This is a genomic window from Nocardia sp. NPDC051981 (assembly GCF_040680715.1).
Lineage (GTDB): Bacteria > Actinomycetota > Actinomycetes > Mycobacteriales > Mycobacteriaceae > Nocardia.
This window is the reverse complement of the sequence record NZ_JBFAXK010000001.1, coordinates 746,590-802,495: the sequence shown is the minus strand read 5'-3', so window position 1 is coordinate 802,495 and position 55,906 is coordinate 746,590. Positions and strand designations below refer to the sequence as shown.

General features: G+C 68.7%; 56 protein-coding genes and 2 pseudogenes (2 of these 58 running past the window's edge). 30 read left to right on the top strand and 28 right to left on the bottom strand.

Translation table 11 applies throughout. The features are described 5' to 3' along the window. The 4 genes in view from cysS to carD are tightly spaced (at most 45 nt apart) and all read right to left on the bottom strand, a layout consistent with a single transcriptional unit that may run on beyond the window. Nucleotides 1-1,351 carry the 5' portion of a cysteine--tRNA ligase gene (gene cysS, locus AB0L60_RS03470; protein WP_364606448.1) on the bottom strand. Its footprint begins 50 nt before the window's first position, so the window shows 1,351 of its 1,401 coding nt (coding positions 1-1,351); its start codon is at nucleotides 1,349-1,351; its stop codon lies off the left edge, out of view. 45 nt (nucleotides 1,352-1,396) lie between these two features. Beyond that, the gene (gene ispF / locus AB0L60_RS03465) at nucleotides 1,397-1,864 is read right to left on the bottom strand and encodes a 2-C-methyl-D-erythritol 2,4-cyclodiphosphate synthase (RefSeq protein WP_364606775.1); all 468 of its coding nucleotides are present in this window, start codon (nucleotides 1,862-1,864) and stop codon (nucleotides 1,397-1,399) included. A 14-nt stretch (nucleotides 1,865-1,878) separates the two neighbouring features. Beyond that, complete coding sequence (gene ispD / locus AB0L60_RS03460) at nucleotides 1,879-2,625, bottom strand: 2-C-methyl-D-erythritol 4-phosphate cytidylyltransferase (RefSeq protein ID WP_364606445.1); 747 nt, start codon at nucleotides 2,623-2,625, stop codon at nucleotides 1,879-1,881. Nucleotides 2,626-2,627: 2 nt separating this feature from the next. After that, nucleotides 2,628-3,116: an RNA polymerase-binding transcription factor CarD gene (carD, locus tag AB0L60_RS03455; protein ID WP_019931623.1), complete on the bottom strand. Its 489-nt coding sequence runs from the start codon at nucleotides 3,114-3,116 to the stop codon at nucleotides 2,628-2,630. 432 nt (nucleotides 3,117-3,548) lie between these two features. Between carD and AB0L60_RS03450 the strand changes: the two genes are divergently transcribed. Beyond that, nucleotides 3,549-4,193: a hypothetical protein gene (locus AB0L60_RS03450; protein ID WP_364606442.1), complete on the top strand. Its 645-nt coding sequence runs from the start codon at nucleotides 3,549-3,551 to the stop codon at nucleotides 4,191-4,193. 231 nt (nucleotides 4,194-4,424) lie between these two features. Continuing rightward, nucleotides 4,425-5,825: a DNA repair protein RadA gene (gene radA, locus AB0L60_RS03445; protein WP_364606439.1), complete on the top strand. Its 1,401-nt coding sequence runs from the start codon at nucleotides 4,425-4,427 to the stop codon at nucleotides 5,823-5,825. Between the two features lie 136 nt (nucleotides 5,826-5,961). Here radA and AB0L60_RS03440 read toward each other — a convergent pair whose 3' ends face one another. Further along, the gene (locus AB0L60_RS03440) at nucleotides 5,962-6,624 is read right to left on the bottom strand and encodes a hypothetical protein (RefSeq protein WP_364606436.1); all 663 of its coding nucleotides are present in this window, start codon (nucleotides 6,622-6,624) and stop codon (nucleotides 5,962-5,964) included. A 150-nt stretch (nucleotides 6,625-6,774) separates the two neighbouring features. Further along, complete coding sequence (locus tag AB0L60_RS03435; protein ID WP_364606433.1) at nucleotides 6,775-7,398, bottom strand: carbonic anhydrase; 624 nt, start codon at nucleotides 7,396-7,398, stop codon at nucleotides 6,775-6,777. A 194-nt stretch (nucleotides 7,399-7,592) separates the two neighbouring features. Between AB0L60_RS03435 and AB0L60_RS03430 the strand changes: the two genes are divergently transcribed. Then, a complete protein-coding gene (locus AB0L60_RS03430) occupies nucleotides 7,593-8,459 on the top strand; it encodes an A/G-specific adenine glycosylase (RefSeq protein WP_364606430.1) in 867 nt (288 codons plus the stop codon). Between the two features lie 123 nt (nucleotides 8,460-8,582). Here AB0L60_RS03430 and AB0L60_RS03425 read toward each other — a convergent pair whose 3' ends face one another. The 5 genes from AB0L60_RS03425 to kstR all read right to left on the bottom strand — a co-directional run bounded on the left by AB0L60_RS03425 (nucleotide 8,583) and on the right by kstR (nucleotide 15,217). Continuing rightward, entirely contained in the window at nucleotides 8,583-9,461 is an 879-nt protein-coding gene (locus tag AB0L60_RS03425) for a metal ABC transporter permease (protein ID WP_364606427.1), read from the bottom strand. After that, nucleotides 9,458-10,303: an ATP-binding cassette domain-containing protein gene (locus AB0L60_RS03420; RefSeq protein WP_364606770.1), complete on the bottom strand. Its 846-nt coding sequence runs from the start codon at nucleotides 10,301-10,303 to the stop codon at nucleotides 9,458-9,460. The genes AB0L60_RS03425 and AB0L60_RS03420 overlap by 4 nt, the downstream gene beginning before the upstream one ends. A 282-nt stretch (nucleotides 10,304-10,585) precedes the next feature. Continuing rightward, nucleotides 10,586-11,533 carry a zinc ABC transporter substrate-binding protein gene (locus AB0L60_RS03415; RefSeq protein ID WP_364606424.1) on the bottom strand — a complete coding sequence of 316 codons (948 nt, stop codon included), beginning with the start codon at nucleotides 11,531-11,533 and terminating at the stop codon, nucleotides 10,586-10,588. Nucleotides 11,534-11,728: 195 nt separating this feature from the next. Next, a complete protein-coding gene (otsB, locus tag AB0L60_RS03410) occupies nucleotides 11,729-14,299 on the bottom strand; it encodes a trehalose-phosphatase (RefSeq protein ID WP_364606421.1) in 2,571 nt (856 codons plus the stop codon). A 267-nt stretch (nucleotides 14,300-14,566) separates the two neighbouring features. Next, nucleotides 14,567-15,217, bottom strand: a complete 651-nt coding sequence (gene kstR, locus AB0L60_RS03405) for a cholesterol catabolism transcriptional regulator KstR (RefSeq protein WP_040854337.1) — start codon at nucleotides 15,215-15,217, stop codon at nucleotides 14,567-14,569. Between the two features lie 162 nt (nucleotides 15,218-15,379). On the opposite strand from kstR, the gene AB0L60_RS03400 reads away from it, so the two are divergent. The 7 genes from AB0L60_RS03400 to AB0L60_RS03370 all read left to right on the top strand — a co-directional run bounded on the left by AB0L60_RS03400 (nucleotide 15,380) and on the right by AB0L60_RS03370 (nucleotide 23,304). After that, nucleotides 15,380-17,560: an acyl-CoA dehydrogenase gene (locus tag AB0L60_RS03400; protein ID WP_364606416.1), complete on the top strand. Its 2,181-nt coding sequence runs from the start codon at nucleotides 15,380-15,382 to the stop codon at nucleotides 17,558-17,560. Between the two features lie 26 nt (nucleotides 17,561-17,586). Then, nucleotides 17,587-18,654: an acyl-CoA dehydrogenase family protein gene (locus AB0L60_RS03395; protein WP_364606413.1), complete on the top strand. Its 1,068-nt coding sequence runs from the start codon at nucleotides 17,587-17,589 to the stop codon at nucleotides 18,652-18,654. After that, the gene (locus tag AB0L60_RS03390) at nucleotides 18,639-19,808 is read left to right on the top strand and encodes an acyl-CoA dehydrogenase family protein (RefSeq protein ID WP_354831337.1); all 1,170 of its coding nucleotides are present in this window, start codon (nucleotides 18,639-18,641) and stop codon (nucleotides 19,806-19,808) included. The genes AB0L60_RS03395 and AB0L60_RS03390 overlap by 16 nt, the downstream gene beginning before the upstream one ends. Before the next feature lie 17 nt (nucleotides 19,809-19,825). Next, a complete protein-coding gene (locus tag AB0L60_RS03385; RefSeq protein WP_364606408.1) occupies nucleotides 19,826-20,791 on the top strand; it encodes a bifunctional MaoC family dehydratase N-terminal/OB-fold nucleic acid binding domain-containing protein in 966 nt (321 codons plus the stop codon). Then, complete coding sequence (locus AB0L60_RS03380) at nucleotides 20,788-21,201, top strand: MaoC family dehydratase (RefSeq protein WP_364606405.1); 414 nt, start codon at nucleotides 20,788-20,790, stop codon at nucleotides 21,199-21,201. Before AB0L60_RS03385 ends, AB0L60_RS03380 begins: the two co-directional genes overlap by 4 nt. Next, entirely contained in the window at nucleotides 21,198-22,373 is a 1,176-nt protein-coding gene (locus AB0L60_RS03375; RefSeq protein ID WP_364606402.1) for a lipid-transfer protein, read from the top strand. The genes AB0L60_RS03380 and AB0L60_RS03375 overlap by 4 nt, the downstream gene beginning before the upstream one ends. A gap of 82 nt (nucleotides 22,374-22,455) precedes the next feature. Beyond that, nucleotides 22,456-23,304, top strand: a complete 849-nt coding sequence (locus AB0L60_RS03370) for a helix-turn-helix transcriptional regulator (RefSeq protein WP_364606399.1) — start codon at nucleotides 22,456-22,458, stop codon at nucleotides 23,302-23,304. Between the two features lie 185 nt (nucleotides 23,305-23,489). Here the strand turns inward: AB0L60_RS03370 and AB0L60_RS03365 are convergent, their stop codons facing one another. Both AB0L60_RS03365 and AB0L60_RS03360 read right to left on the bottom strand, forming a co-directional pair. Continuing rightward, a complete protein-coding gene (locus AB0L60_RS03365) occupies nucleotides 23,490-23,924 on the bottom strand; it encodes a PIN domain nuclease (RefSeq protein WP_364606396.1) in 435 nt (144 codons plus the stop codon). After that, entirely contained in the window at nucleotides 23,921-24,139 is a 219-nt protein-coding gene (locus AB0L60_RS03360; RefSeq protein WP_364606393.1) for a type II toxin-antitoxin system VapB family antitoxin, read from the bottom strand. The genes AB0L60_RS03365 and AB0L60_RS03360 overlap by 4 nt, the downstream gene beginning before the upstream one ends. Before the next feature lie 230 nt (nucleotides 24,140-24,369). Between AB0L60_RS03360 and AB0L60_RS03355 the strand changes: the two genes are divergently transcribed. After that, the gene (locus tag AB0L60_RS03355; protein ID WP_364606390.1) at nucleotides 24,370-24,687 is read left to right on the top strand and encodes a hypothetical protein; all 318 of its coding nucleotides are present in this window, start codon (nucleotides 24,370-24,372) and stop codon (nucleotides 24,685-24,687) included. Here AB0L60_RS03355 and AB0L60_RS03350 read toward each other — a convergent pair. Next, complete coding sequence (locus AB0L60_RS03350; RefSeq protein ID WP_364606387.1) at nucleotides 24,680-25,297, bottom strand: TetR family transcriptional regulator; 618 nt, start codon at nucleotides 25,295-25,297, stop codon at nucleotides 24,680-24,682. The two genes, AB0L60_RS03355 and AB0L60_RS03350, sit on opposite strands and share 8 nt — an antisense overlap. Nucleotides 25,298-25,376: 79 nt before the next feature. Between AB0L60_RS03350 and zapE the strand changes: the two genes are divergently transcribed. The 9 genes from zapE (at nucleotide 25,377) to AB0L60_RS03305 (ending at nucleotide 34,406) form a co-directional block, all read left to right on the top strand. After that, the gene (gene zapE / locus AB0L60_RS03345; protein WP_364606384.1) at nucleotides 25,377-26,348 is read left to right on the top strand and encodes a cell division protein ZapE; all 972 of its coding nucleotides are present in this window, start codon (nucleotides 25,377-25,379) and stop codon (nucleotides 26,346-26,348) included. Nucleotides 26,349-26,569: 221 nt separating this feature from the next. Further along, nucleotides 26,570-27,736 carry a glycosyltransferase family 1 protein gene (locus AB0L60_RS03340; protein WP_364606767.1) on the top strand — a complete coding sequence of 389 codons (1,167 nt, stop codon included), beginning with the start codon at nucleotides 26,570-26,572 and terminating at the stop codon, nucleotides 27,734-27,736. Then, a complete protein-coding gene (locus tag AB0L60_RS03335) occupies nucleotides 27,736-29,202 on the top strand; it encodes a UDP-glucose/GDP-mannose dehydrogenase family protein (protein ID WP_364606381.1) in 1,467 nt (488 codons plus the stop codon). Before AB0L60_RS03340 ends, AB0L60_RS03335 begins: the two co-directional genes overlap by 1 nt. A gap of 399 nt (nucleotides 29,203-29,601) precedes the next feature. Continuing rightward, a complete protein-coding gene (locus AB0L60_RS03330) occupies nucleotides 29,602-30,543 on the top strand; it encodes a DUF4129 domain-containing protein (RefSeq protein ID WP_364606378.1) in 942 nt (313 codons plus the stop codon). 49 nt (nucleotides 30,544-30,592) lie between these two features. Further along, complete coding sequence (locus AB0L60_RS03325; protein ID WP_364606375.1) at nucleotides 30,593-31,096, top strand: hypothetical protein; 504 nt, start codon at nucleotides 30,593-30,595, stop codon at nucleotides 31,094-31,096. A gap of 20 nt (nucleotides 31,097-31,116) precedes the next feature. After that, on the top strand, nucleotides 31,117-32,079 hold the full coding sequence (locus AB0L60_RS03320) for a MoxR family ATPase (protein WP_364606372.1): 963 nt from the start codon (nucleotides 31,117-31,119) through the stop codon (nucleotides 32,077-32,079). 7 nt (nucleotides 32,080-32,086) lie between these two features. After that, on the top strand, nucleotides 32,087-33,361 hold the full coding sequence (locus tag AB0L60_RS03315; RefSeq protein WP_364606369.1) for a DUF58 domain-containing protein: 1,275 nt from the start codon (nucleotides 32,087-32,089) through the stop codon (nucleotides 33,359-33,361). Next, entirely contained in the window at nucleotides 33,358-33,813 is a 456-nt protein-coding gene (locus AB0L60_RS03310) for a hypothetical protein (RefSeq protein WP_364606366.1), read from the top strand. Before AB0L60_RS03315 ends, AB0L60_RS03310 begins: the two co-directional genes overlap by 4 nt. 47 nt (nucleotides 33,814-33,860) lie before the next feature. Beyond that, nucleotides 33,861-34,406, top strand: coding sequence for an RNA 2'-phosphotransferase (locus AB0L60_RS03305; RefSeq protein WP_364606363.1), 546 nt, complete (start codon nucleotides 33,861-33,863; stop codon nucleotides 34,404-34,406). Between the two features lie 21 nt (nucleotides 34,407-34,427). On the opposite strand, the gene AB0L60_RS03300 is transcribed toward AB0L60_RS03305, so the two are convergent. The 3 genes from AB0L60_RS03300 to kstD form a co-directional block, all read right to left on the bottom strand. Beyond that, nucleotides 34,428-34,775 carry a hypothetical protein gene (locus AB0L60_RS03300; RefSeq protein WP_364606360.1) on the bottom strand — a complete coding sequence of 116 codons (348 nt, stop codon included), beginning with the start codon at nucleotides 34,773-34,775 and terminating at the stop codon, nucleotides 34,428-34,430. 344 nt (nucleotides 34,776-35,119) lie between these two features. Then, on the bottom strand, nucleotides 35,120-35,980 hold the full coding sequence (locus AB0L60_RS03295; protein WP_364606357.1) for a MaoC/PaaZ C-terminal domain-containing protein: 861 nt from the start codon (nucleotides 35,978-35,980) through the stop codon (nucleotides 35,120-35,122). 265 nt (nucleotides 35,981-36,245) lie between these two features. Continuing rightward, nucleotides 36,246-37,988 carry a 3-oxosteroid 1-dehydrogenase gene (kstD, locus tag AB0L60_RS03290; RefSeq protein WP_364606354.1) on the bottom strand — a complete coding sequence of 581 codons (1,743 nt, stop codon included), beginning with the start codon at nucleotides 37,986-37,988 and terminating at the stop codon, nucleotides 36,246-36,248. A 152-nt stretch (nucleotides 37,989-38,140) separates the two neighbouring features. On the opposite strand from kstD, the gene AB0L60_RS03285 reads away from it, so the two are divergent. From AB0L60_RS03285 to dmpG, 3 genes are read left to right on the top strand one after another with little or no spacing between them, the layout of a single operon-like run. Next, the gene (locus tag AB0L60_RS03285; RefSeq protein ID WP_354831291.1) at nucleotides 38,141-38,926 is read left to right on the top strand and encodes a 2-keto-4-pentenoate hydratase; all 786 of its coding nucleotides are present in this window, start codon (nucleotides 38,141-38,143) and stop codon (nucleotides 38,924-38,926) included. 58 nt (nucleotides 38,927-38,984) lie between these two features. After that, on the top strand, nucleotides 38,985-39,893 hold the full coding sequence (locus tag AB0L60_RS03280) for an acetaldehyde dehydrogenase (acetylating) (protein ID WP_354831289.1): 909 nt from the start codon (nucleotides 38,985-38,987) through the stop codon (nucleotides 39,891-39,893). A gap of 51 nt (nucleotides 39,894-39,944) precedes the next feature. After that, nucleotides 39,945-40,994 (top strand): 4-hydroxy-2-oxovalerate aldolase, encoded by a 1,050-nt coding sequence (dmpG, locus tag AB0L60_RS03275; RefSeq protein ID WP_364606764.1) that lies wholly within the window; start codon nucleotides 39,945-39,947, stop codon nucleotides 40,992-40,994. Between the two features lie 187 nt (nucleotides 40,995-41,181). Here dmpG and hsaB read toward each other — a convergent pair whose 3' ends face one another. From hsaB to hsaA, 4 genes are read right to left on the bottom strand one after another with little or no spacing between them, the layout of a single operon-like run. Beyond that, nucleotides 41,182-41,766: a 3-hydroxy-9,10-secoandrosta-1,3,5(10)-triene-9,17-dione monooxygenase reductase subunit gene (hsaB, locus tag AB0L60_RS03270; RefSeq protein WP_354831279.1), complete on the bottom strand. Its 585-nt coding sequence runs from the start codon at nucleotides 41,764-41,766 to the stop codon at nucleotides 41,182-41,184. A 21-nt stretch (nucleotides 41,767-41,787) separates the two neighbouring features. Continuing rightward, nucleotides 41,788-42,687 carry an iron-dependent extradiol dioxygenase HsaC gene (gene hsaC, locus AB0L60_RS03265; protein ID WP_354831276.1) on the bottom strand — a complete coding sequence of 300 codons (900 nt, stop codon included), beginning with the start codon at nucleotides 42,685-42,687 and terminating at the stop codon, nucleotides 41,788-41,790. 2 nt (nucleotides 42,688-42,689) lie between these two features. Further along, nucleotides 42,690-43,568 carry a 4,5:9,10-diseco-3-hydroxy-5,9,17-trioxoandrosta-1(10),2-diene-4-oate hydrolase gene (gene hsaD, locus AB0L60_RS03260; RefSeq protein WP_364606347.1) on the bottom strand — a complete coding sequence of 293 codons (879 nt, stop codon included), beginning with the start codon at nucleotides 43,566-43,568 and terminating at the stop codon, nucleotides 42,690-42,692. Between the two features lie 5 nt (nucleotides 43,569-43,573). Further along, nucleotides 43,574-44,743 (bottom strand): 3-hydroxy-9,10-secoandrosta-1,3,5(10)-triene-9,17-dione monooxygenase oxygenase subunit, encoded by a 1,170-nt coding sequence (gene hsaA, locus AB0L60_RS03255; protein ID WP_364606344.1) that lies wholly within the window; start codon nucleotides 44,741-44,743, stop codon nucleotides 43,574-43,576. A gap of 196 nt (nucleotides 44,744-44,939) precedes the next feature. On the opposite strand from hsaA, the gene AB0L60_RS03250 reads away from it, so the two are divergent. Next, nucleotides 44,940-46,145 (top strand): Rieske 2Fe-2S domain-containing protein, encoded by a 1,206-nt coding sequence (locus AB0L60_RS03250; RefSeq protein WP_364606341.1) that lies wholly within the window; start codon nucleotides 44,940-44,942, stop codon nucleotides 46,143-46,145. Continuing rightward, nucleotides 46,145-46,474 (top strand): hypothetical protein, encoded by a 330-nt coding sequence (locus AB0L60_RS03245; RefSeq protein ID WP_040854414.1) that lies wholly within the window; start codon nucleotides 46,145-46,147, stop codon nucleotides 46,472-46,474. Before AB0L60_RS03250 ends, AB0L60_RS03245 begins: the two co-directional genes overlap by 1 nt. A gap of 42 nt (nucleotides 46,475-46,516) precedes the next feature. Here AB0L60_RS03245 and AB0L60_RS03240 read toward each other — a convergent pair whose 3' ends face one another. Further along, nucleotides 46,517-46,927 (bottom strand): cupin domain-containing protein, encoded by a 411-nt coding sequence (locus tag AB0L60_RS03240; RefSeq protein WP_364606338.1) that lies wholly within the window; start codon nucleotides 46,925-46,927, stop codon nucleotides 46,517-46,519. A gap of 192 nt (nucleotides 46,928-47,119) precedes the next feature. On the opposite strand from AB0L60_RS03240, the pseudogene AB0L60_RS03235 reads away from it, so the two are divergent. From AB0L60_RS03235 to AB0L60_RS03225, 3 genes and pseudogenes are all read left to right on the top strand, one after another. Next, nucleotides 47,120-47,212: pseudogene (locus tag AB0L60_RS03235) on the top strand (cupin domain-containing protein); the annotation flags it as partial. After that, entirely contained in the window at nucleotides 47,204-47,605 is a 402-nt protein-coding gene (locus AB0L60_RS03230) for a helix-turn-helix transcriptional regulator (RefSeq protein WP_364606761.1), read from the top strand. The pseudogene AB0L60_RS03235 and the gene AB0L60_RS03230, both read left to right, overlap by 9 nt. Before the next feature lie 75 nt (nucleotides 47,606-47,680). After that, entirely contained in the window at nucleotides 47,681-48,418 is a 738-nt protein-coding gene (locus AB0L60_RS03225; RefSeq protein ID WP_364606335.1) for a Sir2 family NAD-dependent protein deacetylase, read from the top strand. Between the two features lie 5 nt (nucleotides 48,419-48,423). Here AB0L60_RS03225 and AB0L60_RS03220 read toward each other — a convergent pair whose 3' ends face one another. Continuing rightward, complete coding sequence (locus tag AB0L60_RS03220) at nucleotides 48,424-49,176, bottom strand: DUF427 domain-containing protein (protein WP_354831256.1); 753 nt, start codon at nucleotides 49,174-49,176, stop codon at nucleotides 48,424-48,426. A gap of 163 nt (nucleotides 49,177-49,339) precedes the next feature. On the opposite strand from AB0L60_RS03220, the gene AB0L60_RS03215 reads away from it, so the two are divergent. Then, nucleotides 49,340-50,854, top strand: a complete 1,515-nt coding sequence (locus AB0L60_RS03215; protein WP_364606331.1) for an amino acid permease — start codon at nucleotides 49,340-49,342, stop codon at nucleotides 50,852-50,854. Between the two features lie 105 nt (nucleotides 50,855-50,959). Then, nucleotides 50,960-51,856, top strand: a complete 897-nt coding sequence (locus tag AB0L60_RS03210; protein WP_364606328.1) for a hypothetical protein — start codon at nucleotides 50,960-50,962, stop codon at nucleotides 51,854-51,856. Between the two features lie 16 nt (nucleotides 51,857-51,872). Here the strand turns inward: AB0L60_RS03210 and AB0L60_RS03205 are convergent, their stop codons facing one another. From AB0L60_RS03205 to AB0L60_RS03185, 5 genes and pseudogenes are all read right to left on the bottom strand, one after another. Beyond that, nucleotides 51,873-52,196 carry a heavy metal-binding domain-containing protein gene (locus AB0L60_RS03205; RefSeq protein WP_328289616.1) on the bottom strand — a complete coding sequence of 108 codons (324 nt, stop codon included), beginning with the start codon at nucleotides 52,194-52,196 and terminating at the stop codon, nucleotides 51,873-51,875. Nucleotides 52,197-52,511: 315 nt separating this feature from the next. Then, a pseudogene (locus AB0L60_RS03200) lies at nucleotides 52,512-52,661 on the bottom strand (MFS transporter); the annotation flags it as partial. 58 nt (nucleotides 52,662-52,719) lie between these two features. Beyond that, nucleotides 52,720-53,763 (bottom strand): acyl-CoA dehydrogenase family protein, encoded by a 1,044-nt coding sequence (locus AB0L60_RS03195; protein ID WP_364606325.1) that lies wholly within the window; start codon nucleotides 53,761-53,763, stop codon nucleotides 52,720-52,722. A gap of 82 nt (nucleotides 53,764-53,845) precedes the next feature. After that, nucleotides 53,846-54,889, bottom strand: a complete 1,044-nt coding sequence (locus tag AB0L60_RS03190) for an acyl-CoA dehydrogenase family protein (protein WP_364606322.1) — start codon at nucleotides 54,887-54,889, stop codon at nucleotides 53,846-53,848. Nucleotides 54,890-54,908: 19 nt separating this feature from the next. Further along, nucleotides 54,909-55,906: the 3' portion of an acyl-CoA dehydrogenase family protein gene (locus tag AB0L60_RS03185; protein ID WP_364606319.1), read on the bottom strand. Its footprint extends 133 nt past the window's final position; only the last 998 of its 1,131 coding nucleotides appear in the window; its start codon lies beyond the right edge, outside the window; the stop codon is at nucleotides 54,909-54,911.

Sequence of the window (55,906 nt, the reverse complement as noted above, 5' to 3'; positions counted from 1 at the left end):
TGACCTCGACTCCCGCGGCCGAGAGCCGGTCGCGGACCGCGTCGGCGGTGGCCCAGTCCTTGTCGGCACGTGCCTGGTGCCGCCGCTGCAGTTCCGCGCCGATGAGCACATCGAGCGCGGCGATGGCGGCGGAATTGTCGGCGGGCGCGGCCCAGTGCTCGTCGAGCGGATCCACACCGAGAATGCCCAGCATGGCCCGGACCTGCCCGGCCAGCATCCGCGCGCCCGAGAGGTCACCCGCGTCGAGCGCCTTGTTGCCCTCGGTCACCACGCCGTGAATCGCGGCCAGCGCCTGCGGAACTCCGAGGTCGTCGTTCAGCGCGTCCCCGAAGGCCGGGGTCCAGGTGCCGACCGGAACCTCGCCCGTGCGCTCGGCCACCCGCAGCACGAAGGCCTCCAGCCGCTGGTATCCGGCGGCCGCCTCGGTCAGTGCCTGATCGGAATACTCGATCATGGACCGGTAGCTCACGCTGCCCAGGTAGTAGCGCAGCTCGACCGCGCGCACCCCGACCCGTTCCAGCACGTTCGGAATGGACAGCACATTGCCCAGCGACTTGGACATCTTCTCGCCGCCCATGGTCACCCAGCCGTTGTGCAGCCAGTAGCGGGCGAATCCGTCCCCGGCCGCGCGCGACTGCGCGATTTCGTTCTCGTGGTGCGGGAAAACCAGATCCATTCCGCCGCAATGAATATCGAATTCCGGTCCGAGATAGAACTCGGCCATGGCGGAGCATTCCAGATGCCAGCCCGGGCGACCCGAACCCCACGGCGACGGCCAGCTGGGCTCACCCGGCTTGGCGGCCTTCCACAGCGTGAAGTCGCGCGGATCCTTCTTGCCCAGGCCCGCGCTCTCGCCCTGGTGCACGTCATCGAGCTTGTGCCCGGACAACTTTCCGTAGTCCGGGAAGCTCAGCACGTCGAAATAGACATTGCCCTGGGAGGCGTAGGCGTGGCCGCGTTCGATGAGCCGCTCCATCATCCCCACCATCTGGGTGATGTGCCCGGTGGCGCGCGGCTCGCCGGACGGCGGCAGCACGCCGAGCGTCTCGTAGGCGCGGTCGAAGGCGCGCTCGTGGGTCGCGGCCCATTCCCACCACGGGCGGCCGTGCTCGGCGGCCTTGTTCAGAATCTTGTCGTCGATATCGGTGACATTGCGAATGAAGGCGACGTCGAAATCATTGGCGGCCAGCCACCGTCGGAGCACATCGAAGGCGACGCCGCTGCGCACGTGCCCGATGTGGGGTTCCCCCTGAACGGTCGCGCCGCACAGGTACACCGAGGCTTTGCCAGGGACCAGCGGCGTGAATTCACGCAGGGTCCGCGTCTCGGTGTCGAAAAGGCGCAGAGTCACGACAGAGCATCCTAGCTGTTGGGAAATGGGCGGATGACGGGTGCGTCAGGCGCGACAACACAGCAGCGCGGTGGCGACCGCCGCCACACCCTCGCCGCGGCCGGTGAGGCCCAATCCGTCGGTCGTGGTGCCGGACACCGAGACCGGCGCACCCAGAATCTCGCCCAGCACCTGCTGCGCCTCGGCCCGGCGCGGGCCGATTTTCGGGCGATTCCCAATTACCTGTACAGCCGCATTGACAATTGTGAATCCGGCTTCGTCGAGCAGCCGCCGGACTTCTTTCAACATGGCCGCACCGGACACGCCCGCCCATTCCGGGCGACCCGTGCCGAAAACCGCGCCCACATCGCCCAGCCCGGCGGCCGACAGCAGCGCGTCGCACAGCGCGTGCGCCGCGACATCACCGTCGGAATGTCCCGCGCAGCCACTGTCGCCCTCGAACAGCAGGCCCGCCATCCAGCAGGGCCGGCCCGATTCGACGGGATGCACATCGCTGCCGATGCCGGTGCGCAGCGCCATGGGATCCATCACGGGGCGATCACCGCTTCGCGTGTCGTGTCCAGCCCACCTGCGTTGTCGGCCGGATCACGGCGCGCGGCAAGGGTATTGGCGAGGACCAGGTCCAACGGCGTAGTGATCTTGAAAGCCAGGGCGTCACCGAGCACAGTGTGAACGGTCGCACCGAGCATTTCCACCAACCCCGCGTCATCTGTCGCCTGTGTACCCACAGCGTAGGCGGTGCGCAGCAGCGCGGCGTCGAAGCCCTGCGGAGTCTGGATGGCGCGCAGCCCGGATCGGTCCGGCGTACCCGTCACGGCACCGGTCGCGTCCACGGACTTGATGGTGTCGGTCACCGGCAGCGCGGGCACCACGGCCCGCGCGCCCGCGCGCAGCGCCTCCACCACGCGGGTGATGAGCGCCGGGGGAGTCAGGGCCCGGGCGGCGTCGTGCACCAGCACCAGGGTGGCGTCGGGCGCGGCCGCGAGACCGGCTCGCACCGAATCGGTGCGCTCGGCCCCGCCCGCCACGACCTGCACGGACACGTCGGAAGCGGGCAGCAGGGCGCGGGTCTCGGCGACGAGTTCGGCGGGCACCATAACCACAACGTCGTCGACCGATCCGGAATCGATCAGCCCCTGGACCGCCCGAGTGAGCATGGGACTGCCGCCGACGTGGACGAACGCCTTCGGCTTGTTCTCACCGAGACGCACGCCCATGCCGGCGGCAGGAACCAGAGCGACGACACGACTGCCGTCGCCGGGTGCAGTTTTCACGGTCAGGAGGCCGCTGCGAGAACCTCGTCGAGCAGGGTCTCGGCCTTGACGTCGTCGGTACCTTCCGCGAGCGCGAGCTCACCGACGAGAATCTGGCGGGCCTTGGCCAGCATCCGCTTCTCACCGGCGGACAGGCCGCGATCCTGCTCACGACGCCACAGGTCGCGGACGACCTCGGCCACCTTGTTCACATCGCCGGAGGCGAGCTTCTCGAGGTTGGCCTTGTAGCGGCGGGACCAGTTGGTCGGCTCTTCGGTGTGCGGAGCCCGCAGCACCTGGAAGACCCGGTCCAGGCCTTCCTGCCCAACGACGTCGCGGACGCCGACATACTCGGCATTCTCCGCGGGAACCCGAACGGTCAGGTCGCCTTGCGCGACCTTCAGGACCAGATACTCCTTTTGTACACCCTTGATGGTGCGGGTTTCGATAGCTTCGATCAGCGCCGCTCCGTGGTGGGGGTAAACGACGGTGTCTCCGACCTTAAAAATCATGTGTCCCGTGCCCCTTTCGATGTTCACAGTTTAACATGCGACTCGGTAACGGCGCGATCAACGGCGCAGGTCAGGGCCACAACGGAGCGGCGGCGGGGGTTGACAGAACGCGAATCGTGTGCATCCCGTTGTGGCATAAGGGGATAGCGCATCGCATCGTTCGCGTGCATATGCGAGTGCGTACTTCGCATACGCGACCGAGCGCCCTCTCATAAACATCAATGCATCACTCCAGAAGTCGTCTCCGAATCGTTGTCAGGGCCCCTGACACATCCCGCCCGGTCGTTCCGTGAGATGCCGCGCCCGTGCCGCGGCGGGCGCACGCCACGCGCACGCGACACCGCCCGCGTGTAGAGCGGGGAGAGGGACGCATTACTCTCTTTGACTACTACTCTCCATAGTGGAGTTAGCCCGGTCGACATGGAGGACCCCGTGACTGCCCTGAAAGCCACCACTGCGTCGAAGTCGCGGCGGCGTGCCGTGACAGTTGCTGCACTCGCTGCGGGTGCGGTGCTCGCGCTGTCGGGTTGCGGCGCCGGTCAGGTCTCGCAGACCGCCACCCAGGTCGCCGCCGTCAACGGCAACACTGCCAATGTCGGCTCCATCGCGCTGCGCGACGTGCGCTTCCTGCTCCCGCAGACCGAGGAGTACAACAACGCCAAGGGCGGCAAGGCCGTGCTGGCCTTCAGCGCCGTCAACCTCAGCGACAGCAAGACCGACGAACTGGTCAGCATCAGCACCGACCTGGGCCAGGTCAAGATCGCCGACAAGATCGAGATCAAGCCGTCCGGCACCGTCGTCGCCGACAAGCCGACCACCAAGGACGCGGCCGCCGCGGCCGCCGTGCGCGAGCAGAACGCCGGCGAGCCCGCCTCCGACAAGGCCACCGACCCGAACGCCAAGCCCGTCCTGATCGAGGTCACCGGCCTCACCAAGGACGTCACCCCGGGCCTGACCTACCCGCTGACCTTCGTCTTCAAGGAGGGCGGCACCGTCGTCGTCAACACTCCCGTCGACGCCGGCCCCAACAACCCGCGCCAGGAGCCCGCGAAGCAGGAGAAGGGCGGCGAGCACTGAGCTCCCGCTAGAGCACCTGACCGCGCCCGCCCCGACAAATCGGGGCGGGCGCTGTTGTGTCCGATCAGCCGTCAGGTTCGTGGCCGTCTCGATTCTGGACTGCGGCTGGAATCGACCTCCGCCTTGGAGCGGAGGAGGGAAGAACCGAGACCTCGGGGCCGCGAACCCGCCCGGAGCCCAGCGGAGGGCAAATAGGGCACAGTGTCGGGGGCGCTGGCTAGGCTGCCCGGCGTGGCCAAGGTGAAATCGCTGTACCGGTGCGCGGACTGCTCGCACGAGGTCGCCAAATGGGTTGGGCGCTGCCCGGATTGCAACGCGTGGGGGACCATCGAGGAGATGGCGGCGTCCGCGTCGGCGGTCGCAGTGGGGCGGCGGACGATGCTGCCGAGCACGGCGGCCGCGCCGATCTCGAGCATCGACTCCAACAAGACCCAGGCGCGGTCGACTGGGGTGTCCGAGTTGGATCGGGTGCTGGGCGGCGGGATCATTCCCGGGTCGGTGGTGCTGCTGTCGGGGGAGCCCGGGGTGGGCAAGTCGACGCTGTTGCTCGAGGTGGCGCACCGGTGGGCGCGGGCGCGCGACGAGATCGCGCTGTACGTGACCGCGGAGGAGTCGGCGGGGCAGGTGCGGCTGCGGGCGGACCGCACGGGCGCGGTGCACGACAAGGTGTACCTGGCCGCGGAATCGGATCTGGCGACCATTCTCGGGCACGTGGAGCAGGTGAAACCCTCACTGCTGGTGGTGGACTCGGTGCAGACCATGCTGGCCGCCGACGCGGACGGCGTGATCGGCGGTGTCACCCAGGTGCGGTCGGTGACGGCGGCGCTCACCTCGCTGGCCAAGGCGAGCGGGATCGCGGTGCTGCTGGTCGGGCACGTCACCAAGGACGGCGCGGTGGCCGGTCCGCGCACGCTCGAGCACCTGGTCGACGTGGTGCTCCAGTTCGAGGGCGACAAGCACTCCTCGTTGCGCATGGTGCGCGGCATCAAGAATCGCTTCGGCAGCACCGACGAGGTCGGCTGCTTCGAGATGCGGGAGGCCGGAATCCATTGTGTGGACGACCCTTCGGGCCTGTTCCTGCACCATCGGGGTGACGCGGTGCCCGGGACCGCGGTGACGGTCGCCATGGACGGCAAGCGGCCCATGCTGGGTGAGGTGCAGGGGCTGACGGTGGAGACCCAGGCGCCCGCGCCCCGGCGCGCTGTGAGCGGGCTGGACTACAACCGCGTTTCCATGGTCCTGGCTGTCCTGCAGAGCCGCGGGGGCGTCTTCGTGGGCAAGCAGGACGTCTACGCGGCCACCGTGGGCGGTATGCGGCTCACAGAGCCCGCCGCGGATCTGGCTGTCGCGCTTGCCATTGCGAGCGCCAGCCAGGATCTGGCGCTGCCCAGCGGCCTGGTGGTGCTGGGCGAGGTGGGGCTGGCGGGCGAGGTGCGCCAGGTGACCGGGCTCACCCGCCGGCTGGCGGAGGCGGAGCGGCTGGGCTTCACCGAGGCCCTGGTGCCGCCGGGCGCGGATCGCACCGGCCGCAGCATGACCGTGCGCGAGGTCGCCGATATCCGTGCCGCCCTTGCCGTTACCGGGTTGCGCCGACGGCGCGGTGCGCAGGCCCCGGCGGAAATGGCTGAATGACAGCCGAAATCGAATGAGGTCGCGGCATCGAATTCGATCCGGACCGGAATTCGGTTCGCAATTAACGGAATTCTCGAAAACGGCCGAGGCCGGAGTCCGGTCCATCGGATCCCGGCCTCCGCCGTCGTGTGCTGATTCAGACGAGATTGAAGGGCTCGGGGGCGCTGCGGACCGAACCGAGTTGCGCCACAACGGTGTAGGGGCCCGCCGGGACCTGAACCCGGTCGCCCGCGCAGTTGGGCTGGGAGGTGGCGCCGGACCAGGCCACGGTGAACGCGGCCTGCTGGCCGGGGGCCAGGGTGTGCACGTCGGGGGTGCCGTCCGGGTAGCAGTCGGTGCTGGACCACAGCCTGCGCTGGCCGTCCAGGGACTGGACCTGGACCAGCTGCAGGCCCGACCCCATGTCGCGTGCGCAGGCGGCGCTGGAGATATTGGTGATGACGATGCCGAACTGCGGCGGCTCGCCGACCTTGTAGGTGGGCTGCCCGACGGTCACCTTCACGGCGAGCGACTGGTCGGGGCACATACCCAGCGCGGCCGGCGGGATAGCGGTCGGGGCGGCGACGGACGGCTTGGCCGCGGTCGGCTCCGGGGCGCTCGCGGAACTGCTCGCGGCCTTGGTGGTGGCCGCGGCGCCCGAGGTGGTGGCCTTGGCGTCCGTCTTGTGGTCGCCGCCGCCCTTCAGCAGCGCGAAGGCCACCCAGATCACCAGCGCGAGGCCGAGCACCATCGCGCCGATCGCGACCGCGCGACGGCGCCAGTAGATTTCGGGTGGCAGTGGTCCGTTCGGTTCCAGCACGGTGTCAACGGTAAGGGCACCGTCCGGGTCATCCCGAGCAGGGTGTCGGCGTGTCGGACGTGAAAGCGCCTACGGGGGCGGTAAATTCCGCCGCCCGCGGGAGCGAAACGCGCATCCCCGGCAGAACCGACGCCACCCGGTTGGAGCGGGCTAGACCACTTCGCCGATGTTGCCGATGACGCGGTGCAGCTTGATCTCGCCATCGCCGAGGTTGTAGGTGACACAGGCGATGGCGCACTCGCCGGTGGCCACCCGCTGGGAGATGATCATCGACCGCTGCATGAGCAGGCGGGCGGTCTCCTCGACGTGGCGGGCCTCGAGCTCGTCGACCGATTCCAGGCCTTCACGGCGGCCGATGAGGATGGACGGGGTGACACGCTCCACGACCGAGCGGATGAACCCGCCGGGGACGTTGCCGTGGTCGAGGGCGTCGATGGTGGCGCGGACCGCGCCGCAGCTGTCGTGGCCGAGCACGAGGATCAGCGGCACCGACAGCACCTGGACGCCGTATTCGATGGAGCCCAGCACCGAGGCGTCGACGACGTGGCCGGCGGTGCGGACCACGAACATGTCGCCGAGACCCTGATCGAAGATGATCTCGGCGGCGACGCGAGAGTCGCCGCAGCCGAACAGAACTGCCGAGGGCTGCTGCCCGGCGACGAGCTTGGCCCGGTCGGCCGCGCCCTGGCTAGGGTGCTGCAACGTGCCGTTGACGAAGCGCTCGTTGCCTTCGCGCAAGGCTTTCCAGGCACTGATCGGGTTGTTATGCGGCATGTGTCCCATTTTCCATAGCCCTCTGGTTACCGGCGAGTCCTCAGCGTTACGGTCGGGCAAAGACGCGCCGACCGGATCGCCGTGCGCCCGGTGAGCCGCCGGGTGGGCGGAAACCGGCCTCGCCGAAATGGATACCATCGCGCGTGGCGGCGTGCGGGATTTCCCGGCTCCGAAACGGCCGGGAGGAGGCGAAGATGGACAGCGACGCGCTCATCGACTGGTATCGCGAGACCGCGCGGGACCTGCCGTGGCGACGGCCCGGCGTGACGGCGTGGCAGATCCTCATGAGCGAGATCATGCTGCAGCAGACGCCGGTGGTGCGGGTCGAACCCATTTGGCGGGAGTGGGTGGCCCGCTGGCCGGTGCCCTCCGCCATGGCCGCCGCACCGCAGGGCGACGTCCTGCGCGCCTGGGGCAAACTCGGCTATCCGCGGCGCGCGCTGAGGCTGCACGAGTGCGCCCGGGTACTGGCCGAGGAGCACGGCGACGAGGTGCCGGCCGACGTGGACGTGCTGCTGAGCCTGCCCGGGATCGGTGCGTACACCGCCCGTGCCGTGGCCTGTTTCGCGTACGGCCAGCGAGTTCCGGTGGTGGACACCAATGTTCGCCGCGTGGTGGCCCGCGCGGTGCACGGCCGCGCCGAGGCGGGCAATCCGGCGAACCGCGATCTCGCGGAAACCGAGGCCCTGCTGCCCGCGCGGGTCGACCGGGCCGCCGTCATGTCGGCGGCCCTGATGGAACTGGGCGCGCTGATCTGCACCGCGCGGACCCCGGATTGCGAGCGCTGCCCACTTCCCGTGTGCGCCTGGGTCACCGCGGGCCGCCCGGCCTCCGAGGTGGTGCGGCGCGTGCAGAAGTACGAGGGCACCGACCGGCAGGCGCGGGGCCGCCTGCTCGACGTCCTGCGCGGGGCGTCGGGTCCGGTGGAGCGGGTTCGCCTGGACCTGGCCTGGACTCGCGATCCGGGCCAGCGGGATCGGGCCCTGGATTCGCTGCTGGTCGACGGTCTCATCGAACAGACCCCTGACGGCCTGTTCGCGCTGGCGGGCGAGGGCAGCTGACCCGCGGACGCCCCTCCCGGGCCGAGGGGTCGTTGTCCGGGAGGGGCGTGCAGGGGCGATCTGCCGCCCCTCATGCGGTAGATCGCGGTGTCGCAGCCGGTTTCGCGGGATCCGGCCCGAAACTCAGGCGGCGACGAGGACTCGGCGGCGATTACGGGTGCGGCTGCCCATCACCCGGCAGATCAGGTAGATCGTGAACGAGATGGTGGTGACGAAGGTCGAGATCGGGACGCCGGGGGCCAGCGACAGCAGAATGCCCCCGACGGCGGCGATCTCGGCGAACACGATGGACAGGATCGCCACCCGGGCTGGGCTGGCGGTGAGCTGGGCGGCCGCGGCGGCGGGAGTGATCAGCAGCGAGAGCACCAGCAGCGCGCCGACGATCTGGACGCCGAAGGCCGCCGTCACGCCGAGCAGCACGGCGAACACGATGGACAGCGCCCGCACCGGAACACCACGCGCCACCGCCACTTCCGGATCCGCGCTGGCGAACAGCAGCGGGCGGTAGACGGCGGCCAGCACCACCAGCACGGCGGCGGTGCAGGTGGCCAGCAGGCCGAGCCCGGAATTCCCGACGCTGACCACCTGACCGGTCAGCAGCGAGAACTTGGAGCCCGCGCGTTCCGGGCCGAGCCACAGGAACAGCACCGACAGGCCGAGGCCGAAGGACAGCACCACGGCGATCACCGAATCACGTTCGCGGGCACGGGAACCCAGCACGCCGAACAGCACGGCCGCGACCACCGAACCGATGATGGCGCCCAGGCCGACGCCGATGCCGGCCAGCAGCGCGGCTGCCGCGCCGGTCAGCGAGAGCTCGCTGGTGCCGTGCACGGCGAAGGACATCTGGCGGCTGATGATGAGCGGGCCGATGGCCCCGGCCAGCAGGCCGAGCAGGGCGGCGGCGAGCACCGCCTGCTGCACGAAGTCGTAGGACAGCAGATGAGCGGTGGTGGAGACGTCGAACATCTGCGAGAACAGCTTGGACAGCTTGTCGATCATGCCCGCGTCTCCTGTGCCTGCTCGCCGTGGCGGTGCTTGCTTTCGCCGTGGCAGTGGGCCGCACCGGATTCGCCGAGGGCGTCCATGGCGTCGCCGGTGCCGACGACCACCAGGCGGCCGCGCACGCGCAGCACGTCCACCTCGGTGCCGTAGAGCTCGGAGAGGGTCTCGGAGGTCATGACCTCGTCGGGCGTGCCGATCCGGAACTGCCCGTCGACCAGGTACAGCACCCGATCCACCAGCGGCAGAATGGGATTGATCTCGTGCGTCACGAACAGCACCGCGGTGTCGTGAGTGCGCCGCCGCCGGTCGATGAGCTCGGAGACCAGCCGCTGATTCGCCAGATCCAGCGACAGCAGCGGTTCGTCGCACAGCAGCACCCGGGGATCACCGGCCAGCGCCTGCGCCACCCGCAGCCGCTGCTGCTCGCCGCCCGAGAGCGCGTCCAGCGGCGCGTAGGCGAACCGCTCCGCCCCCACGGCCGAGATCGCCGCCGCCACTTTGCGTTTGCGTTCCCTGCGCCCGCGCAGCCCGAGCCCCCACCGATGCCCGTCCACCCCGAGCCCGACGAGGTCGACCCCGCGCAGCTGCGCCCCGCCCTCGATGGTCTTCTGCTGCGGCACATACCCGATATCCGGATTCCCCACCCGCACCGGCGATCCCGCGACCTCGGCGGTTCCCGCGGTCAGCCCCAGCTGCCCCAGCAGCATCCGCATCAACGACGTCTTCCCGGACCCATTGGGTCCCAGCACCGCAATGAATTCCCCCGGCGCCACCTCGAGATTCAGCCCCTGCCACAACGTCCGCTCGCCGAACGACAGCCGCGCATTCGACAGCCGCACGGCCGGGGTGCCCCGGCCGCCGTGTGCGCTGCCTGCGCCCGTGGCCGGCGCGCCGGAGCCGGCGTTCGCCGTCGTTTCGACCTGCGCCGCAAGGGTGTTCGTATCGGCGGTGGGGGTCGAGTCGGTCGACGGAGGAGGAGTCTCGGCGCAGGCCGAGCGTCCGGAGAGGGTGCGGGGGCGCGCTCCGGTGAGGGCGCAACCGGCTTTGGGCGTCGTCACGCCGGCATCGGGTGCCTGCGCGGGGTTCGCGGTCATGGTGGTACTCCCGGATGCGGCGGTCGGTCAGGACAGGGCCTTGGCGAGGGACTGGGCGTTGTTCGTCATCCAGGTGACGTAGTCCAGGCCCTTGGGGAGGGTTTCGGTGACCTCGACGACGGAGACGCCGGACTTTTCGGCGGTGGCGCGCAGGTCCCTGGTGAGTTTGTCCTCGGTCTGGATGTTGTAGACGAGGGCGCGGACCTGCTTGGCGCTCAACAGGTCTCGCACGGCGGCCACGTCCTGGGGCGCGGGGTCGGTGCCCTGTTCGACGGCCTCCTGGAAGGCGTGCGGGGTCCTGTCGTCGGCCTTGGCGGCGGTGAGCAGGTAGGCGGCCAGCGGCTCGGTCTGCAGGACCGGCTGGTTCGGGTGCTCGGCGGCGATCTTGGCGGTCACGGCCTCGATGGGGGCCAGCTGCGCGGCGAAGGCGGCGGCGCGGTCGGCGAAGGCCTGCTTGTGGCCGGGGTCGATCTCGCCGAGGGCCTCGGCGATGTGCTGGGCGATGTGGCCGACCTGGTGCAGGTCGTACCAGACGTGCTCATTGGCCTCGTGGTCGTGACCGGCGGCCTCGGTCCGCGCGGAAGTCGGTGCGGCCGAACCGCTCTCGTGCGCGTGATCGCCCCCGGTGGCGATGTCGAAGGCGTTGACGGTCTTCGTGTTCCGGCCCGCGATGGCCTTGTCGATGAACTCGTCGTAGTGGCCGCCGTTGTAGACGACCAGCTTGGCGTCGGTGATCTTGGCGGCGTCGGCGGGGGAGACCTCGAACGAGTGCGGGTCCACCGTGGGGTCGTCGATGATCGATGCGACGGTCACGTCCGGCCCGGCGACGGCTCGGGTGATATCGCCCCAGACATTGGTGGAGGCGACGACGGTCGGCTGATCGGAGCTCTTGGCACTGCCGCAGGCGGTCATGGTGGCGACCGTCGCAAGTCCGGCGGCGAACACGGCGAATCCTCGGGCGAAGCTGGTGGTCACGCGGGCACTCCTGGCACTGCGGCTTACTAGTAACGAAAACGATTGCCATTTGAATGTAGCGCAAACGACCGTTAGGTCCCTAGCCCCGGGTTGGGAGATGTGGCCTGCGACACCTGCGGCCCACCTCGGACCCGCGCAGAAAACGGCCCCCGCGAACAGATGTTCGCGGGGGCCGCTTCGGTCGTGCGGTCCGGCCTAGGTCATCGCCGCGACCGGCAGGCTCAGCAGCTGCGCGCAGCGGAGCAGGCCGAGGTGCGAGTACGCCTGCGGGTGGTTGCCGAGCGAGCGTTCGGCGACCGGGTCGTACTCCTCGGAGAGCAGACCGGTCGGTCCCGCCACATCCACCAGCTGAGCGAACAACGCCTCGGCGTCCTCCCGCTTGCCGATGAGCAGGTACGCCTCCACCAGCCAGGCGGCGCACAGGTGGAACCCGCCCTCACCGCCGGGCAGCCCGTCGTCGTGGTGGTACCGGTACACCGTCGAACCGCTGCGCAGCTCGGCCTCGGTGGCCACCACGGTGGCCGCGAACCGCGGATCCGAGGGATCGATCAGCCCGCTGAGCCCGATGTGCAGCGTGGCCGCGTCGAGGTCGGTGCCGTCGTAAGCCGCTGTGTAGGACTGGACTTCGTCGTTCCAGCCCTCGGTGCGGACCTCGTCGGCAATGGTGTCGCGCAGCGGCTCCCACTCGGGATCCGCCGGCCGCCCGAACTGCCGGGACAGGGTGAGCGCCCGGTCCACGGCGAGCCAGCCCATGACCTTGGAGTAGACGTGGTGGCGCGGATTGCCGCGGATCTCCCAGATGCCGTGGTCGGCCTCGCGCCAGCGGCGCTGCACCGCGGAGACCATGGCGTGCACCAGTTCCCAGTCCGCATCCGGCAGCGCCTTCGCGGGATCGTTGACGCCCTTGCGTTCCCGCGCGTGCGCGAGCTGGGAGATGAGATCCACGATGGGCCCGAACACGTCCAGCTGCACCTGCATGTTGGCCGCGTTGCCGACGCGCACCGGCCGTGAGCCGGCGTAGCCGGGCAGCTGGTCGATGACGGCCTCGGGGGGCAGCGTCTCGCCGTAGAGCGTGTACAGCGGGTGCAGTCGCTCGGGTCCGGGCAGGGTCTCGAGCACCCGGTGCACCCAGGCCAGCAGATCCTCGGCCTCGCTGAGCGAGCCCAGCGAGACCAGCGCGGACGCGGTGAGCGAGGCGTCGCGCAGCCAGCAGTAGCGGTAGTCCCAGTTGCGCACGCCGCCGATGTCCTCGGGCAGCGAGGTGGTGGCCGCGGCCAGGATGGATCCGGAGGGCGAGTGCACCAGCCCGCGCAGGGTGAGCGCCGAGCGCTTCATCAGATCCGGCTTGAGCGGCGGCAGTTCGAGCGTGCCCACCCATTCGGCCCAGTACCGCTCGGCCTCCCGGCGGCGGTCCGACTCGGCCCGCATGGCGGGCGCGAGATCGGAGGTGCCGCACCGCATTTCGAGCACGATCGGGCCCTGTCGCGGGTCGACCACGGCGCGGGCGGTGTGGTGGTTGCCGTCGTCGATGATCTCCCATTCCACGCCGGGGGAGCGCAGCACGATCGGATCGTTGGGGCCCTCCACCTTGAGCCCGCCGGTGGCGGGCAGCAGCCGTACCGGCACCTGCCCGAATTCGGGGCGCGGCGCGAAGGTGATGACCGCTTTGGCGTCACCGGTGATGACGCGGGTCAGGTCGGTGCGCTCGGGTACCACGTCGTGCGGCAGGTAGTCGACGACCTGCAAACTGGACCAACGGGTTTCGACGGTCATGGTGCCGTCGACATAGCGCTGCGACAGCGGCAGGCTGGTGCGCTCGGGCTGAATGGTGAAATGGCCCGCGCCCGGTCCGCCCAGCAGATGGGCGAAGACGGCGGCGGAATCGGGTTCGGGGTGGCACAGCCAGGTGACGGTGCCGTCCGGTGTGACAAGGGCTTTGGAGCGCGGGCTGGCCAGCATGGTCAGCCGCTCGATTCGAGGGGCGGAGGCACCTGCCAACCACGTGCGGCGTTCCTCGAGGAGGAACGCCAGCGCCTTCGACACCTCCTCGGTGCTGGCGACCCGGTACTCGGCCAGCGATTCGCCGTCGCCGACCTTGATACCGACGTCCGGTCCGGAGAGGCGTTTGAAGGCCTTCTCGTCGGTGACGTCGTCGCCGATGAACAGTGCCGCCGAGGCGCCCTGCTGATGCCGGACGATATCGAGTGCCGCGCCCTTGTCGGTCTCGACCACCGCGAGTTCGATGACCTCCTTGCCCTCGGTGGTCTGCACGCCGACCCAGCTGGCCGGGCCCTGGCGCACCGCAAAGACTGCGCGATGGCCGATTTCGGGGCTGGCATTGCGGACGTGCAGGGCCACGCTGGCCGGTTTGATCTCGACAGAAGCGCCCGGATTGTCCTGAGCGATCTGCGTCAGGGTCGTGGTGACCTCCTGCAGCAGCTGTTTCGCGTCGTTGTCGATGGCGTGCACGAAGCCGACATCGAATTCCGAACCGTGACTACCGATCAGCTGCACCTCGACGGGCAGCCGGGACAGGGCCGCGAGATCGCGCAGGGCGCGACCGGAGATCACGGCGGCGGTGGTTCCGGTGAGTCCGGCGAGAGCGCGTAAGGCGCTCACCGACTCCCGATGGGGATAGGCCTTGGCCGGGTCGGAGACGATGGGCGCGATCGTCCCGTCGTAGTCCGAAGCGACCAGCAACCGTGGCACGCGGGCGATGGCCGACAGGGCACGGCGAAGTTCCAGTGACAAATCCTGTGCGCTCACGCATCCAACCTAGTGATCGGAGGAGATTTTTCAGGGCGCGAGTGATGCTACTGGGTCTTGATTGCTCACTCGTGTGTGCGGTGATACATAGCGTTTACGAGACACTTCCGGGTCGTTCACGCTTTTTGTGAGACACGCGCGGGTTGCTCTGCGTTCACCCCGGCTGACCAGCGGGGTTCCAGCAAACGCGCAACGGGCTGCCCGGTTCTCCGGACCGGGCAGCCCGTTGCGCATCGAGCGAACGCAAGCTTGCGTTCGTGCTACTCGCTATTCGTTGCCGCTGCCGATCAGCAGATCGACGGTGAGCTCCAGGCGCTCGGTCACATCGGTGGCCGAGGCGCGGCGGGTCAGCCACGCAACCAGATTCGACAGCCACACGTCGGAGATGACGCGGGCGATGGCGAGCTGGCGGTCGCTGGGAACCTCGTCGGAGAGGGCACGGGCGAAGAATCGGTCCATCACCTTGCCGACCCGATCGACCTCGGCGGCCGCGGAGGCGTCGGCGAACATGAAGGCGCGGGTCATGGCCTCGGTGAGCAGCGGGTCGCGCTGCATGGCCCGGGTGACCTGGGTGAGCAGCAGGTGCATGCGCTCCTGCGGGGTGGCGCCGGCGAGCGGCTTGCGCCGGCCCTCGAACTGCTCGAATTCCCGGGCCAGGGCGGATACCAGCAGGTGCACCTTGGACGGGAAGTACCGGTAGAGCGTGCCGACGGCGACATCCGCGCGTTCGGCGACCGCTCGCATCTGGACCGCGTCGTAGCCACCCTTGGACGCCAGCGCGAGCGTGGCGTCGAGGATGCGCTTGCGTCGGTCGCGCTGCGCCGCCGAGCTCAGATCCTCCTCGCTGAGGGTGGTGACGGGCGCGGTGCGTCCACCGGGCACCCCGTCGGCGGCCTGCGATCGGGAGGGACTGGCCATCGGTTGAGAGTCCTTTCCTGCACGAATCGTTCGGTTCATCTCACCCAGCGTCGACTGGGCACGAGTTCGTACCGCGACCGGGACGGCGCTTGACTTCGGCCCGGCTCGAACATTAGAACATGTTCTAGGAGCTGAAGTCACGCCGGAAAGGCGGTATGGAGTGTGACCATAGCCACCACTGACGAGCATAAAGCCGTCCAGGAGTCGATGCGCGGATGGGCAACCGCCGTGCGCCCGATTGCAACAATGCGTTCCAGAGCACAGGCGGAACTGCGTTCCGGCGCGCCCGATTTCTGGCGCGAATACTGGCCACGCCTGTCCGATCTCGGAATTTTCCGGGTCGCGGTGCCGGAGGAGGCCGGGGGCGCGGGTGGGACCGTCGGGGATCTGGCCGTGCTGGTGGAGCAGGCGGCACATGACCTGGTCGGCGGACCGGTGCTCTCGACGGCGTTGGCGGGACTCGTCGCCGGCGAGGCGCTCGACGAGACTACGCCATGCGGCGTCGCGCTCGCGGGCGAAATCGCAATATCCGTGGGCGAATCGGGCGCCTCGGTGTCCGGTGAGTGGGACTCGGTTCCGGGCGCCGCACCGGGTACCGCGGTGCTGGTCCCGGTGCACGACGGTGACCGTCACCTGTGGGCGCTGATCGACGCCGACGCCGCCGGGCTGACCGTGGAGCCGCTGGCCGGCATCGACAAGACCGTGCCGGTGGCGCGCGTGGTGTGCGCGGACGTCGCCGTGGCCGCGGACCGCCTGTTCGAGCCCGGCTTCTCCGTGCTGGACCTGGCCGCCACGCTGGTCGCCGCCGAGGCCGCGGGCATCGCGGGCTGGTGCCTGGAGACCGCCACCGAATATGCGAAGGTGCGCGAACAATTCGGGCGCAAGATCGGCGAATTCCAAGCGGTCAAACACATTTGCGCGTGGATGCTGTGCCGGGCCGAACAGATTCGCGCCGTCGCCGCCGATGCGGCCGCCGCCGCGGACAGTGGTAGCGCGGAACTGCAGCTGGCCGCCGCCGTCGCGCTGTCCATGTCGCTGGATGCCGCGGTGGAGAATGCCAAGGATTGCATTCAGGTTCTGGGCGGAATCGGTTTCACCTGGGAGCACGACGCGCATCTGTATCTGCGCCGGGCCACCGCGCTGCGGCAGCTGCTGGGCGGCACCGCGCGCTGGCGGGCCCGGGTCGCCGAGCTGACCCTGGCCGGCATGCGCCGCACGGTCGGCGTCGACCTGGGCGCCGACGGCGAGCCCGGATCCGACTGGGAGACAGCCGGTCTGGATGCCGCCGAGGCGGCCGTGCTGGCGGCGGACCTGGCCAAGATCGCGGCGCTGCCGGAGCCGGAGCAGCGGGTGGCACTGGCCGAGGCCGGACTGCTGGCCTCGCACTGGCCCGCGCCCTACGGTCGCGGCGCCGGACCCCTGCTGCGCACGCGCCTCGACGACCAGATCCGCCAGGCGGGTATCGCGCTGCCGGACATCGCGATTGCCAACTGGGCGATCCCGACCCTGCTGCAGTGGGGCACCCCCGAGCAGATCGAGCGCTACGCCATGCCGACGCTGACCGGTGAGGTCATCTGGTGCCAGCTGTTCTCCGAGCCCGGCGCCGGGTCGGATCTGGCGGCGCTGCGCACGGTGGCCGAGCGGGTCGAGGGCGGCTGGAAGCTGCGCGGCCAGAAGGTGTGGACCTCGCTGGCCGATCGCGCCACCTGGGGCATCTGCCTGGCGCGCACCGACGCGTCCGCGCCGAAGCACAAGGGCATCAGCTACTTCCTGGTCGATATGAAGAGCGCGGGGCTGGACATCCGGCCGCTGGTGGAGATCACCGGTGAGGCGCGCTTCAACGAGGTGTTCCTCGACGACGTCTTCGTGCCGGACGACTGCCTGGTCGGCGAACTCGGCAATGGCTGGAAGATCGCCCGCTCCACCCTGTCGGCCGAACGGGTCGCCATGGGCGGCAAGGGAATCGGCGACGAGCTGGAGGCATTGATCGCCGCCGCGCCGGCCTCGGGCCCGGGCGCGGAGCTGGTCGCGGACCGGCTCGGCGGGCTCATCGCGGAATCGGTTGCCGGAACATTGTTGGAAGCTCGTGCGGCGCAGAAGCTGCTGTCCGGCGGGGACCCTGCCGCGCAGAGCAGCGTGCGCAAACTGGTCGGTGTGAGACACCGGCAGGCGGTAGCGGAATTCGCCGTCGAACTGTCTGGTACGGCGGGCGCTCTGGAAACCGACGCGGTGAAAGAATTCCTGCTCACACGCTGTTTGTCGATTGCCGGCGGTACCGAGCAGATCCTGTTGACCGTCGCCGGTGAACGGATCCTCGGGTTGCCCCGCGAATCGCACGGCTAGTCCACACCTGAACCGGGAGCATTGCATTGGACTTCACCAGGGACGAGAGCCAGGACGCTGTCGCCGAGGTTGTCGTAAGTTTGCTGGAACGCGACAGCGCGCGTGATGCCGCGCTGTGGCCGATCATCGCGGACAGCGGCCTGCTGGCCGTGCCGCTGCCCGAACGCTTCGGCGGCGACGATATGGGCCTGCTCGAGGTCGGGGCCATGCTCACCGAGCTGGCCCGCGCCGCCGCGCAGGCGCCCGCACTGGTCACCCTCGGCTTCGGCGTGCTGCCGCTGAAGGCGATCGGCCTGCCGGATGCCCTGGCGGACAAGGTGTTTCCAGCCGTGGCCGAGGGCGCGGTGCTGACCGCCGCCCTGCACGAGCCCGGCTCGCCGTTCACGGTGAAGCCGGAGACCACCGCGGTGACCGACGGCGCCACCGTGCGCGTCACCGGCCGCAAGGTGGCGGTGCCCTACGCCGACACCGCGCGCTGGATCCTGGTGCCCACCGACAGCGGCATCGCCGTGGTGGACGGTGACGCCGCGGGCATCACCCGCACCGCGAGCCCGACTTCCGATGGCGTGCCGGAGTTTTCGCTCCGGTTCGACCAGGTCGTGATCCCGGCCGAGCAGCTGCTGCCCGGCGGGCTGACCGCACTGCACCGGTTCGCGCTGGCGAGCCTCGGCGCGGTGGCCGACGGCCTGCTCGCCGGCGTGGTCGCATTGACCGCCGAGCACGTGCGCACCCGTCAGCAGTTCGGCCGCCCGCTGGCCGAATTCCAGGCTGTCGCACAGCAGATCGCGGATGTCTACGTGGCCTCGCGGACGCTGCACGCCGCCGCCTGCTCGGCCACCTGGGCGCTGGCCCAGGACGAACAGGGCGCCGAGCACCTGGAGCGCATCGACGACGATCTCGACGTGCTGGCGTACACGGTGGCGGCGGAACTGCCCGCGGCCATGCAGAAGTGTCACCACCTGCACGGTGGTCTCGGGGTGGATATCACCCATCCGCTGCACCGCTACTACTCACAGGCCAAGGACATCGCCCGCTGGCTCGGCGGCGAATCGTTCCGGCTGGACCGTTTGGGAGCCAGATGTTCATCGAACTGACCGCGGAGCAGCGCAAGCTGCGCGACGAACTGCGCACGTACTTCACCGGTCTCGTGACTCCCGAAGAGGAGGCCGAGATGCTGGTGAACCGGCACGGTGACGCCTACCGCGCGGTGGTCAAGCGCATGGGCCGCGACGGCAAGCTCGGCGTCGGCTGGCCCAAGGAGTACGGCGGGCAGGGCTTCGGGCCGCTGGAACAGCAGATCTTCTACAACGAGGCGGTCCGCGCCGATGTGCCGGTGCCGCTGGTCACGTTGCTGACCGTCGGCCCGGCGCTGCAGTCGTTCGGCACCGAGGAGCAGAAGCAGAAGTTCCTGCCCGGAATCCTCACCGGCGACGTGCATTTCGCCATCGGCTACTCCGAGCCGGACGCCGGCACCGACCTGGCCGCGCTGCGCACCTCCGCGGTGCGCGACGCCAACGGCGACTGGATCGTCAACGGGCAGAAGATCTTCACCACCGGTGCGCACGAGGCCGACTACGTCTGGCTGGCCTGCCGCACCGGTTCCGCGGAGTCCCGGCACAAGGGCATCACGATCCTGATCGTGGATACCAGGGATCCGGGCTACTCGTGGACGCCGATCATCACCGCCGACGGCGCGCACCACACCAACGCCACCTACTTCGACAATGTTCGCGTTCCCGCGAACATGATGGTCGGCGAGGAGAACGGCGGCTGGAAGCTGATCACCACCCAGCTCAATCACGAGCGGGTGAGCCTGGGCCCGTCCGGCAAGATCGAGCAGCTCTACCACCGGGTGCACGACTGGGCGCAGGCCCAGGGCGTGCTCGGCGAGGCCGACGTGCGGCGCTCGCTGGGCCGCCTGCACGCCATGACGCGGCTGAACGAGCTGCTGAACTGGCAGGTGGCCTCCAATATGGAACGCCCCGACGCCGACCAGCGCGATGTCATCGCCGACGCCTCGGCGACCAAGGTGTTCTCCACCGAGGCGCTGCAGCAGGCGGGCCGCCTGGCCGAGGAGATCGTGGGCCGCTTCGGCGATCCCGCCGACCCGGCCACCGCGGAACTGCTGGTCTGGCTGGACAAGCGGACCAAGCAGAACCTGGTGGTGACCTTCGGCGGCGGCGTCAACGAGATCATGCGGGAGCTGATCGCCCAGATGGGCCTGCGCCTGCCGCGGGTTCCGCGCTAGATCGCAGAGGAGAGAACGTGACGAAGAGTTTCACGGCCGACGAGATCCGCGAGGGCCTGGAGAAGATCAAGGCGGACGGTGAGTCCGCGGCGCGCGCGGGGCGCGATCCGATCAACCAGCCCATGATCAACAACTGGGTCGAGGCCCTCGGCGACGCCAACCCGATCTACGTGGACGAGGCCGCCGCCAAGGCGGCCGGGCATCCCGGCATCGTGGCCCCGCCCGCCATGGCACAGGTGTGGACCATGCTGGGACTGGGCGGCGTCCGCGCCGATGACGACCCGATGACCCGCACCAACGACCTGTTCGACGCGGCCGGCTTCACCTCGGTGGTCGCCACCAACTGCGAGCAGGTCTACCACCGCTACCTGCAGCTCGACGAGCGGGTGACGGTGCGGTCCAGCATCGGCGACATCGTGGGCCCCAAGCGGACCGGGCTCGGCGAGGGCTGGTTCACCACCTACCTCACCAACTGGTACGTGGGTGACGAGCTGGTCACCGAGATGAAGTTCCGCATGCTGAAGTTCGCGCCCGGCACCGGAAAGACGGCCGCTCCCAGGGAATCCGGCGAGGTGTCCGCGGAAGATCTGGCCAAGCGCGTGCGGCCGACCGTGTCCAAGGACACCGAGTTCTTCTGGGACGGAATCAAACTCGGGGAGCTGCGGATCCAGCAGCGGCCCGACGGCTCGCTGCAGCACCCGCCGGTTCCGGCGCTGTGGAAGGACCACTCGGAGCAGACCGACTATGTGGTCGCCTCCGGTCGCGGCACCGTCTTCAGCTTCGTGGTGCACCACGCGCCCAAGGTGCCCGGACGGCAGCTGCCGTACGTGATCGCCCTGGTCGAGCTGGAGGAGGGCGTGCGCATGCTCGGCGAGCTGCGCGGCATCGAGCCGGGCGAGGTCGAGGTCGGCCTGCCGGTCGAGGTGGGCTTCCTGAAGCTCGACGACGACAACACCGTGCCCTACTGGGAGGCCGTGAAATGACCACAGTCGAGCTCTCGGCCGTGCAGGTCGGAACCGTGTTGCCGGAGTTGGTGATTCACGCCGACACCACGTTCATCGTCTCGACGGCGCTGGCCACCCGGGACTTCCAGGACGTGCACCACGACCGCGACAAGGCGGTCGAGCGCGGGTCCAAGGACATCTTCGTCAACATCCTCACCGACACCGGTCTGGTGCAGCGGTTCGTGACGGACTGGGCGGGGCCGCGGGCCATCGTCAAGTCGATCGCGCTGCGGCTGGGTGTGCCGCTGTACGCGGGTGACACCCTCACCCTGAGCGGCACCGTGGCGGCCGTGGACGGCGCGGACATCACCATCGACGTGGTCGGCAAGGACTCGCTCGGCGACCACATCACGGCGAAAGCCGTCATCTCCCTGCAGGAGGCACAGTGAGTGGGCTGAGCCGTAGCGCCGCCATCGTCGGCATCGGCGCGACCGACTTCTCCAAGGACTCCGGCCGCAGCGAACTGCGCCTGGCCGCCGAGGCCGTCACCGCCGCCCTGGCCGACGCGGGACTCACCCCCGCCGATGTGGACGGCCTGACGACCTTCACCATGGACACCAATACCCAGGCCGCCGTGGCGCGCGCCGCCGGTATCCCGTCCCTGAAGTTCTTCAGCAACATCCCCTTCGGCGGTGGCGCGGCCGCCGCGACCGTGCAGCAGGCGGCGATGGCGGTCGCGACCGGTGTCGCGGATGTCGTGGTGGCCTACCGGGCCTTCAACGAGCGCTCCGGAAATCGCTTCGGGCAGTTCGCGACTCACCTCGCGACCGGCAACCCGAGCTCCTCCGGCGTGGACAACGCGTTCTCCTACACCCACGGCCTGGGCACCCCGGCCGCGCAGGTGGCCATGGTGGCGCGCCGCTACATGCACGTATACGGCGCGCGCAGTGAGGATTTCGGCCGGGTGGCCGTCGCCGATCGCAAGCACGCGGCCGTGAACCCGGCGGCGCACTTCTACGGCAAGCCCATCACCCTGGAGGAGCACCAGGCCTCGCGCTGGATCGCGGAGCCGCTGCACCTGCTGGACTGCTGCCAGGAGACCGACGGCGGCGTGGCCATCGTGGTCACCAGTGCCGAGCGGGCCAAGGACCTGCCCAACAAGCCCGCGCTGATCGCCGGCGCCGCACAGGGTTCCGGTGCCGACCAGTACGTCATGACCAGCTACTACCGTGACGCCATGACCGGGCTGCCGGAAATGGGCCTGGTCGGCGACCAGCTGTGGGCACAGAGCGGACTGCGGCCGGAGGACATGCAGGCCGGCATCCTCTACGACCACTTCACCCCCTTCGTTCTCATGCAGCTGGAGGAGCTCGGCTTCTGCGGCCGCGGCGAGGCCAGGGACTTCATCGCCGACGGCGCCATCGAGATCGGCGGCCGCCTGCCGCTGAACACCCACGGCGGCCAGCTCGGCGAGGCCTACATCCATGGCATGAACGGCATCGCCGAGGGCGTCCGCCAGATCCGCGGCACCTCCGTGAATCAGGTCCAGGGCCTGGAGAACATCGTGGTCACCGCCGGTACCGGCGTACCGACCTCGGGTCTGGTGCTCACCGCCAACTGAACGAGTCGCGAAGGCCCGGATGATCGCCGAGATCGTCCGGGCCTTTCACATGGAACCGCTTGGTATCCATAGAATCGGCCTGGTGTCCGACAAGTCTGAAATGGGCGAGTTTCTTCGGTCGCGCCGGGCGCGATTGCGGCCCGAGGACATCGGCTTGCCGGTGTGGGGGCGGCGGCGGGTGCCCGGGTTGCGGCGCGAGGAGGTCGCGCATCTGGCCGGGGTGAGTGTCGAGTACTACGTGCGGTTGGAACAGGGGCGGGCCGAGGCGGTTTCGGAAGGGATCGTCGACGCCATCGCGACCGCGCTGCTGCTGAGCGACGACGAGCGACGGCACCTGCGCAATCTGTCGCGCCCACCGCGTTCGCTCTCCCGGGCGGGCGAACCGCTGCGCCCCGGGCTGCAGCAATTGCTCGATTCCATGACCCGCGCGCCCGCGTATATCGTCGGGCATCGGACCGACATCCTGGGGTGGAACGCCGCCGCGGTGGCGGTGTTCGGCATCGATTTCGCGGAACTGCCCGAATCCGAACGCACGTGGATGCATCTGATCTTCTTCGACCCGCACATCCGGGCGATCACGGCCGACCTGGCGCTGGTCGCGGGCCACATCGCCGCGGATATGCGGCTGCAGGCCGGCCACCGGCCCGACGACCCGGAACTGCGGGCAGTGTTGCGCGACATGAACGAACGCAGTCCCGAGTTCCGGGAGTACTGGGAGACGCACGAGGTCAACGACTTTCAATACGGACGCTACGTCGTGCACCACCCCCTTGTCGGCGACCTGCACCTGGATTACGAACTGCTGGATCTTCCGGCCGATCCCGGGGTACGAGCCCTCATCGCCTACACCCCGGCGCCGGGCACCGATACCGCGCGGGCGCTGGACTCATTGCTGGACGAGAGCAGCTCCGAAGCCAAACGGTGCAGCTGATCCTCGAGCCTGTAGGGCGGAACAGTGACAGGCCGTGCGGTGAAAATGATCGTCCATGCGATCGGGTGGGAAGAGCGGCGGGCCAAGGGAATTCGTGCCCTCGATGACTGCCGCGAGCCGGGGGCGGGTCTGGGCGGGGTTGCCGGCGATCGCGACCTCGTCGATCCAGGCGTCCTCGGCCGTGCTCAGTCGATGGTGCCTTTCGGCACGACCCACACATGGGGCTGCCGGGTGACTGCGGCGATGTGTTCGAAGTCCGCGTCGTAGTGGACGACGACCGCGTCGTGGAATTCGGCGACGGCAGCGGTCATGAGATCGACGATCCCTGCTGAGCGATGCAGCCCTTGGCGAGCGAGTAACTGCTGAACCTCACGCGCACGGTCAGCGATCGCCTCGTTGACAGGCAGGTTCACGTAGAGGGCGCGGCGGCGTTGCGCGATGTTCTGCAGATCGGCCAGATTGCGGCCCGAGTATCCGGCTTCGAGATCAACGGTCACGCACGTGGCTGCGGCTCGGTTGGCGATCAGTCCGGCGATCACGGCGCGCACGGCGTCGTCGCGGATCCGAGCGGCGGCCGAAGTATCGATGAGGTGCAGCCGGAGCGGCGTGGGTTCGTTCAACGGCGGGCCTGGCGCATGACCTCGGGATTGCCGATGTCCGGTCCGATCCCGATGCTGTACGGGTCGTCGAGGATCTGTTCAATGCGTTGCCTGCGCTCGGCCACGAACTTGAGCGCGGCGTTGACCGTGTCCTTCTTCGTGGTCGTACCGAGTTCCTTGGCGGCCAGGGCGAGAGCCTCGTCATCGAGGTCGATCATCGTTTTCATATATCTCATAATATGTCTCCGGCATTAGTGCCAGCAATATTCAGCAGGTATTCGCCACGGTCGCGGTTCTGGATGGCTGATCGACCGAAGTCGGTGCCGGGGTTGTTGCGGGGTTGTCCCGAGATATCCGGGCATAGCATCGCGTTCCCCGAGAGGGGTGCGGTCGCGCAAGGTTCGGTGGCGGTTACCGGCGGCGGCGTAGATTGGGGCGCAATTCATCTGTGGGGAAAGGGATCGCGATGACCTTGCGGGAACGGCTGAATGAGCTGCCGGTGATGGGGAGCACGCCGGTGTACGGGGAACCGCACGAGACCTCGGATGGGACCACGATCATCACGGTCGCGGCCGTGAGTGGCCGGCGTGGGTCGCGGCCGATCGGCATATTCGTCATCCGCGACGGTGAGGTGAAGTGGGAGCCGGCCGTGGATGGTTCACGTATCGCGACCCTCGGTGTCCTCACCGGCCTGATCGCCGCGACCCTCGGCACCTTGGCCGTGGTCAAGCAGCCGCCGTGGCCGAACATGCGCATCTGGGACATCCGCTACCGCGCTAGCTGATGGCCCTGAACTGGGCGGACAATACGGCCGCCAGCTGATTCACGCTTTTCGCGGTGCCCGGCGCGAGACCGGTGCGGGCGCCGGCGAAGCGGTCGAAGACCAGGCCCTCGAGGACCGCGATGAAATCGGCTGCGGCAGTGGCCGGGTCGGATGCGCCGAGGGTTTCGAACAGGGTGGTGGCGTGCCGGTGCGAGAAGAGCGAGCTCGCGAGTTTGTCGTGCATGTCGGCGTCGCCGAGCAGTTCGATGATGAGGGCGTGCCGGGCGATCAGATGGTTGCGGCGTTGCGCGAGTAGGCGATCCAGCCAGCCCGCGATGCCTGCCGCGAGCCGGTCCAGGGCGCTGTCCGTGCGGGTTCCGGGTGCTCCCGACGGCGCCGCCAGGTCCTCTGGCCCGGCCGCGAAGTCGGTGCGGGAGCGGATGGTGATGCGGTCCACGATGCCCTCCAGAAGGGCTCGTTTGGTGCGGAAGTAGTAGGACGTCGATCCTGCGGGGAGTTCCAGCGCGGTGTCCAGGGCGCGGTGGGTGAGCGCCCGGAGTCCTTGGGTGGCAATGAGATCGATGGCGCTGTCCACGATGAGGGTGCGCCGGTCGGGTGTGGAGGTGGTCACCTTTGCTCCTCTGCGGCTCCGTGATCCTCTACAACTATAGAGGAAGCTCTACGGAAGTAGAGGATGCAGGGAGGGTGTCATGGAAACGCCGGAGATCGTGCTCGATGCCGACCAGCGCCACGCCGCCGAACAGCTGGCCGCCATTGCCGCGCGGGTGGGCCGGAGGTGGCGGCGGCCGCGCGGGCTGTACCTGTACGGCGGTCCGGGACGCGGCAAGACCATGCTCATGAATCGCTTCTTCACATCGGTGCCCTCGAATCGCAAGCGGCGCTATCACTTTCACGCCTTCTTCGCGCAGTTGAATGCCGGAATCCACGAGTACGGGAATATCGACGCCTCGGTGGACGCGCTGCTCGGCGACGCGGATCTGATCTGCTTCGACGAATTCCATGTGCACGACTCGGGCGATGCCCGGCTCGTGACACGACTGCTGGACACGCTGTTCGCCCGGCGCGTCACCCTCGTGGTGACTTCGAACTATCCGCCGCAGGACCTGCTGCCCAACCCCCTCATGCACGGCATGTTCGTACCGACCATCGAGCGGATCCTCGAGCACCTGGACGTGGTGGCGGTGGACGGTCCGCAGGACTACCGCACGCTCGGGGGCCGGCACACCGGCTTCGCCGCCGGGCACTACGTGGTCGGGTCCTGCCCGGTGATCGGCGCGGTCGATCTGCCCGTCGCGCATCGGCGGCTGCACGCCCGCGCGGTGGAAAACGGGGAGCTCACCGTCGATTTCGCGGAGCTGTGCGGTATCCCGGTGTCGGCGGCCGATTTCCTGGAGCTCACTCGCGAGGTCCGCCGCTGGGTGGTGTGCGCGCTGCCGCCGATGGGCACCGTCCCGCCGGACTGGGTGATGCGCTTCGTGAATCTGGTCGACGTCCTCTACGACGCCGACCTGGAACTGTCGATCTTCGCCGATGTGCCGCTGGCGGAGCTGGGCGGTGCCGGTAATGGGGCGAGGGTGGCGATCGAGCGCGTCCCCGATCTCTACCGCACCCTGAGCCGGCTCGCGGAGCTGCGCGAACCGGCAAACCTCGAGTCTCGATAGCCGTTCGGCGAAGCCCCGGTGAACTGGCCGACTTGATCGACGTGCACGGTTCACGTGCCGTCAACGCGGAGGGGGTCTGGCGTTGCGGGCCGCTTCCTACCGTGGCGTCAGGAGCAGCACCGAACCGGAGGGGAACGATGCGAATCCGCGAGCAGGCAAGGGATTCCGCGCCGCGGAACCTGAGCATACCGAGTAGTCCCCATATCCGGAAAAGCGCCCGCCTGCGGGTGCTGGTCGTCGCCGAGTCCTTTCTTCCCCAGGTCAACGGCGTCACCAACTCCGTGCGCCGGGTGCTGGATCACCTGGCCGCCAAGGGGCACGAGGCCACGCTGGTGGCCCCGACCGGCCCTGGCAAGTACGCCGGGTTCCGCGTGCACGTGGTGCGCGGGGCCCGGCTGCCCTTCTACCGGGATTTCCGGATCGGGCTGGAGACCCGCCGCCGGCTGCGCAAGATCATGCGCGAATTCCGGCCCGACGTCGTGCATATCGCCTCGCCGGCGACGCTCGGCTATCAGGCGGCCAAGGTCGCGAACGAGCTCGGGATTCCGACCGTCGCCATCTATCAGACCGATCTGGTGGGTTTCGCGCTGCGCTACGACCTGCCCGGCGGCGTCCGGGCCATGACCGCGCTGACCCGGCGCATCCACCTGCGGGTGGACCGCACCCTTGCCCCCTCCACCGCCAGCCTGCGCCAGCTGGAGCTGATGGGCATTCCCGGACTGGGCCGCTGGCCGCGGGGGGTCGACCTGCAGCAGTTTGGCCCGTTCCGGCGGTCGGCGGAACTGCGAAAGCGCCTGGCCCCCAATGGCGAAGCGCTGATCGGCTATATCGGGCGCCTCGCGCCGGAGAAGGAGCTCGAGCTGCTCGCCGCACTGCGGCCGCTGCCGGGTGTCCGGCTGGTCGTGGTGGGCGGCGGCCCCGAGGAGAAGCGGCTGCGGAAGCTGTTGCCGGACGCGGAGTTCCTCGGCGTGCTGCACGGTGAGGAACTCGCGGCGGCCTACGCGTCGCTGGATGTGTTCGTGCACACCGGCCGCCACGAAACCTATTGCCAGGCAGCGCAGGAGGCGCTGGCCTCCGGTGTGCCGGTGGTCGCGCCCAAGTCGGGCGGCCCGATCGACGTGGTCACGCCCGGCGCGGGTTTCCTCTATCCACCCGGCGACGCCGAGGCGATGACCGAACTGGTGCGCCGCCTGGTCGAGGACCCGCGACTGCGCGAGCAGACCGCGCAGACCGCGGTGCGCAGTGTGCGCGAGCGGTCCTGGACGGCCGTCAACGATCTGCTCATCCGTCACTATCGCGAGGTGATCGCGGAACGCCTGCAGGCGGATTCGACTCTGCAGTCCGATTCGACGCGGGGCGAGTTCCCGGCCACCAAGGAGGCATCCTGATGCTCCGCATCTCCGTTATCGGCACCGGATACCTGGGCGCCACCCATGCCGCGGGCATGGCCGAACTCGGCTTCGACGTGCTCGGGGTGGACAACAACCCGGCCAAGGCCGCGGCGCTGTCCGCCGGGCGAGTGCCCTTCCACGAACCCGGGCTGCCGGAACTGCTGGCCGGGCACGTGGAGGCCGGGCGGCTGCGTTTCGGCACCTCACTGGTCGAGGCCGCCGAGTTCGCCGACATCCACTTCCTCTGTGTCGGAACGCCGCCCGGGGTGAACGGGGCCGCCGACCTGTCGCAGCTCTACGCCGCGCTGGACGGGCTGGTGCCGCACCTGACCCGCAACTGCCTGATCGTCGGCAAGTCCACGGTGCCGGTGGGCACCGCCGAGGCGCTCACCGCCCGCATCGCCGAGCTTGCGCCGGAAGGGATTTCGGTCGATCTGGCCTGGAACCCGGAGTTCCTGCGGGAGGGGCACGCGGTCTACGACACGCTGCACCCGAACCGGCTGGTCTTCGGTGTCACCACGCCGGACGCGGAATGGGCGCTGCGACAGGTGTACGCCACGCCCATCACCGCGGGCTCGCCGGTGGTGATCACCAACCTGCCGACCGCCGAGCTGATCAAGGTCTCCGCGAATGCCTTTCTGGCGACCAAGATCTCGTTCATCAATGCGATGGCTGAGCTGTGCGACCTCACCGGCGCGGACGTGACCCTGCTGGCCGACGCGCTGGGCCACGACGACCGGATCGGCCGCAAGTTCCTGGGCGCGGGCCTCGGCTACGGCGGCGGCTGCCTGCCGAAGGACGTGCGCGCCCTGATCGCCCGCGCCACCGAGCTCGGTGCGGGGGAGTCGGTCGACTTCCTGCGCGACATCGACGCGGTCAACCTGCGCCGTCGCGAGCGCGTGGTGCGGGAGACCCTGGAGCTGCTGAGCGGTCACCACCCGCGCGGCCGGGTCGGGGTACTGGGTGCGGCGTTCAAGCCGCTCTCCGACGACGTCCGCGATTCACCCGCCCTCGATGTCGCGCAGCAGCTGCGCGCGGCCGGGGTCGAGGTGACCGTATTCGACCCCGCCGCAACGGCTCCGGCGCGCGCCGTGGCCCCGCAGCTGGTGTTCGCCGCCACCCCGGCGGCCGCCCTGCACGAGGCGGATGTGGTCCTGCACCTGACCGAGTGGCGCGAATTCCGGGAACTGGATCCGGGTTTCCTGCGCACGGTCGCCCGCGGCCGGGTCATCATCGACGCCCGCAATACCCTCGACCCCGAGCCCTGGCTGGCAGCGGGCTGGGACTTCCGCGCCCTCGGCCGCCTGGTCGAGCCGCGCACCGTGGCCGGCCGCGTCGGCGCGCCCGCCGGCACCGCCTATCCGGCATCGGCTGTCCGGGAGCCGGTCGCCGAACCGGCTCGCGCTCTGGCTCAGCCCTCGCCGCTGACCCGCCTGCGCGCCCGCGTCCGCCGCACCGCCTGATCGCTACGGTCCCAGACCGTCGACCCTCGGCCCGGCACGCGGCCTCGCCGCGTCGCCGGGCTGCTGCGCCACGGTGTGCGGCCTGTGCCTTCCGGCCTCGAATGCGCCGAGTGGCTCTCCTGCCTCGCGAGACCGGCCTGCCTCCCGCCGTTGCCGTGCGATCTTGATCTGCGCTCCGGGTTGCCCGGATCGTGCACGGATGGTGATAAGTGGGGTTGCGGCGGCAGGTTCGGCCTCGACCTGGATGACCTGGGTTTTCGGGTCTGGCTCGGGATGCCGCGCAGGTGGGGGATTTATGCGCGGCGGGTATGTGATTCCAGCTTCACGATTTTGGTCCTGACGGACCGCTCGGCATGTAACTATGTGCCTGATTCCGCTGGACTCTGGTTAGGAGTATTCGTGACTGGGGTGGGGACGGTGGCAGCACGCGCGATCGCATTGATCGGGCTCGTGATGCTGGCTGTCGTCGCACTGCGCGGGTACATTCCGGGAACCGGAGGACCCGCCGCGCCACATCCGTCGTCGGCGGTGTCACTGGCCTTGATGCCGGTGCTGCTGCTGGTCTCGATGGTGATTCTGGTGGCGGGTGTGATCAACAGCCAGCATCGCCTCCCGCTCGCCATGCCCGAACCCGACCGCGAGTCGGCGGTGCGCGTGCCGGGCCTGCGGCGGCTCGGGCTCCTGCTGCTGGTCGGGATCGCGGCCATCGCGCTGATCGTGACCGCGGTGCTGTCGGTGTACCTGGTGACGCCGGCGCGGCAGACCCAGGTGGGGACGCCGCCGAGCGTGTCCGCCACCGGGACCGCCCCGCAACCACAGGAGACCGTGGCACCGCCGGAGGAGGCGGCCCCGGAGCCCACCCTCACCGGCACCGCGCTGCTGCTGGTCGGCATCACCGCCGGCGTGCTGGTGCTGATCGCCATGACCGGCCTGGTCGTGGTGGCGGTGGGCTCGAACCGCCGGCCCTCGCTGGAGCGCACGCCCCTGCCACCGCCCACGGCCAACGAGGCGGTCTCACTGGCCCAGGTCGCCGAGATGGGCCTGGCGGCCATGATCGCGCCGGGCCAGGACCCGCGCACCGCCATCATCGCCTGCTACGTCGCCATGGAACGCGGTCTGGCGCAGGCGCGGGAGGTCGCCCCGCTGGCCTCCGACACCCCGTCCGAGGTGCTGGCGCGAGCCTTCGATCGCGGCTTCCTGCGCGACGCGTCGGCGCGGGAACTGGTGGCCCTGTTCGAGGAGGCGCGGTTCAGCCCGCATTCCATGCTGGAGTGGCAGCGGATGCGCGCCGAGCAGCTGCTGCGCATCGTACTGGCCGATCTACAGGGGCAGGCGGCATGAAAGACGGTGTGGCAGTGCTGATCCCGAGGGACGGAATGGGGGTCTGGCCATGAATCGGAGCGCGATCGTGGTGGGCGCGGTGGCGCTGGCCCTGCTGTTCGAGCTACTCGCTCTCGGCGATCAGCGCGAGCATCTGGTCGCCCTCACCGCCGTTCCGGTGGCCGCGGCGCTGGGACTGCTGATGTGGTCGCTGGTGGAGCGGTCGCGCCGGCTCGCCCCGCCCGAACCGGAAGACAACGACATCGACAACGGCCCCGTCGAGATGCTGCGCCGCTGGCAGGCCCGCGCCCAGATGCTGGCGGACCGCTCCGAGGGCTCGCGCGCCGACTGGGATCGGCACCTGCGGCCGCTGCTGGCCAAGGAATTCGAACTGACCAGCGGGCACCGGATGGCCAAGAACCGGCGTGCGCTGGAAGTGGCGGGACAGCTGCAGTTCGGGCCCGAGCTGTGGCGCTGGGTGGACCCGGCGAACTCGGCACCGCGCGATCAGGTCAATCGGGCTCCCGGCCGGGAGGCCCTGGACGAAATCCTGCGCCGACTGCAGAACATGTGAGATGAGATGCGAGACATGCGATGACATCACCGATGGACGTGACCATCAAGCGCACCGACGCGGTGCTGCGTGAAGTATCCCGGGTCGTGGTCGGCAAACGGGACGAACTGCAGCTGATCATGATCGCGGTGCTGTCCGGGGGCCACATCCTGATCGAGGACCTGCCCGGACTGGGCAAGACCCTCATCGCGCGCTCCTTCGCGACCGCGCTCGGACTGAACTTCACCCGCGTGCAGTTCACCCCGGATCTGTTGCCTGCCGACCTCATCGGGTCGACGATCTACGACATGCATTCGGGCCGTTTCAGTTTCCGGCGCGGCCCGGTCTTCACCAATATGCTGCTGGCCGACGAGGTCAACCGCACCCCGCCCAAGACCCAGGCCGCCCTGCTGGAGGCCATGGCCGAGGGACAGGTCTCGATCGACGGCGAAACCTTTCCGCTGCCACAGCCTTTCGTCGTATTCGCCACCGACAACCCGATCGAGTACGAGGGCACCTACCCGCTGCCCGAGGCCCAGCTCGACCGCTTCGCCATGCAGCTGCGGCTGGGCTACCTGTCGGAGACCGACGAGATGAACATGATCCGCCGCCGTCTGGAACGCGGTTCGCAACCCGCCCAGATCGGGCAGGTGGTGGATGCCGACGGCCTGCTGGAGATGCGGCAGTCGGTGGAATTCGTGACGGTGCACCCGGATGTGGTGGGCTACGTCGTCTCCCTCGCCTCGGCCACCCGCGGGCATCCGCAGGTGGAGGTCGGCGCGAGCCCCCGCGCCGAGCTCGACCTGGTGCAGATGGCCCGCGCCCGGGCCCTGCTGCACGGCCGCGACTACGTGGTCCCCGAGGACGTGAAGGCGCTCGCCGTGCCGGCCATGGCCCATCGCATCACGCTGCGGCCCGAGATGTGGGTCCGCCGCATCCGCGGCGAGGACGTGATCTCCGAACTGCTGCGCCGCCTGCCGGTCCCACGCGCCACCCAGGCCTGAGGCGCGTATGAAGCATCGCGACACGAGTACGGCGGTCGAGGCCGAATTGCGCTGGCGGCCCGCGCCGTTGGTGTTCATGCTCGCCGCGGTGTCCGTGCCCGCCCTGGTGCTGGCGCTGGTACTGGGCAAGTGGCAGTTGGTGGTGTTCGCCGCGCCCATGCTCGGGGTGCTGGCCACCGCGCCGCTGCAGCAGTCCCGCACCCGCATCCAGGTGGACGGGGCGGGGGTGCTGCGCTGCTTCGAGACCGAGGAGGTGGTGCTGACCGCCGCGGCGTTCGTGGAACGCGGGCACGCGCTGCTGCGGCTGCATCCGGAACCCTTGCAGAGCATGGAGATCCACGTCGAGGAGACGGTGGACTCCGGCACCGCGCCCGCCGGGCTGCGGCTGGCGCTGTCGGCCCCGCGCTGGGGCCGTTATCCGGTGCCGATGCGGGTCACCGCGCTGAGCCCGGCCGGGCTGGCGGTGGCCTCGGTGCGTTTGCGTGCCGGGGAGGTGTACGTCTATCCGATCACCGATCCGCAGCGGATGCGCCTGCCGCGCACCGAACTTCCCGAACGGATGGGCACCCATCTCACCCGGCGGGCCGGGCCCGGCGTGGAGTACGCGGATATCCGCGCGTACACGCCGGGGGATCAGCTGCGCACCGTGAACTGGCCGGTGAGTGCGCGGCGCGGTCAGCTGTTCGTGACCGAGCGCTTCACCAACCGGGCCGCGGATGTGGTTGTGCTGGTGGACACATCGATGCAGGCGCCCGGGCCCGCGTCGGACTCGCTGGAGCTGTCGGTCCGCGGCGCCGCCCAGGTGGCCCAGTCCGCGTTGCAGGCGGGCGACCGCACGGCCGTCGTGTGCCTGGGCCGCACCCCACGCTGGCTGCGACCGGACATCGGCCGCCGCCAGTTCTATCGCATCGTGGACGCCGTGCTGGATGTCGGGGACGAGCACATCCTCACCGAGGGCACGCTGGCGCCGCATTCCGCGGTGCCCATCGGGGCGGTCATCGTCGCCTTCTCCACGCTGCTCGACACCCAGTTCGCCCTGGCCCTCATCGATCTGCGCAAGCGCGGCCACGTCGTGGTGGTGGTCGACGTGCTGCGCGGAACGCCGTTCGGCGACGGCCTGGACTCCACCCTCGCGCGCATGTGGCAGCTGGAGCGCACCTCCATGTACCGCGATATGGGCACCGTCGGCGTCGACATCGTGCCCTGGCCCGAGGACACCCGCCTCGATCAGGTCATGCGCCTGCTGCCCGAACACCGCCGCACCGTGAGGGTTCGCCGATGACCAAGTTCCTCGCCGTGCTGTCCGGGCTGCTGCTGGCGGGCGCGGTGGCCATCGTGCTGCCGTGGGCCGCGATACCGGTGATCATCCTGGCGGTGGCCGGCTGGCGCTGGCGGGTGTGCGCGGTGCTGGCCGTGCTCGCGGCCATGGCGGCGCTGGCCTGGGTCGGGACCGGGGCGCTGGTGGCGGGCGGCATCGGGCTGGTCGCGACCACCTACCTGCTGAACACGGCGACCGTGTCGGCTCCGGTGGGCGTGGTGCCGACGACGATTCCGTCGGTGGCGGGCGCACTGGTGTTCACGGTGGCGGCGGGGGCCGCGACCGTGCTGCCCGCCGGACTCACCTGGGTGCCGATCCTGGCGCCGTTCACCGTGATCGCGTTGTACGCCTTGCTGGTTCGCGGACTGACGGACGACCGGACCGTCGTCCGAGCCGAGAACACGCCCGGCGGCTGAGCCGAAAATCGCTTCGAATCCGGCTGTGGGACTGGTTCACTCGCGCCATGAACGAGCAACAGATGATCAAGACCTCGAAACGCTTGTCGAGGCACCTGCGGCACGCCCCCGAGGCCATCGGCATCGAGCTGGACCCGGCCGGGTGGGTGGACGTCGCCACGCTGCTGTCGGCGCTGGGCCGGCACGGGCGGGCGCTCTCGCGTCCCGAACTGGACGAGGTGGTGGCGCGGAACAACAAGCGCCGCTTCGAATTCGATGCGGCGGGGACCCGGATCCGCGCGAGTCAGGGGCACAGTGTCGACGTTGACCTGGAGTATCGGGCGACCGTACCGCCCGCGGTTCTCTACCACGGCACCGTTGCCGCGGCCCTGCCCGGAATTCGCGCCGAGGGGCTGAAGCCCATGCGCCGCCACGACGTTCACCTGTCGGCGGATACCGAGACCGCCGTCAAGGTCGGGGCACGACATGGCAGACCCGTGGTACTGACCGTGGCTGCCGGCGCGATGCACCGCGACGGGCACGAATTCCGCGTCAGCACCAATGGGGTCTGGCTGGTGGCCGCCGTCCCGCCCGGATACCTGTCCGGACTCTGAGGGGGGCGGCCGCCGCGGCGACTACTGGAGGGCGGGGGGCATTCGGGTCGGCTTTATGCGGCCGGCGTCGATGAGCGCCCGGAATGCCGCGGCCTTGCGCGCGCACTCCGCAACCGGGCAGCGGCGGTGCTGCTGCATGGTGCGATGGGCTTCCTGGACGCCCAGCGGGTGATCCGGAGCGAGGTGCGACCAGGCGGAGGTGTCGGGAGTTGCCCGCGCTGATACGCTGCGTTCCTTGTTGATTCGATCGCGGATGCGTTCTACGGAGAGTCGGTCCGGATCGTGATGGGGGTGGTGCAGGCTCATGATGGTGACAGCCATGATCACGAGCGTTGCGAGAGTGGCCGTGAACACTTGCCAGGCGGCCATTTGTTCACCTTCTCCATGTCTTTCGGTAGTAGTCAGCTAGATATTCAGTTGGTTAGCTAGATATTCACCGTATGCCTGAAGACGTTACGCCTCCAGCGCGTCTTGGGTCAGGTTCAATCGAATTTCGGCCGCAATGAGCAACTCCGCGGTCGCCGATCCCGGTGGCGCGCTGCGGTTTTGCGGCCATCCAGGTATCCGGAATGCGGCTTATGGCCGGATTGTCGTGTCACCCATCGGGTCTCGGCCTCCTCACCCACTGCCCAACAAGATCAGGGAGCTCCCACCGGGGAAATCTGTCCGATTTCCCGCGGTGAGAGCTCCCTGATCTCGAAGCTCTGTTCGGGTTACGAGTGGGTGAGGACCACGTCCGCGAGCACGGGGGCGTCGTCGCGCTCGACGACGGTGACCGCGATGACGAGTTCCCCGTCCTGCTGCCAGATTCGGGAGCGCAGGGTCTCACCGGGGTACATGACGCCGGCGAAGCGGGCGCGGAAACCCTTGACGCGGGACACATCCGAGGCCAGGACGGTGTCGGTCGCGGTCTTCAGGACCAGGCCGTAGGTGCACAGGCCGTGCAGGATCGGGTTGGGGAAGCCGGCGTTGCGGGCGAATTCGGGGTCCGAGTGCAGCGGGTTGCGGTCGCCGCACATGCGGTAGAGCAGCGCCTGCTGCGGCAGGGTGGGGGTCAGGACCTCGAAATCCGGCGCCCGGTCCGGAAGTTCGGTCTTCGCGCTGGGGCCGCGGTCGCCACCGAAGCCGCCCTCGCCCTTGGCGAAAATGGAGGAGCGCGACGTCCACAGGGGTTCGCCGTCGGAGCCGACGGCAGTGTCCTCACGCCAGATGACGGCATTGGAGCCCTTGTCCCAGATCTCGCTGATCCGGCCGGAGATGCTGCCCTTGCCGGAGGCCGGGATCGGGCGGTGCACGATGATCTCCTGGCTGCCGTGCACGACCTTCGCCAGATCGATGTCGATGCCGTCGAACTTCACCTTCGGCGGCTCGGTCTCGTGGAAGGACGGCGCGACGGTCGCGAAGGACGGCAGCACCTGCGGCTCGCGATCGTCGACGTAGCGCAGCTCGGCGGCGTCGGTCCAGCGGTTGCCCGCGCCGAGCGCCAGGTTGTAGGTCTGCACATCACTGGCGGACCAGCTGAATTCGCGCGCGGGAATCTGCGCGCCGAGCGCGACACTCAAATCGATGGGCATGAAAGGTTCTCCTCGTCACTCGCGTCCGATGGTCCGGCGCGGCTCGCCTCCCCGCAAGCCGCCGCCCCGCTGACCGGGTCGCGCTCGAAAGTCTGGTTCCCGGCCCGCCGCGGGAAAGAGCGTTCGCTGCGGCGGGCGCGGGCTGTTCAGTTGTCCGCGCCCCGCCGGGATAGAGCGGTACGGCGGGGCCTGCGGGGTGGGTTGGGCGCGGACTCGACGTGACCCGACTCGCGCCCAACCCGATCCTGAACCGGGTTGGGACGGTTCAGGACGCTTCTTGGGACGACACCGTTTCGGCCAGCGGCGCGCCGTTCCTCGCCTTGGCGGCGGTGCCGCCATTTGCCTTGGCGGCGATGTCCAGAGCGGCCAGGTAGCCGAAGGTGATGGCGGGGCCGATGGTCGCGCCGGGACCGGCGTAGGTGTGGCCCATGACCGGGGACGAGGTATTGCCGGCGGCGTACAGGCCGTCGATGACGGTCCCATCCTCGCGCAGCACGCGGGCATCGTTGTCGGTGACCAGACCGCCCTTGGTCCCGAGGTCGCCGGGGACCATCTTCACCGCGTAGAACGGGCCGACCTCGAGCTTGTTCAGGCACGGGTTCGGCTTGATGGTCTGGTCGCCGTAGTACCGGTCGTAGGCGCTGTCGCCGCGGTTGTAGTCGAGGTCCTTGCCGGTCGCGGCGAAGCCGTTGAAGCGCTCGATGGTGGCGGCCAGCTTGTCGGCGGGGACGCCGATCTTCTCGGCCAGCTCGGCCACCGTGGGCGCGACGACGATCAGGTCGTTTTCCATCCACCGGGACGGAATCCGCTGGCCAGGCTGCAATCCGGCGAAGATGTACCGGGACCGGTAGCGCTGATCGAACACCAGCCAGCACGGCACGTTCTCGCCCGGACCCTCACCCTGCCCGTATTCGCCGCCGTACATGGTGTGCACAGCCTCGACGTAAGGAGCGGACTCATTACCGAATCGCTGACCTTGCGTATTGATCATGATGCTGCCGGGCAGATTTCGCTCCGCGAGGCAGAACCAGGGCTTTCCCTCGCCGCGGAAGGTGGTCGGACCCCACCAGGCGTCGTCCATGAAGTCGATGTCCGCGCCCGCCGCGATGCCCGCCCGGATGCCGTCGCCGGTATTGGCGGCCGCGCCCGTGGTCCACTCGGTGGTGATGGGCTCGCGCTGGTACTTGTGCCGCATATCGGCGTTGTGCTCGAAACCGCCGCTGGCCAGGATGACGCCGTACTTGGCGTTGAACCGGACGGCCTGCCCGTTCTCCTCGGCGTCGACGCCGGTGACCACGCCGTTGTCGATGACCAGTCCGGTGAGCGGGGTGTTCAGCAGCACCGGCACATTCGCGTCCAGCAGGCCCTTGCGCAGGCCGGCGATGATGGCCTGGCCCATGCCGACCAGCGCCTTGCCGGTGACCTTGCCCCATGCCCAGCGGGTGCCGACGCGCAGCACGCGCGCGATGCCGACCGGGTGGCGGCGAATCAGGTTGAGCTTCTTGTAGTCCGCCTGCATGACGACGACGTTCAGCGGCGCCTTGCTGTAGGCCGGCTCCAGCTTGAAGCGCTCCTCGCCCAGGACTTTGAGGTTGAACGGCTTGGGCTCGCAGCTGCGGCCGTCCGCCTTGCCGCCCGGTGCCTCCGGGTAGTAGTCGGAGTAGCCGGGTACCCAGGTCATCTTCAGGGCGGAGTGGTCGAGCACGTAGTCGAAGGCTTCGGCGCCGCGATCGATGTAGGTGTCGATCTTCTCCTTGGGCACCACATCGCCGATGATGCTGTACAGGTAGGTGCGCGCCTCGTCGAGGTCGTCCCCACGGCCCGCGGCCTTCAGCACCTTGTTTCCGGGAATCCAGACGCCACCGCCCGATCGCGCGGTAGAACCGCCGTAATGAGCGGCCTTTTCGATGAGCACCGTGCGCAGACCGTGGTGCGCAGCGGTGAGGGCGGCGGACATACCGGCGGCACCGCTGCCGACCACCACCACGTCGTAATCCCGATCAGTCATGTAGAACACGTTATAGAATCGATCCTGGTTTGGTCTATGTTGGTCTGGCAGATGGGACTGCTGAAGCGACGTTATTCACAAAAACTCGTTTCAGTTTCTAGTCTCGTTACTGGATGGCCACCGGCCGGTACCCCCGATGGAAGGAACACAGCGTGCTGACCGACGCGCTACGTAAGGAATTGGCCGACGAGCTCGCGGCGGCCGAGCGGACCCGGGTTCCGATCGATCCGCTGGCCGTGCGGCATCCCGAGATCGACGTGGTCGATGCCTACGAGATCCAGCTCATCAATATGCGGCAGCGCTTCGACGGCGGCGCCAAGGTCGTGGGCCACAAGGTGGGCCTGTCCTCCAAGGCCATGCAGCAGATGATGGGTGTGGACGAACCCGACTACGGGCACCTGCTCGCGGAGATGGAAGTCTTCGAAGACGTTCCGGTCGACACCTCCAAGTACCTGTACCCCCGCGTCGAGGTCGAGGTCGGCTTCATTCTGGGCGCCGACCTGCCCGGCGAGGACTGCACCGAGGAGGACGTGCGCAAGGCCACCGTCGCCTACGCGCCCTCCATCGAGCTCATCGACACCCGCATCAAGGACTGGAAGATCGCGCTCTGCGACACCATCGCCGACAATGCGTCCTCCGCCGGATACGTGCTGGGCAAGCAGCGGGTCTCGCCGGATCAGCTGGATATCAAGAACATCGACGCCGTGCTGACCCGCAATGGCGAGGTCATCGCCGAGGGCCGCTCGGACGCCGTGCTGGGTGACCCGACCATCGCGGTGGCGTGGCTGGCACGCAAGGTCGCCTCCTTCGGAGTGCGCCTCAAGGCCGGCGACATCGTGCTGCCCGGCTCCTGCACCCGCGCCATCGACGCCCGCCCGGGCGACGAGTTCATCGCCGAGTTCGCCGGACTCGGTTCCGTCCATCTGGGTTTCGCGTAGACCTGAGCCGATCAGGCCGCGTCGCACAGACACTGACCTCACCGAGTAGGAGAAAGCCGTGACTGCAAGCAAAGTCACCGCCGCGATCGTCGGGTCCGGCAATATCAGCACCGATCTGCTGTACAAGCTGCTGCGTTCGGAGAAGATCGAGCCGCGCTGGATGATCGGCATCGACCCGGAGTCCGAGGGCCTCAAGCGCGCCCGCGGCCTGGGCCTGGAGACCTCCGCCGAGGGCGCGGACTGGCTGCTGGCGCTGCCGGAGAAGCCGGACCTGCTGTTCGAGGCCACCTCCGCGTACGTGCACCGGGCCTACGCGCCCAAGTACGCCGAGGCCGGCATCCGTGCCATCGACCTCACCCCCGCCGCCGTCGGCCCGGCCGTGATTCCGCCGGTCAACCTCGACTCGCTGCGCGACGAGATGAACGTCAACATGATCACCTGCGGTGGGCAGGCGACGATTCCGATGGTGCACGCCGTGTCCCGCGTCGTACCCGTCGAGTACGCCGAGATCGTGGCGTCGGTGTCCTCCGTGTCCGCCGGTCCCGGCACGCGCGCGAACATCGACGAGTTCACCAAGACCACCTCCGCCGGTGTCGAGACCATCGGCGGGGCGAAGCGTGGCAAGGCGATCATCATCCTGAACCCGGCCGAGCCGCCGATGATCATGCGCGACACCATCTTCTGCGCCATCCCCGAGGACGCCGACCGCGACGCCATCACCGAGTCGGTGCACCGGATGGAGAAGTCCATCCAGGAGTACGTGCCCGGCTACCGGCTGCTCAACGAGCCGCAGTTCGACGAGCCGTCGCTGGTTTCCGGCGGCATGGCGAAGGTTTCGATCTTCGTGGAGGTCGAGGGCGCGGGCGACTTCCTGCCGCCGTACTCGGGCAACCTCGACATCATGACGGCCGCCGCCACCCAGGTGGGCAACGTGCTGGCCGACCAGATCATCTCGGCTCGGGTGTAAGGAGTTCCGACAGTGAGCAATTCGAACGCTGAATCCAATTCACCGCTCGCGGTGGCGAAGCCGTTCTCGGCGGATCTGGACATCCGGGTCACCGATACCAGCCTGCGTGACGGCTCGCACCACAAGCGGCATCAGTTCACCGTGCAGGAAGTGCGGGACATCGTCGGTGCGCTCGACGCCGCCGGCGTGCCGGTCCTCGAGGTCACCCACGGTGACGGCCTGGGCGGTTCCTCGTTCAACTACGGTTTCTCGAAAACCCCTGAGCAGGAATTGATCAAGGCCGCCGCGGAGACCGCCAAGCAGGCCAAGATCGCCTTCCTCATGCTGCCGGGTGTCGGCGTCAAGGAAGACATCAAGATCTCGCAGGACAATGGCGCGAGCATCTGCCGCATCGCCACCCACTGCACCGAGGCCGACGTCTCGATCCAGCACTTCAACATGGCTCGCGACCTCGGCCTCGAGACCGTCGGCTTCCTGATGATGGCGCACTCCACCACCCCGGAGAACCTCGCCAAGCAGGCCCGCATCATGGCCGACGCGGGCTGCCAGTGCGTGTACGTCGTCGACTCCGCCGGTGCGCTGGTGCTGGAGCAGGTCACCGACCGCGTCTCCGCCCTGGTCGCCGAGCTCGGCAATGACGCGCAGGTCGGCTTCCACGGCCACGAGAACCTGGGCCTGGCCGTCGCCAACTCGGTCTACGCCGTGCGCGCCGGCGCCACCCAGATCGACGGCAGCGCACGCCGTTTCGGCGCGGGCGCGGGCAACCTCCCCGTCGAGGCCTTCATCGGCGTCTGCGACAAGCTCGGCATCAAGACCGGCGTCGACTTCTTCGCCGTCACCGATGCCGCCGAGGACGTCGTCCGCCCGGCCATGCCGAGCGAATGCCTCCTCGACCGCCAGGCATTGATGATGGGCTACGCGGGCGTCTACTCGTCCTTCCTGCGCCACGCCGAGCGCCAGGCCGAGCGCTATGGCGTCTCCGCCGCCGAAATGCTCGTCCGCGCCGGCCAGCGCAAGCTCGTCGGCGGCCAGGAAGACCAGCTCATCGACATCGCCCTGGAACTCCAGCGCGAAAAGGAAAAGTCGGCCGCCAACGCCTGACCCCACCCCTTCACTGGGCCGCAACCGACTCCGGTTGCGGCCCAGTGTTGTTTCACCCCAGGCCGATACCGTCGGCAGGCCCGCGCCGCTGCCTGATCCATCCACAACACTCACAGATGCAAAGTGCCCCTGTGGATGAATTCCACAGGGGCACTTTTCTATCGCCAGGGTTCTGGAGGAACCCGACTCACAACCAGGTGTCCAAGGTGGTGGTCGTGAGGAAGTGTTCGAGGTCCGCGCGCCAGGGCGCGGGCGTCGTCTTCTCCGGTTCGATGGCCGTGTACTGGCCCCGGTAGAAGAGCAGCGGCCTGCCGGAGTCGGTGGACTCCGACAGGGCCTGGACCCGGCCGATCACGATGTAGTGATCGCCGCCGTCGAGCACGTTGTCCACAGTGCACTGGATCGTGGCCAACGCGCCGTCCAGCACCGGGAGGTCCAGCTCCGAGGTGTGCCAGTCGATTCCGGCGAACTTGTCGGGTTCGCGGGAGCCGAAGCGGGCGCACACCGGCTGTTGCTCCTCGGCGAGCATGTTCACGGCGAAGCTGCCGTTGCGTTCGATCGCCGCCCAGGAGCGGGACTCCTTGGTGGGGCAGAAGAGCACCAGCGGCGGATCGAGGGACAGGGCGGCGAACGACTGGCACGCGAAGCCGATGGGAGCCCGCGCGCCGTCGACGCCGTCGAAGGTGGTGATGACGGTGATGCCGGTACAGAACTGCCCCAGCACGTTCCGGAACTGACGCCCGTCGATGACGGGATTGGCGTCGGTGGTCATTGGCCGCCCCTGTTCGTCTCGCTACTTGAATCCGACGCTGAAGTCGTGGCCCCACAGGCTGACCGCGGTGGATTCCCGCGCGATCCACGAGTGGTCGTCGACTTCCAGTCCCTCACAGCCGAATTCGATGTCGAACCCGCCCGGCGTCTTCATGTAGAACGAGAGCATCTTGTCGTTGATGTGCCGCCCGAGGGTGGCCGACATCTTCACCTTCTTGCGGTTGGCGCGGTCCAGGCAGAGGCCGACGTCGTCGGAGTTCTCCACCTCGACCATGAGGTGCACGATGCCCGTCGGGTTCGGCAGCGGCAGGAACGCCAGCGCGTGGTGGCGCGGGTTGCAGCCGTAGAAGCGCAGCCAGGCCGGGTCGCCGTCGGCGGGACGGCCCACCAGCTGCGGAGGCAGCCGCATGGAGTCGCGCAGCCGGAAGCCCAGCACGTCCTGGTAGAACGCCTGCGCCGCAGCGTCGTCCGTGCAGGTCAGGACCACGTGGCCCAGGCCCTGCTCGGCGGTGACGAACTTGTGGCCGTAGGGGCTCACGAAGCGGCGGCCCAGGTACTGCGCGCCGTAGAACGCCTCGAGGGTATTGCCGGCCGGATCCTGGAACCGGATCATGCCCTCGACCCGGCGCTCGCCGAGCTCCTCCTTGGTGCCCTCGGTGAAGGCGACCCCGGCCTTGGACAGGGTCTCGCGCAGCTGCTGCAGCCCGCGGGCGTCGGTGACCTCCCAGCCCGAGACCAGCAGCCGGTCCTGCTCACCGGGGACGATCACCAGTCGTGCGGCGAAATCGTCCATGCGCAGGTAGAGCGCGTCGGGGTTGAGCCCGTCGCCCTCCATCATGCCGAGCACCTTGAGGCCGTACTCGCGCCAGGCCGCCATATCGGTGGCCTCGATGCGCATGTAGCCGAGCGCCTTGATACTCATGCTCACTTCTCCTTGACGCCGAGCAGGAAGTCGGTTGCCAGGCGGTTGAATTCGTCGAACTTCTCCAGCTGTGCCCAGTGTCCACAACCGCCGAAGACATGCAACTGCACGCGCGGCACCATCTTCAAGGCGACCAGGGCGCCGTCGATCGGGTTGACCCGATCTTCGCGGCCCCAGATCATGAGCACCGGCTGCCGCAGCTTGAACGCGTCGCGCCAGATCATGCCCTTGGCGAAATCGGGTCCGGCGAAGGACTTGCCCATGGCGCGGGTGGCGGCCAGCGACTCCGGCTGCGAGGCCGAGGCGAAGCGCTCCTCGACGAGTTCCGGCGTGATCAGCTTCTGGTCGAAGACCATGATCCGCAGGAACGCCTCCAGGTTCTCCTTCGTGGGTTCGAAGTTGAACTTGGACAGCAGCTTCACGCCCTCGGTGGGGTCCGGCGCGAACAGGTTGGTGGACAGACCGCCCGGGCCCATCAGCACCAGCTTGCCGGCGCGGTCCGGGTAGTCCAGCGCGAAGCGGGTGGCCGCGCCGCCGCCGAGCGAATTGCCCAGCAGGTGTACGCGTTCGGTGATGCCGAGGGTGTCGAGCAGGTCCTTCAGCGCCGAGGCCGAGTGCACGAAGTACTGCGGGTGCTCGGTCGGCTTGTCGGATCGGCCGAAGCCGGGCTGGTCGACGGCGAGGACGTGAAAGTCCTTGGCCAGCACCGGAATGTTCTTGGCGAAGTTGGACCACGAGGACGCGCCCGGGCCGCCGCCGTGCAACAGCACGATGGTGGGGCCGTTGCCGACCCCGGCCTCGTGGTAGTGCAGCTTCAGGTCCGGCCGCACCTGCGCGAAGCGCGAGGTGGACTCGTAGGTGATTTCTCCCACTGCGGTCATGGGGATTACACCATTCCGTCGGTGACCGGGAGACCGAAGGCGTGGGTGCCGTACATGACGTAGGCGCGCTCCGGGTCCTGCGAGGCGTGCACGCGGCCGGCGTGGGCGTCGCGCCAGAAGCGCTGCAGCGGAGTGCCTTCCACGAGCGCGGTGGCGCCGGCGGCCTCGAACAGGCGGTCGATGGAGGCGATCACGCGGCCGGTGGCGCGCACCTGGTCACGGCGGGCGGCGGCGCGCATCTCGAACGGAACGTCCTGGCCCGCCACGATGCACGCGTACTCGTCGGCGATATTGCCCGACAGCTGACGCCAGGCGGCGTCGATGTCGCTGGCGGCCTCGGCGATCCGGACCTTTGCGAACGGGTCGTCCTTGGTGTTCTCGCCCGCGAAGGCGGCCCGGACGCGCTTGCCCTGGTGCTCGACGTGGGCCTCGTAGGCGCCGTAGCCCATGCCGATGATCGGCGCGGTGATGGTCGCGGGGTGGATGCTGCCCCACGGCATCTTGTACAGCGGGTCGGTATTCTGCTCCAGGCCAGGCGATTTCAGTTCGCCCATGGTTCGCATGCTGAGGAAGCGATGCCGGGGCACGTACACGTTCTCGACCACGACGGTGTTGGAACCGGTGCCGCGCAGGCCGACCACGTGCCACACGTCGTTGATCTTGTACTCGCTCCGGGGGATCAGGAACGAGCCGAAGTCGACCGGCTTGCCGTTCTTGATGACCGGTCCGCCGACGAACACCCAGTCGGCGTGGTCGGAGCCGGAGGACCAGGCCCACGAACCGTTGACGATGTAGCCCTCGCCGTCCTCGGTCACCACGCCCGCGCCCATCGGGGCGTAGGAGGAGGAGATCCGGACCTCGGTGTCGTTGCCCCACACCTCTTCCTGCGCGCGCTGGTCGAACAGCGCCAGGTGCCAGTTGTGGATGCCGAGAATGCCGGCGCACCAGCCGGTGGAGCCGCACGCGCTGGCGATCTTGCGGACGGTGTCGTAGAAGATCACCGGGTCGCAGGCGTAGCCGCCCCACTGCTTGGGCTGCACGAGCTTGAAGAAGCCGGTCGCCTGCAGATCCTTGACGGTCTGGTCGGGAAGGCGGCGCAGATCCTCGGTCTCCTGGGCGCGCTCACGCAGGGTCGGCAGCAGCGCCTCGACCCGCTCAACTACTTCTTGCGTCATCTCGCCAGTTGCTCCTGCCTGGTGTTACGGGAAGCGGTCTTCGTTTGCCCCTGAGAGTAGAACACGTTCTTATTCCTGTCGAGAACGCAGTACAAGCGCAGCTCAGAGCGCCCCTATCCAGGTAGTGGGACCTATCGCTGGCCAACCGCCAGCCGATTTTGTAACGTGTTCTAGTACATCCATAGGAGGATCAACGATGGCGACAAGCGCCCAAGGGCCCCGCGGGAAGGTCCGCGAGATCGACGTGGGCTCGATGCCCACCCGCTACGCCCGGGGTTGGCACTGCCTCGGCCTTGCCAAGGACTTCCGTGACGGCAAGCCGCATGCGGTCAACGTATTCGGTACCAAGCTGGTCGTTTTCATGAACAGCCAGAACGAACTCAAGGTACTGGACTCCTACTGTCGTCACCTGGGCGGCGACCTCTCCATGGGTGAGGTCAAGGGCGACTCCATCGCGTGCCCGTTCCACGACTGGCGCTGGGGCGGCGACGGCAAGTGCACCGGCATCCCCTACGCGCGGCGCGTGCCCCCGCTGGCCCGCACCCGCGCGTGGATCACGCTCGAGCGCAACGGCCAGCTGTTCGTCTGGCACGACCACGAGGGCAACCCGCCGCCGGACGAGGTGACCATCCCGTACATCGAGGGTCCCTACACCAATGCCGACGGCAGCTCCTCGGAGACGCTCAACGAGGGCTGGACCGACTGGACCTGGCACTCGCTGCTGATCGAGGGCTCCAACTGCCGCGAGATCATCGACAACATCGTGGATATGGCGCACTTCTTCTATATCCACTACGCCTTCCCCACGTTCTTCAAGAACGTGCTCGAGGGTCACGTCGCCACCCAGTACCTGGAGACCAAGGCCCGCCCGGATATCGGCAACGCGGCCAAGGCCGGCATCGACGTGCTGCTCAAGTCCGAGGCGTCGTACTTCGGGCCGTCGTACATGATCAACCCGCTGCTCAATATCTACAGCGGCTTCGAGGTCAAGACGGTCCTCATCAACTGCCACTACCCGGTCACGCAGAACTCCTTCATGCTGCAGTGGGGCGTCTCGCTGGAGAAGCCGAAGGGGCTGCCCGAGGAGCAGGCGCAGATGTTCGCGGCCAAGATGACCGAGGGCGTCAGCGAGGGCTTCCTGCAGGACGTCGAGATCTGGAAGCACAAGTCCAAGATCGACAACCCGCTGCTGACCGAGGAGGACGGGCCGGTCTACCAGCTGCGCCGCTGGTACGACCAGTTCTACGTCGATGTCGCCGACATCGACCCGAAGTCGGTGCAGCGCTTCGAATTCGAGATCGACACCTCCAAGGCCAACGAGGCCTGGGGTCTCGAGGTCGAGGAGAACCTGCGGAAGAAGCGGGAGGCCGACGAGGCCGCCGCGCAGGAGGCGAACGTCTGATGACCAGCTGGGCGAAGGCACCCGATTTCGCGGACCGTCCGGAACAGCGAGCACAGGTGCGCGCCCAGACGGTCCTCGACAAAGAGCACTACATGGAGTCGGGGCTGACACCGATCGCGTGTCAGACCTGCGGCACCGAGGTGCTCGTGCGCAAGCACAGCCACAATCAGAAGACGGTGCAGTGGACGGTCGACCCGGCCGCGCACTGCCCGGTCTTCCGCAAACTGGCCGAGTCCGGGCCGACCACCGGTAAACCGGACTCCTGCCCGAACCTGGAGAAGACCATCGACCACGCGGTCGCGGAGGGTCTGCTCGGGATCGACGATTGAAGACTCGGGATCGGCGACCGACGGCTCGGCTCCGAAAGTAGCTCAGTCGAGCCGGAAGTCGGCGAAATCGAATCCGGGGGAGACGACACAACTCACCAGCACGTAGTCGTCACCTGCCGGACGGGCGGCCTGGCTGATTCCGCCGGGAACCACCGCCTGGGGGCGTTGCCCCTGCTCGACATCGGGTCCGAGGACGATCTCCTCACCCCCGATGTTCAGCAGCAGGGGACCACCCCGATGCCAGAACCAGATCTCGTCCGACGTCACCGTGTGCGGCGCGGACTTCTCACCGGGTAGCAGCAGGAAATAAATGGCCGTACCGGTCGCGCGCGGGCCCGAGTAGCCTGCCGGCTCGAATTCCACTCCGCTGCGCCAGGTTTCCCGATACCAGCCGCCCTCGGGATGCGGCACCATATCCAGTTCAGCGGCCAGCTTCGGACGGTCGTCGCTCATGGTCCCCACTGTATTGCGGCGCGCGACCGAATTCCCTGTACTGCGAGCGCGTTCGGCCGGGCGTCATCGACGACCGTCTCATACCCCGGTGATCGTCCAGGTGATGCCGCGGGGCGCGAGCGAATCCAGGAAGTCCGCGGCGTCGAAGGCCTCCGCGGGCGTGAGCACACCCGGCTTCACGGCGCCGCCGTCGATCTGCTCGCCGCCGAGATCGCCGAACCGCGACCCGGCACCGATGCCGCCATCCCCGCGTTGCTCGACACCCTGTTGCTGTTCATGCTGCGCGCGTGGTTCGACGAACAGTCCACAGCGCCGACCGGCTGGGCCGGCGCCTTCGGCGACCCGGCCGTATCCGATGCGCTGCGCGCGATTCACGCTGCGCCGGAACGGAGTTGGACGGTCCCGGAGCTGAGCGCCGTCGCCGGGGTCAGTCGCGCCACCCTCGCTCGCCGCTTCCGCGCCACGGTCGGCGAGCCGCCGCTGTCCTATCTGACCCGCTGGCGCATGCTCACCGCGGCGCGGCTGCTGCGCGAGACCGACACCCCGCTGGCCGGCGTGGCGAGGAAGGTCGGCTACCAGAGCGAGTTCGCCTTCGCCAAGGCATTCAAACGGCAGTACGGCTCGGCCCCCGGTCAGTACCGGCGCGTCGACGATGAACCCGCTGTTCTGGCGGTCTGAACGCAGGCCAGGCTCGTCGCGTGGCAGACGGTGGACAGGCGGCGGACCGGGTGGGGTCGGCATAGGCTGAGCAGTGTGACGGACTGGCGTGCACGCAGGGGACCGATCGGCGTCTTGACCGGCGCGGGGATCTCGACCGACTCCGGAATACCGGATTTTCGTGGGCCGCGCGGGGTTTGGACCGAGGATCCGATCGCGGAGCTGCTGTCGACGTATCAGAACTATGTGGCGGATCCGGAGCTACGCACCCGGGCGTGGCTGGCGCGGCGGGACAATCCGGCCTGGCGGGCGATACCCAATGCGGCACATCAGGCCCTGGTGCGGCTGGCTGCCTCGGGGCGCGAGGTCGGCATCATCACCCAGAACATCGACCGGCTGCACCAGCGGGCCGGGTCGGACAGCGTGGTGGAGATCCACGGCAATATGTTCGAAGTCGTCTGCATCGACTGCGATTTCACCGATTCCATGGCCGCAACCCTGGAACGGGTGGCCGCGGGCGAGCCGGATCCAGCGTGCCCGGACTGCGGCGGCATCCTGAAGGCGGCCACCGTCATGTTCGGCCAGCAGCTCGACACCGCCGCCATCCGCGCGGCGGTGCAGATCGCCGAGAATGCCGAAATCTTTCTGGCCGTGGGCAGTTCACTCCAGGTCGAGCCCGCCGCGTCCATGTGCGCGGTGGCGGTGGACGCGGGGGCCGACCTGGTCATCGTGAACAACGAGCCGACCCCCTACGACGACTACGCCGCCGAGATCGTGCGCGATCCGATCGGGGCGGCGCTGCCCCGGCTGGTGTCGGAGATCCTGGGGGACTGAGGGTTTCAGCTGAACGGCGTCTTGGGGCGCGGCACCATCTCGCCGTCCACCCAGATGTCGACCTTCTCGTTGTAGAACGAGGCCAGCCCGGCGATCTTCTGGCTCTCCGGCAACGGGGTGCGGTAGATCCACACCAGGTCCGGGTGGCTGGTCTCGCCCAGCTGGACGTTCCAGTACTCGGCGTGGCCCTTGTAGGGGCACGACGTCCTGGTCGCCGACGGTCGCAGCAGGTCCATGCGGATATCGGTGAGCGGCAGGTAGTAGCGGGCGGGCAGCCCGGTCTCGAACAGGATGCGCGGGGAATGCGAATCGGCCAGGGTCTCGCCGTCCAGTTCGACCCGGATGTGGCGGGAGCTGGCGAGGATGTCCACCCGGGTGTACGGGTCGCGGGGGTGGACGTAGATGGGCTCGTCCTCCTCGAACCACTCGTCCATGGCCTGGAAGTCCAGTTTCACCAGGTCGCGCAGTTCCGGAATCGGGGAGTCCAGGTGCCGGACGGCCGCGCCCGCCGCGGTGACGTCGTCGGCGATCACATCGAATTCGGTGCCGTCCCCGCGGCTGGGGGAGTGGCGGGTTTTGCCATTGGGCTCCAGCTTCACCCGCAGGTCGGCGACCGGCAGATAGTAGGTGGGGTAGTGGGGTCCCTCCCATACCAGCGTCGGATTGACGGTATCGGCGGCCAGATGACCGCCCAGGTAGGCGCGTACCCGCTTGGCGCTCGGTTCGACGCGTACCCGGCCACGCTGTGTCTCGGTCATACCTCCTGACGGTACGCCGGTGGGTAAACCGCTGTAGGGGAGCAGGATTCGCGTACCGGCGGCAGCCCGGGAAACCGAGGCCCGACCGGCGATTTTCCCTGCCTGACCAGGGTCGATATGGTGTTCGGGCAACACTCGAGCAACACAAGAAGGTGGCGGTCAGATGTCGGAAACCGGCAGTGTCCAGAGGCCGGAGCCCGGCAATGCCCTGAAACCGGAGCGCGGCAGTGCCCTGAAGCCGGAAACCGGCAGTGCCCTGAAGCCGGAAACCGGCAGTGCCCAGCTGACGGAACCGGGCGGCGAGCAGCAGGGACTGCGTACCGGACTCCGGCGCCGGCACATGACGATGATCGCCATCGGCGGCGCGATCGGCGCGGGCCTGTTCGTGGGCAGCGGCTCGGTCATCCAGACCGCCGGGCCCGCCGCCATCCTGTCCTACGCGGGCGCCGGACTCGTCGTGCTGTGCGTCCTGCGGGCGCTCGGCGAAATGGTGGTGGCCCGCCCGGTCGCCGGATCCATGGGCGAGTACGCGCGGATGGCGATGGGACCGTTCGCCGGCTTCACCGTCGGCTGGCTGTACTGGTACCTCTACGTGATCCTGGTCGGGGCCGAGGCGGTGGCCGGCGCGGCCATTCTAGGCAATTGGATCGACCTCGACCAGTGGGTCCTGTCCGCTGGACTGCTGATCGTCATGACCGTGGTCAACCTGGTGTCGGTGAAGTCGTTCGGCGAGTTCGAGTTCTGGTTCGCCTCCATCAAGGTGGTGGCGATCGTGGCCTTCCTGGCCATCGGACTGGCCTGGGTGTTCGGGCTGTGGCCGGGCTCGGACGCGGGCTTCGCCAACCTGACCCGGCACGGCGGCTTCGCGCCCAATGGGATCGGCGGCGTCTTCTCCGCCATCGTGGTGGTGATGTTCGCGTTCGGCGGCACCGAGATCGTGACGGTGGCGGCCGCGGAATCCAAGGAGCCCGGCCCGGCGGTGGCCCGTGCCACCAACAATGTGCTGTGGCGGGTCGGCCTGTTCTACGTGGCCTCGATCTTCCTGGTGGTGACCATCCTGCCGTGGAACGACGCCAAGGTGCTGACGAGCCCGTTCGTGAGCACGCTCGAGCACATCGGGATTCCGGCCGCCGGCACCATCATGCAGATCGTCATCCTGACCGCGGTGCTGTCGGTGCTGAACTCGGCCATCTACGTCTCCTCCCGCATGCTCTACGTCCTCACCCGCGACGGCGACGCCCCCGCCTCCCTGGTGAAGCTGAACAAGCGCGGCGTCCCCGCCCGGGCCGTCCTGCTCGGCACCGTCGCCGCCTGGGGCGCGGTCATCGCCTCCTACGTCTCACCCGACCAGGTCTTCACCTTCCTGGTGAACTCCATCGGCGTCGTCCTGGCCTTCGTCTACGTGGCGATCATGTTCTCCCAGTTGCGACTTCGCGCCCGGCTCCGCCGCGAGGACCCCTCCGCCCTCACCTACCGCATGTGGGGCTACCCCTACATCAGCTGGGCCGTCATCATCGCCCTCTTCGCCGTCTTCGTAGCCATGGCCCGCAACCCCGACCAGCGCAACCAGCTCATCGCTTCCACCATCAGCCTCCTGGCAGTCATGGCGATCTACCCCCTGCGCGCCAAATTCGGCCGCAAGAAGCCGGTCCGCGACGTCGAAGTGTTGCACCACTGACCCGAACCCGTTGCGCCACACCGATTCTCACAACGAATCGGGCGATTCTGGTCGAGATGGCCAGCTCTCGAACATAATTTCGAGAACCGGCTTACTGTCATGCGCATGGTCAGCTCGAAACATGAAGCGATGCACAGGCTTTTCCGAAGTCACCCGGAGGTGTTCGGGCGTGCTTTCGAAACGCTCGGCTTACCGTTCCCCGGCCCACGTGAGGTCGCCTTGTTACCGAACGATCTCACCGAGATCGATCCGATCGAACGTCGAGTCGATACTCTGCTCCGCCTCGACACGGACGAGGGGCCGTTTCTGCTGCTGGTAGAGGCGCAGGGTAAAGACGACCGTAGGAAACCCAGCTCCTGGGCCTACTACCTGTCCCACGTCCACGCGAAATACCAACTGCCTCCGGTGCTCCTGGTGGTTTGCCAGGACATCGCAACCGCCAAATGGGCGGAAGGACCTCTGACCATCGGCCCGCGGCAGTGGACCAGCCTTGTCGTTCGTCCACTGGTTCTCGGCCCGCACAATGTTCCCGCCGTGTCGGATCTGTGCGTCGCCGCCGGTGATATCCCGCTCGCGACCCTGTCCGCCATCACTCACGCCAACGACGCCAGTATCGGTGCGATACTGAAAGCGCTGGCCACCGCGTTGCAGAGCATCGATGAAGACGACGCCCTGATCTTCGCCGAACTCACCGAACTCGGGTTGGGCAAGAGCCCGGCCGCACAGACATGGAGGCAGTTGATGACCGTGGATCTCTCGTTCTTCCGCTCCGAGACTTCCCAGCGGCTCCGTGCCGAAGGCCGGGTCGAAGGCCGGGTCGAAGGCCGGGTTCAGACCCTCATCGAGGCGATTTTCCGCAGCCTGCATGCGCGCGGCATCGAGGTGTCGCAGGAGGCTCGGCAGCGTATCGAATCGTGCCGTGAGCCGGACATTCTCGATGCCTGGTTCGATCGCTCGCTCACCGCGGGCTCGATGACCGAGATTCTCGGCGAGGAGAGATAGCTCTCGAGCCCGGTGCTTACTGCGCGGGTTTGACGACGACAGCGGTGCCGTAGGCGGCGACCTCGCTCATGGTGTTGGCGATCTCGTTGCAGTCGAAGCGCATGGCGATCACCGCGTTCGCGCCATAGGCCATGGCATGCTGGCACATTCGCATGATGGCCTCGTGCCGCGACTGGTACAGCAGCTGGGTGTATTCGTGGATTTCGCCGCCGCCCAGGGCGCGGAAGCCGGCTGCGAAGTTGGCGCCCAGGCCGCGGCTGCGGACGGTCAGGCCCGCGACCTCGCCGATCACCTTGACGATTTCCTGGCCGGGTACGTCGTTCATGGTGGAGACCAGGATGGGGAACTGGGGGCCCGGCTGCTGCTGCGGTTGCGGCTGGCCCTGCTGGGGGTAGGGGGCCTGACCCTGTTGCGGGTACTGCTGCCCGGGGCCCTGCTGGGGGTACTGCTGGTAGGGCTGCTGCGGCGGCATGGGTTGGTTCATGAGCGGGATCGTACGGGGTGAAACGGAACGCGGACCGCATCCAGTGGGTGCGGTCCGCGAACGCTGGGCGAATCAGTCGTCGCCGAGGGCGATGGCCTGGGCTTCAGCCGGGGTGTGGGCGGCGGGGGCGTGATCGTCCATGTGGGACAGGAGCTTTCGGCCGGAGCGCACGCCGATCGGTGTCAGGATCGGATCCACCAGCCCGATGCCCATGAAGGCGATGACCGAGGCGAAGGCGACGGCCCACACCGATTTGGGTTGCTTGGATTTCGAGGTGGCGGCGCTGGTTTTCGACAGAGCATCGCGTGAGGTACCGCACAACGCAAACGGTCCGTGCGCAGCGAACTGCGCACGGGCCGTTTCCGGAAAGGATTCGCCGCTAGGCCGGACGGGCCAGCGGACGGGCGGGGGTGCCGAAGAGCTGGGCGTCGGCGTGGGCGCGCTTGAAGAACAGGTGCGCGTCGTGCTCCCAGGTGATGGCGATACCGCCGTGCATCTGGACGGTCTCGGACACGACCGAGTTGAAGGTGTCGATGGCATGCAGTCGGGCGGACTGCACGTCGACGGCCTCGACCGCGCCCTCGGCCAGGCCCGCGATGGCCAGGTACGCGATGGAGCGGGCCGACTCGACCAGCACGTACATGTCGGCCATGCGGTGCTTGAGCGCCTGGAAGCTGCCGATCGGGCGACCGAACTGCACACGGGACTTGGAGTACTCGACGGTCATGTCGAGGCACTGCTCGGCCGCGCCGAGCTGCTCGGCAACCACTGCCGCCCAGGCGATTTCACGCAGCCGGGCGACATTCGGCTCGCCCAGCGGACGGGCCTCGACCGAGTCGAAGTCGATGCGCGCCAGCTTGCGGGTCGGATCCTGGGTGACGACCGCGGTGCGGGTGACGCCCGCGGCCGTGCCGTCCACCTCGAACAGGCCGGCGGCGGTCAGCACCAGCAGGGTGTCCGCGTGCACGCCGTCCAGCACGTAATGCGCGGAGCCCGAGAGCTTTTCGCCCTCGGCGGTGACCCCGAACGAGTCCCAGCCGCGCGGCCCGGCCCAGCACAGCGCCAGCGTGCGGACACCCTCGGCGACCTCCGGCAGCAGCCGCTCATTGGCCTCGGCGTTCCCGGCCAGCAGCAGCGCCTGCACACCCAGCACGGCCGAGCCGAGCATGGGCGGCGCGGACAGCGTGCGCCCGAGCTCCTCGACCACCAGCAGGGACTCGACCAGACCAACCCCGACGCCGCCGAACTCCTCCGGAATCGCCAGCGCGGCGACACCGACCTGCTCGCACAACAGCGTCCACAGCTGCTCGTCGTAGCCGCGCTCGCTCTCCAGCCCGCGCCGCATGGCCGCGCTGTCCCCGTGCTTGGCCAGCACCGCGCGCACGGTGGTCGCGAGTTCCTGCTGTTCGGCGGTGAGGCTCATGCCTTCGCTCCCATGTCGTAGAAGTGATTCGAGTGTGTCGCCCGGCGGCCGGGCGTGCTCGGCGCCCCGGCCGCCGGGGTGCTCATGCGACGTTTCCGGCGCGGAGAGCGGCGGCGATCCGGGCGCGGTGTTCGGCCGGGGTGCCCCAGGCCGAGCGCAGCGCGGTGACCTTGGTCAGCCACAGCGACAGATCGCATTCGGCGGTGTAGCCGATGGCCCCGTGCACCTGCAGCGCGATGCGGGCGGCCTGGTAGGCGGCCTCGCCGCAGGCCAGCTTGGCCGCGGAGATGTCGCGGCCGCGGGTCTGCGCGTCCGCGCCGGACTCCAGGGTCAGGGCAGCCCGGTAGAGCAGCGGCTGCGCCATGTCCAGCCCGATGTGGGCATTGGCCACGTGGTGCTTGATGGCCTGGTAGCGCCCGATCGGGGTGCCGAACTGCTGCCGCTGCTTGACGTACTCGACGCTGGTGTCCAGCAGCGCCCGGCCCGCGCCGAGCAGCTGCGCGGCGGCGGCCAGGGCGGCGGTGTCGAAGGCGAGATCGATGGCGGCGCCGACGCCTTCGCCCTCGGCCAGGGTCTCGCCGGCGGTCACGGTGAACAGCCGGCGGGCGGCGTCCACCGACGTGACCAGGGCACCGGCGGTGGCCAGCGCGATGCGGTCGCCCTCGGCGATCAGCACCAGGTCGGCGATGTCGGCGTCCAGCGCGGTGGCCGCGCCCTCGGCCCGGCCCGCATTCGCGCCGGCCGTGGCGGTCACCGCGAGGGTGCCCAGCTTCGCGCCCTCGGCCAGTTCGGGCAGCCGCTCGGCGGCGAGCGCCGAGTCCGGAAGCGCCTGCAGCAGTGCGGGAATCGCGGCGGCGGTCTCCACCAGCGGGCCCGGCACCGCGGCCCGGCCGATCTCGGTGAAGGCCACGATCATCTCGACCGGGCCCGCGCCGAAGCCGCCGTTCTCCTCGGTGACGGTCAGGCCCAGCGCACCCGCCTCGGCCAGCTGGCCGATGAGTGCGCGCCCGGCGGCGGAATCGCCCGCGCCCCACGCCCGGACGACGCCGGGAGTCTTGGCGGCCTCGCCCATCTTGCGCAGGCTGGCGGCGAAATCGTTCTGTTCAGCGGTCAATGCGAATCGCATGTCGTCGTCCTCCGGTTGGCTATCGCGGCAGGCCGAGCAGGCGTTCGGCGATGATATTGCGCTGGATCTCGTTGGTACCGGCGTAGATCGGGCCCGCCAGCGAGAACAGGTAGCCGTCCGTCCAGGCCGATTCCTGTTCCGCGGCCGCGCCGTGCAGATCGAGCGCGGTCTCGTGCATGGCGATGTCCAGATCCGACCAGAACACCTTGTTCACCGAGGATTCCGCGCCGAGCTGACCGCCCTCGGCCAGCCGGGTCACGGTGGCCCAGGTGTTGAGGCGGTACGCCTCCGCGCCCACCCAGGCGTCGACCACGCGGTCGGCGAGGGCGGTGTCGGACTCGGCGGCCGCACCGCGCCACAGCTCGATGAGCTTGTTGGCGGTGGCATTGAACCGGCCCGGCGAACGCAGCGACAGGCCGCGCTCATTGCTGGAGGTGGCCATGGCGACCTTCCAGCCGTTGTTCGGCTCGCCGATCACGTCCGCATCCGGCACGAACACGTTGTCCAGGAAGATCTCCGCGAAGCCCGGCTCGCCGTCCAACTGCGGAATCGGCCGCACCGTAATGCCTTCCGCGGTGAGCGGGAACATCAGGTAGGTCAGGCCGCGGTGGCGCTCGGCCTCCGGGTCGCTGCGGAACAGGCCGAAACCCCAGTCCGCGAACGAGGCTCGCGAACTCCAGGTCTTCTGGCCGTTGAGCAGCCAGCCGCCCTCGGCGCGCTTGGCGGTGGAGCGGATGCCCGCCAGGTCGGAACCGGCCTCCGGCTCGGACCAGGCCTGCGCCCAGATGTCGTCGGCGCGCGCCATTCTCGGCAGGATGCGGGCCAGCTGCTCCGGCGAGCCGTGCTCGAACAGGGTCGGCGCGAGCAGGAAGATGCCGTTCTGCGAGACGCGGCCCGGCGCGCCCGCGGCGTAGTACTCCTCCTCGAAGATGACCCACTCGGTCAGCGAGGCGTCGCGGCCGCCGTACTCGGCGGGCCAGGCCACACACGACAGGCGGGCCTCGGCGAGCTTGGCCT

Coding starts and splice junctions, on each gene's coding strand:
- carD (WP_019931623.1), bottom strand. CDS start 3,116: ATGATTTTTAAGGTCGGAGACACCGTCGTTTACCCCCACCACGGAGCG.
- AB0L60_RS03435 (WP_364606433.1), bottom strand. CDS start 7,398: ATGCCGCATAACAACCCGATCAGTGCCTGGAAAGCCTTGCGCGAAGGC.
- AB0L60_RS03430 (WP_364606430.1), top strand. CDS start 7,593: ATGGACAGCGACGCGCTCATCGACTGGTATCGCGAGACCGCGCGGGAC.
- AB0L60_RS03425 (WP_364606427.1), bottom strand. CDS start 9,461: ATGATCGACAAGCTGTCCAAGCTGTTCTCGCAGATGTTCGACGTCTCC.
- kstR (WP_040854337.1), bottom strand. CDS start 15,217: ATGGCCAGTCCCTCCCGATCGCAGGCCGCCGACGGGGTGCCCGGTGGA.
- AB0L60_RS03390 (WP_354831337.1), top strand. CDS start 18,639: ATGTTCATCGAACTGACCGCGGAGCAGCGCAAGCTGCGCGACGAACTG.
- AB0L60_RS03380 (WP_364606405.1), top strand. CDS start 20,788: ATGACCACAGTCGAGCTCTCGGCCGTGCAGGTCGGAACCGTGTTGCCG.
- AB0L60_RS03360 (WP_364606393.1), bottom strand. CDS start 24,139: ATGAGATATATGAAAACGATGATCGACCTCGATGACGAGGCTCTCGCC.
- AB0L60_RS03355 (WP_364606390.1), top strand. CDS start 24,370: ATGACCTTGCGGGAACGGCTGAATGAGCTGCCGGTGATGGGGAGCACG.
- zapE (WP_364606384.1), top strand. CDS start 25,377: ATGGAAACGCCGGAGATCGTGCTCGATGCCGACCAGCGCCACGCCGCC.
- AB0L60_RS03335 (WP_364606381.1), top strand. CDS start 27,736: ATGCTCCGCATCTCCGTTATCGGCACCGGATACCTGGGCGCCACCCAT.
- AB0L60_RS03325 (WP_364606375.1), top strand. CDS start 30,593: ATGAATCGGAGCGCGATCGTGGTGGGCGCGGTGGCGCTGGCCCTGCTG.
- AB0L60_RS03320 (WP_364606372.1), top strand. CDS start 31,117: ATGACATCACCGATGGACGTGACCATCAAGCGCACCGACGCGGTGCTG.
- AB0L60_RS03315 (WP_364606369.1), top strand. CDS start 32,087: ATGAAGCATCGCGACACGAGTACGGCGGTCGAGGCCGAATTGCGCTGG.
- AB0L60_RS03310 (WP_364606366.1), top strand. CDS start 33,358: ATGACCAAGTTCCTCGCCGTGCTGTCCGGGCTGCTGCTGGCGGGCGCG.
- AB0L60_RS03305 (WP_364606363.1), top strand. CDS start 33,861: ATGAACGAGCAACAGATGATCAAGACCTCGAAACGCTTGTCGAGGCAC.
- AB0L60_RS03300 (WP_364606360.1), bottom strand. CDS start 34,775: ATGGCCGCCTGGCAAGTGTTCACGGCCACTCTCGCAACGCTCGTGATC.
- AB0L60_RS03295 (WP_364606357.1), bottom strand. CDS start 35,980: ATGCCCATCGATTTGAGTGTCGCGCTCGGCGCGCAGATTCCCGCGCGC.
- kstD (WP_364606354.1), bottom strand. CDS start 37,988: ATGACTGATCGGGATTACGACGTGGTGGTGGTCGGCAGCGGTGCCGCC.
- hsaB (WP_354831279.1), bottom strand. CDS start 41,766: ATGACCACCGACGCCAATCCCGTCATCGACGGGCGTCAGTTCCGGAAC.
- hsaC (WP_354831276.1), bottom strand. CDS start 42,687: ATGAGTATCAAGGCGCTCGGCTACATGCGCATCGAGGCCACCGATATG.
- hsaD (WP_364606347.1), bottom strand. CDS start 43,568: ATGACCGCAGTGGGAGAAATCACCTACGAGTCCACCTCGCGCTTCGCG.
- hsaA (WP_364606344.1), bottom strand. CDS start 44,743: ATGACGCAAGAAGTAGTTGAGCGGGTCGAGGCGCTGCTGCCGACCCTG.
- AB0L60_RS03250 (WP_364606341.1), top strand. CDS start 44,940: ATGGCGACAAGCGCCCAAGGGCCCCGCGGGAAGGTCCGCGAGATCGAC.
- AB0L60_RS03245 (WP_040854414.1), top strand. CDS start 46,145: ATGACCAGCTGGGCGAAGGCACCCGATTTCGCGGACCGTCCGGAACAG.
- AB0L60_RS03240 (WP_364606338.1), bottom strand. CDS start 46,927: ATGAGCGACGACCGTCCGAAGCTGGCCGCTGAACTGGATATGGTGCCG.
- AB0L60_RS03230 (WP_364606761.1), top strand. CDS start 47,204: ATGCTGCGCGCGTGGTTCGACGAACAGTCCACAGCGCCGACCGGCTGG.
- AB0L60_RS03220 (WP_354831256.1), bottom strand. CDS start 49,176: ATGACCGAGACACAGCGTGGCCGGGTACGCGTCGAACCGAGCGCCAAG.
- AB0L60_RS03215 (WP_364606331.1), top strand. CDS start 49,340: ATGTCGGAAACCGGCAGTGTCCAGAGGCCGGAGCCCGGCAATGCCCTG.
- AB0L60_RS03210 (WP_364606328.1), top strand. CDS start 50,960: ATGGTCAGCTCGAAACATGAAGCGATGCACAGGCTTTTCCGAAGTCAC.
- AB0L60_RS03195 (WP_364606325.1), bottom strand. CDS start 53,763: ATGAGCCTCACCGCCGAACAGCAGGAACTCGCGACCACCGTGCGCGCG.
- AB0L60_RS03190 (WP_364606322.1), bottom strand. CDS start 54,889: ATGCGATTCGCATTGACCGCTGAACAGAACGATTTCGCCGCCAGCCTG.